This is a genomic window from Thiomicrospira sp. S5 (assembly GCF_003991075.1).
In the GTDB taxonomy this organism is placed as follows: Bacteria; Pseudomonadota; Gammaproteobacteria; order Thiomicrospirales; family Thiomicrospiraceae; genus Hydrogenovibrio; species Hydrogenovibrio thermophilus.
Window position 1 is genome coordinate 1,950,406 of sequence record NZ_CP014470.1, and the last position, 57,671, is coordinate 2,008,076.

56 protein-coding genes and 2 tRNA genes (2 of these 58 only partly in view) are annotated in these 57,671 nt (G+C 50.4%); 10 read left to right on the forward strand and 48 right to left on the reverse strand.

Annotation, left to right across the window (positions count from 1 at the left end):
• The 3 genes from dnaK to hrcA form a co-directional block, all read right to left on the reverse strand.
• Positions 1-382: the 5' end (the start) of a molecular chaperone DnaK gene (dnaK, locus tag AYJ59_RS09020; RefSeq protein WP_127119922.1), read on the reverse strand. Its footprint begins 1,538 nt before the window's first position; the window shows 382 of its 1,920 coding nt (coding positions 1-382); the start codon lies at positions 380-382; its stop codon lies off the left edge, out of view.
• Positions 383-538: 156 nt separating this feature from the next.
• Positions 539-1,096: a nucleotide exchange factor GrpE gene (gene grpE, locus AYJ59_RS09025; RefSeq protein ID WP_127119923.1), complete on the reverse strand. Its 558-nt coding sequence runs from the start codon at positions 1,094-1,096 to the stop codon at positions 539-541.
• A 179-nt stretch (positions 1,097-1,275) separates the two neighbouring features.
• Positions 1,276-2,304 carry a heat-inducible transcriptional repressor HrcA gene (hrcA, locus tag AYJ59_RS09030; protein WP_029937706.1) on the reverse strand — a complete coding sequence of 343 codons (1,029 nt, stop codon included), beginning with the start codon at positions 2,302-2,304 and terminating at the stop codon, positions 1,276-1,278.
• A gap of 187 nt (positions 2,305-2,491) precedes the next feature.
• On the opposite strand from hrcA, the gene AYJ59_RS09035 reads away from it, so the two are divergent.
• A complete protein-coding gene (locus AYJ59_RS09035) occupies positions 2,492-3,367 on the forward strand; it encodes an NAD(+) kinase (RefSeq protein ID WP_029937705.1) in 876 nt (291 codons plus the stop codon).
• 37 nt (positions 3,368-3,404) lie between these two features.
• The gene (gene recN / locus AYJ59_RS09040) at positions 3,405-5,069 is read left to right on the forward strand and encodes a DNA repair protein RecN (RefSeq protein WP_127119924.1); all 1,665 of its coding nucleotides are present in this window, start codon (positions 3,405-3,407) and stop codon (positions 5,067-5,069) included.
• A gap of 90 nt (positions 5,070-5,159) precedes the next feature.
• Here recN and AYJ59_RS09045 read toward each other — a convergent pair whose 3' ends face one another.
• The 5 genes from AYJ59_RS09045 to AYJ59_RS09065 all read right to left on the reverse strand — a co-directional run bounded on the left by AYJ59_RS09045 (position 5,160) and on the right by AYJ59_RS09065 (position 12,689).
• Positions 5,160-6,917 carry a hypothetical protein gene (locus tag AYJ59_RS09045; RefSeq protein ID WP_127119925.1) on the reverse strand — a complete coding sequence of 586 codons (1,758 nt, stop codon included), beginning with the start codon at positions 6,915-6,917 and terminating at the stop codon, positions 5,160-5,162.
• A gap of 93 nt (positions 6,918-7,010) precedes the next feature.
• Positions 7,011-8,630 carry a PhoX family protein gene (locus tag AYJ59_RS09050; RefSeq protein ID WP_237260313.1) on the reverse strand — a complete coding sequence of 540 codons (1,620 nt, stop codon included), beginning with the start codon at positions 8,628-8,630 and terminating at the stop codon, positions 7,011-7,013.
• Positions 8,631-8,959: 329 nt separating this feature from the next.
• Entirely contained in the window at positions 8,960-9,964 is a 1,005-nt protein-coding gene (locus tag AYJ59_RS09055) for a GGDEF domain-containing protein (RefSeq protein WP_127119927.1), read from the reverse strand.
• Entirely contained in the window at positions 9,961-11,148 is a 1,188-nt protein-coding gene (locus AYJ59_RS09060; RefSeq protein ID WP_127119928.1) for an EAL and HDOD domain-containing protein, read from the reverse strand. Before AYJ59_RS09060 ends, AYJ59_RS09055 begins: the two co-directional genes overlap by 4 nt.
• A 188-nt stretch (positions 11,149-11,336) precedes the next feature.
• The gene (locus AYJ59_RS09065) at positions 11,337-12,689 is read right to left on the reverse strand and encodes a Y-family DNA polymerase (protein WP_127119929.1); all 1,353 of its coding nucleotides are present in this window, start codon (positions 12,687-12,689) and stop codon (positions 11,337-11,339) included.
• Between the two features lie 114 nt (positions 12,690-12,803).
• On the opposite strand from AYJ59_RS09065, the gene AYJ59_RS09070 reads away from it, so the two are divergent.
• From AYJ59_RS09070 to AYJ59_RS09095, 6 genes are all read left to right on the forward strand, one after another.
• The gene (locus AYJ59_RS09070; RefSeq protein WP_029937698.1) at positions 12,804-13,430 is read left to right on the forward strand and encodes a LexA family protein; all 627 of its coding nucleotides are present in this window, start codon (positions 12,804-12,806) and stop codon (positions 13,428-13,430) included.
• A gap of 219 nt (positions 13,431-13,649) precedes the next feature.
• Positions 13,650-14,477 carry a phosphate/phosphite/phosphonate ABC transporter substrate-binding protein gene (locus AYJ59_RS09075; RefSeq protein WP_206197867.1) on the forward strand — a complete coding sequence of 276 codons (828 nt, stop codon included), beginning with the start codon at positions 13,650-13,652 and terminating at the stop codon, positions 14,475-14,477.
• Positions 14,474-16,792 carry an ATP-binding protein gene (locus AYJ59_RS09080; RefSeq protein ID WP_127119931.1) on the forward strand — a complete coding sequence of 773 codons (2,319 nt, stop codon included), beginning with the start codon at positions 14,474-14,476 and terminating at the stop codon, positions 16,790-16,792. The genes AYJ59_RS09075 and AYJ59_RS09080 overlap by 4 nt, the downstream gene beginning before the upstream one ends.
• 108 nt (positions 16,793-16,900) lie before the next feature.
• Entirely contained in the window at positions 16,901-17,956 is a 1,056-nt protein-coding gene (locus AYJ59_RS09085; protein WP_038151531.1) for a response regulator, read from the forward strand.
• Positions 17,957-18,127: 171 nt separating this feature from the next.
• Positions 18,128-18,664 (forward strand): DUF2726 domain-containing protein, encoded by a 537-nt coding sequence (locus AYJ59_RS09090; RefSeq protein WP_051673317.1) that lies wholly within the window; start codon positions 18,128-18,130, stop codon positions 18,662-18,664.
• A gap of 150 nt (positions 18,665-18,814) precedes the next feature.
• Positions 18,815-18,891, forward strand: a tRNA-Met gene (locus AYJ59_RS09095).
• Positions 18,892-18,989: 98 nt separating this feature from the next.
• On the opposite strand, the gene AYJ59_RS09100 is transcribed toward AYJ59_RS09095, so the two are convergent.
• The 24 genes from AYJ59_RS09100 to AYJ59_RS12980 form a co-directional block, all read right to left on the reverse strand.
• Positions 18,990-19,763: an EAL domain-containing protein gene (locus AYJ59_RS09100; RefSeq protein ID WP_029937680.1), complete on the reverse strand. Its 774-nt coding sequence runs from the start codon at positions 19,761-19,763 to the stop codon at positions 18,990-18,992.
• A 133-nt stretch (positions 19,764-19,896) separates the two neighbouring features.
• Complete coding sequence (locus tag AYJ59_RS09105; protein WP_029937679.1) at positions 19,897-20,235, reverse strand: DUF2818 family protein; 339 nt, start codon at positions 20,233-20,235, stop codon at positions 19,897-19,899.
• Positions 20,236-20,289: 54 nt separating this feature from the next.
• Positions 20,290-21,726, reverse strand: coding sequence for an NADH-quinone oxidoreductase subunit NuoN (gene nuoN, locus AYJ59_RS09110; protein WP_029937678.1), 1,437 nt, complete (start codon positions 21,724-21,726; stop codon positions 20,290-20,292).
• Positions 21,727-21,749: 23 nt separating this feature from the next.
• Positions 21,750-23,264, reverse strand: coding sequence for an NADH-quinone oxidoreductase subunit M (locus AYJ59_RS09115; protein ID WP_029937677.1), 1,515 nt, complete (start codon positions 23,262-23,264; stop codon positions 21,750-21,752).
• Between the two features lie 37 nt (positions 23,265-23,301).
• Positions 23,302-25,278, reverse strand: coding sequence for an NADH-quinone oxidoreductase subunit L (gene nuoL / locus AYJ59_RS09120; RefSeq protein WP_029937676.1), 1,977 nt, complete (start codon positions 25,276-25,278; stop codon positions 23,302-23,304).
• 8 nt (positions 25,279-25,286) lie between these two features.
• Positions 25,287-25,592: an NADH-quinone oxidoreductase subunit NuoK gene (gene nuoK / locus AYJ59_RS09125; RefSeq protein ID WP_029937675.1), complete on the reverse strand. Its 306-nt coding sequence runs from the start codon at positions 25,590-25,592 to the stop codon at positions 25,287-25,289.
• Positions 25,592-26,227: an NADH-quinone oxidoreductase subunit J gene (locus tag AYJ59_RS09130; protein ID WP_029937674.1), complete on the reverse strand. Its 636-nt coding sequence runs from the start codon at positions 26,225-26,227 to the stop codon at positions 25,592-25,594. Before AYJ59_RS09130 ends, nuoK begins: the two co-directional genes overlap by 1 nt.
• Positions 26,228-26,244: 17 nt before the next feature.
• The gene (gene nuoI, locus AYJ59_RS09135) at positions 26,245-26,736 is read right to left on the reverse strand and encodes an NADH-quinone oxidoreductase subunit NuoI (RefSeq protein WP_029937673.1); all 492 of its coding nucleotides are present in this window, start codon (positions 26,734-26,736) and stop codon (positions 26,245-26,247) included.
• 11 nt (positions 26,737-26,747) lie between these two features.
• On the reverse strand, positions 26,748-27,812 hold the full coding sequence (gene nuoH / locus AYJ59_RS09140; protein ID WP_029937672.1) for an NADH-quinone oxidoreductase subunit NuoH: 1,065 nt from the start codon (positions 27,810-27,812) through the stop codon (positions 26,748-26,750).
• A 20-nt stretch (positions 27,813-27,832) separates the two neighbouring features.
• On the reverse strand, positions 27,833-29,938 hold the full coding sequence (gene nuoG / locus AYJ59_RS09145) for an NADH-quinone oxidoreductase subunit NuoG (protein ID WP_127119932.1): 2,106 nt from the start codon (positions 29,936-29,938) through the stop codon (positions 27,833-27,835).
• A 46-nt stretch (positions 29,939-29,984) separates the two neighbouring features.
• Positions 29,985-31,265, reverse strand: a complete 1,281-nt coding sequence (nuoF, locus tag AYJ59_RS09150; protein WP_029937670.1) for an NADH-quinone oxidoreductase subunit NuoF — start codon at positions 31,263-31,265, stop codon at positions 29,985-29,987.
• A gap of 5 nt (positions 31,266-31,270) precedes the next feature.
• Positions 31,271-31,765: an NADH-quinone oxidoreductase subunit NuoE gene (gene nuoE, locus AYJ59_RS09155; RefSeq protein ID WP_029937669.1), complete on the reverse strand. Its 495-nt coding sequence runs from the start codon at positions 31,763-31,765 to the stop codon at positions 31,271-31,273.
• Positions 31,762-33,015 carry an NADH-quinone oxidoreductase subunit D gene (locus AYJ59_RS09160; RefSeq protein ID WP_029937668.1) on the reverse strand — a complete coding sequence of 418 codons (1,254 nt, stop codon included), beginning with the start codon at positions 33,013-33,015 and terminating at the stop codon, positions 31,762-31,764. Before AYJ59_RS09160 ends, nuoE begins: the two co-directional genes overlap by 4 nt.
• 12 nt (positions 33,016-33,027) lie before the next feature.
• Positions 33,028-33,699: an NADH-quinone oxidoreductase subunit C gene (locus tag AYJ59_RS09165; protein WP_029937667.1), complete on the reverse strand. Its 672-nt coding sequence runs from the start codon at positions 33,697-33,699 to the stop codon at positions 33,028-33,030.
• Positions 33,700-33,723: 24 nt separating this feature from the next.
• Entirely contained in the window at positions 33,724-34,200 is a 477-nt protein-coding gene (locus AYJ59_RS09170; RefSeq protein ID WP_127119933.1) for a NuoB/complex I 20 kDa subunit family protein, read from the reverse strand.
• Positions 34,191-34,547 carry an NADH-quinone oxidoreductase subunit A gene (locus AYJ59_RS09175; protein ID WP_127119934.1) on the reverse strand — a complete coding sequence of 119 codons (357 nt, stop codon included), beginning with the start codon at positions 34,545-34,547 and terminating at the stop codon, positions 34,191-34,193. The genes AYJ59_RS09170 and AYJ59_RS09175 overlap by 10 nt, the downstream gene beginning before the upstream one ends.
• Positions 34,548-34,649: 102 nt before the next feature.
• Positions 34,650-34,734: transfer RNA gene (locus AYJ59_RS09180), tRNA-Leu, on the reverse strand.
• A gap of 10 nt (positions 34,735-34,744) precedes the next feature.
• The gene (secG, locus tag AYJ59_RS09185; protein WP_127119935.1) at positions 34,745-35,062 is read right to left on the reverse strand and encodes a preprotein translocase subunit SecG; all 318 of its coding nucleotides are present in this window, start codon (positions 35,060-35,062) and stop codon (positions 34,745-34,747) included.
• A gap of 1 nt (position 35,063) precedes the next feature.
• Positions 35,064-35,825 (reverse strand): triose-phosphate isomerase, encoded by a 762-nt coding sequence (gene tpiA / locus AYJ59_RS09190; protein ID WP_127120423.1) that lies wholly within the window; start codon positions 35,823-35,825, stop codon positions 35,064-35,066.
• A 71-nt stretch (positions 35,826-35,896) separates the two neighbouring features.
• On the reverse strand, positions 35,897-37,231 hold the full coding sequence (glmM, locus tag AYJ59_RS09195) for a phosphoglucosamine mutase (RefSeq protein ID WP_127119936.1): 1,335 nt from the start codon (positions 37,229-37,231) through the stop codon (positions 35,897-35,899).
• 28 nt (positions 37,232-37,259) lie between these two features.
• Positions 37,260-38,087 (reverse strand): dihydropteroate synthase, encoded by an 828-nt coding sequence (folP, locus tag AYJ59_RS09200; RefSeq protein WP_237260314.1) that lies wholly within the window; start codon positions 38,085-38,087, stop codon positions 37,260-37,262.
• A 61-nt stretch (positions 38,088-38,148) separates the two neighbouring features.
• Positions 38,149-40,098: an ATP-dependent zinc metalloprotease FtsH gene (gene ftsH, locus AYJ59_RS09205; protein WP_237260315.1), complete on the reverse strand. Its 1,950-nt coding sequence runs from the start codon at positions 40,096-40,098 to the stop codon at positions 38,149-38,151.
• 166 nt (positions 40,099-40,264) lie between these two features.
• A complete protein-coding gene (rlmE, locus tag AYJ59_RS09210) occupies positions 40,265-40,885 on the reverse strand; it encodes a 23S rRNA (uridine(2552)-2'-O)-methyltransferase RlmE (protein ID WP_127119937.1) in 621 nt (206 codons plus the stop codon).
• Positions 40,872-41,027, reverse strand: a complete 156-nt coding sequence (locus AYJ59_RS12980; protein ID WP_164730760.1) for a hypothetical protein — start codon at positions 41,025-41,027, stop codon at positions 40,872-40,874. Before AYJ59_RS12980 ends, rlmE begins: the two co-directional genes overlap by 14 nt.
• A 22-nt stretch (positions 41,028-41,049) precedes the next feature.
• On the opposite strand from AYJ59_RS12980, the gene yhbY reads away from it, so the two are divergent.
• On the forward strand, positions 41,050-41,355 hold the full coding sequence (gene yhbY / locus AYJ59_RS09215) for a ribosome assembly RNA-binding protein YhbY (RefSeq protein WP_029937658.1): 306 nt from the start codon (positions 41,050-41,052) through the stop codon (positions 41,353-41,355).
• A 32-nt stretch (positions 41,356-41,387) separates the two neighbouring features.
• Here yhbY and AYJ59_RS09220 read toward each other — a convergent pair whose 3' ends face one another.
• The 15 genes from AYJ59_RS09220 to leuC all read right to left on the reverse strand — a co-directional run bounded on the left by AYJ59_RS09220 (position 41,388) and on the right by leuC (position 56,146).
• Positions 41,388-42,569 carry an O-succinylhomoserine sulfhydrylase gene (locus tag AYJ59_RS09220; protein ID WP_206197868.1) on the reverse strand — a complete coding sequence of 394 codons (1,182 nt, stop codon included), beginning with the start codon at positions 42,567-42,569 and terminating at the stop codon, positions 41,388-41,390.
• Complete coding sequence (gene purF / locus AYJ59_RS09225) at positions 42,562-44,085, reverse strand: amidophosphoribosyltransferase (RefSeq protein WP_029937656.1); 1,524 nt, start codon at positions 44,083-44,085, stop codon at positions 42,562-42,564. The genes AYJ59_RS09220 and purF overlap by 8 nt, the downstream gene beginning before the upstream one ends.
• Before the next feature lie 47 nt (positions 44,086-44,132).
• On the reverse strand, positions 44,133-44,753 hold the full coding sequence (locus AYJ59_RS09230; RefSeq protein WP_029937655.1) for an SPOR domain-containing protein: 621 nt from the start codon (positions 44,751-44,753) through the stop codon (positions 44,133-44,135).
• The gene (gene folC, locus AYJ59_RS09235; protein ID WP_127119939.1) at positions 44,746-46,017 is read right to left on the reverse strand and encodes a bifunctional tetrahydrofolate synthase/dihydrofolate synthase; all 1,272 of its coding nucleotides are present in this window, start codon (positions 46,015-46,017) and stop codon (positions 44,746-44,748) included. The genes AYJ59_RS09230 and folC overlap by 8 nt, the downstream gene beginning before the upstream one ends.
• A 15-nt stretch (positions 46,018-46,032) precedes the next feature.
• The gene (gene accD, locus AYJ59_RS09240) at positions 46,033-46,887 is read right to left on the reverse strand and encodes an acetyl-CoA carboxylase, carboxyltransferase subunit beta (protein ID WP_029937653.1); all 855 of its coding nucleotides are present in this window, start codon (positions 46,885-46,887) and stop codon (positions 46,033-46,035) included.
• A 66-nt stretch (positions 46,888-46,953) separates the two neighbouring features.
• Positions 46,954-47,772 (reverse strand): tryptophan synthase subunit alpha, encoded by an 819-nt coding sequence (gene trpA / locus AYJ59_RS09245; RefSeq protein WP_029937652.1) that lies wholly within the window; start codon positions 47,770-47,772, stop codon positions 46,954-46,956.
• Position 47,773: 1 nt separating this feature from the next.
• Positions 47,774-48,979, reverse strand: a complete 1,206-nt coding sequence (trpB, locus tag AYJ59_RS09250; RefSeq protein WP_029937651.1) for a tryptophan synthase subunit beta — start codon at positions 48,977-48,979, stop codon at positions 47,774-47,776.
• A 27-nt stretch (positions 48,980-49,006) separates the two neighbouring features.
• On the reverse strand, positions 49,007-49,645 hold the full coding sequence (locus AYJ59_RS09255) for a phosphoribosylanthranilate isomerase (protein WP_127119940.1): 639 nt from the start codon (positions 49,643-49,645) through the stop codon (positions 49,007-49,009).
• A 4-nt stretch (positions 49,646-49,649) separates the two neighbouring features.
• Positions 49,650-50,438, reverse strand: a complete 789-nt coding sequence (truA, locus tag AYJ59_RS09260) for a tRNA pseudouridine(38-40) synthase TruA (protein ID WP_127119941.1) — start codon at positions 50,436-50,438, stop codon at positions 49,650-49,652.
• A 6-nt stretch (positions 50,439-50,444) separates the two neighbouring features.
• Positions 50,445-51,467: an aspartate-semialdehyde dehydrogenase gene (locus AYJ59_RS09265; protein ID WP_127119942.1), complete on the reverse strand. Its 1,023-nt coding sequence runs from the start codon at positions 51,465-51,467 to the stop codon at positions 50,445-50,447.
• A 20-nt stretch (positions 51,468-51,487) separates the two neighbouring features.
• A complete protein-coding gene (locus tag AYJ59_RS09270; RefSeq protein WP_029937647.1) occupies positions 51,488-51,988 on the reverse strand; it encodes a bactofilin family protein in 501 nt (166 codons plus the stop codon).
• Complete coding sequence (locus AYJ59_RS09275; RefSeq protein WP_029937646.1) at positions 51,910-52,860, reverse strand: M23 family metallopeptidase; 951 nt, start codon at positions 52,858-52,860, stop codon at positions 51,910-51,912. Before AYJ59_RS09275 ends, AYJ59_RS09270 begins: the two co-directional genes overlap by 79 nt.
• An 88-nt stretch (positions 52,861-52,948) precedes the next feature.
• Entirely contained in the window at positions 52,949-54,022 is a 1,074-nt protein-coding gene (gene leuB / locus AYJ59_RS09280) for a 3-isopropylmalate dehydrogenase (protein WP_127119943.1), read from the reverse strand.
• A gap of 54 nt (positions 54,023-54,076) precedes the next feature.
• On the reverse strand, positions 54,077-54,712 hold the full coding sequence (leuD, locus tag AYJ59_RS09285; RefSeq protein ID WP_127119944.1) for a 3-isopropylmalate dehydratase small subunit: 636 nt from the start codon (positions 54,710-54,712) through the stop codon (positions 54,077-54,079).
• A gap of 9 nt (positions 54,713-54,721) precedes the next feature.
• On the reverse strand, positions 54,722-56,146 hold the full coding sequence (leuC, locus tag AYJ59_RS09290; RefSeq protein ID WP_127119945.1) for a 3-isopropylmalate dehydratase large subunit: 1,425 nt from the start codon (positions 56,144-56,146) through the stop codon (positions 54,722-54,724).
• A gap of 243 nt (positions 56,147-56,389) precedes the next feature.
• Between leuC and queE the strand changes: the two genes are divergently transcribed.
• On the forward strand, positions 56,390-57,055 hold the full coding sequence (gene queE / locus AYJ59_RS09295; protein WP_127119946.1) for a 7-carboxy-7-deazaguanine synthase: 666 nt from the start codon (positions 56,390-56,392) through the stop codon (positions 57,053-57,055).
• Here the strand turns inward: queE and AYJ59_RS09300 are convergent.
• Positions 57,018-57,671: the final stretch of a D-alanyl-D-alanine carboxypeptidase/D-alanyl-D-alanine-endopeptidase gene (locus AYJ59_RS09300; RefSeq protein WP_237260316.1), read on the reverse strand. The gene runs 660 nt beyond the window's last position; 654 of the gene's 1,314 nt are visible here — the last part of the coding sequence; its start codon lies beyond the right edge, outside the window — the gene reads right to left on this strand; its stop codon occupies positions 57,018-57,020. The two genes, queE and AYJ59_RS09300, sit on opposite strands and share 38 nt — an antisense overlap.

Consider the following 57,671-nt stretch of genomic DNA (forward strand, 5'->3'; position numbering starts at 1 on the left):
CAGCCGTTTTCTTCATTTTCATCAACGTACGCGCAGACACTTCTTGCGGAGACAATTTCTTGTCACCGACTTCCACCCACGCATCGCCATTGTCAGCAGGAATGATTTTATAAGGCACCATATCCTTGTCTTTTTGCACCACGGCATCGTCGGCACGACGGCCAATCAGACGCTTGATGGCGAACAAAGTGTTTTCAGGGTTGGTCACCGCTTGACGCTTGGCCGAATCCCCGACCAAGACTTCACCGTCATTTGCGTAAGCCACGATGGAAGGTGTGGTACGAGCCCCTTCCGCGTTAGGAATGACTTTGGTTTCTTTCCCTTCCATTACCGCGACACATGAGTTCGTTGTCCCGAGGTCAATCCCGATAATTTTTCCCATTCGTTTATCTCCAAATTTCATGGCTTCGCGAGGCAAAGCCTTTCAAATTAATACGTAAAGTTTTTTGTGTTAGCTTCTATATAGGGGGCGCCTAAGATTATTCAAGGGCGGCATCGAAAGTTTTTTCGTATTTTTTCGCCCTTGGCCGTTTACCGCTTATTGCGCCACCACAACACGCGCCGGACGCACCAGACGCTCGTTCAGAACATAGCCTTTCTGGAAGACTTCAATCACCGATTGCGATTCGTGATCCGGTGACGGCACCATGGTCATGGCTTCGTGCAATTGCGGGTCGAACTTCTCGCCCGCCGGGTCCACGCGCTCCACATTGAACTTCTGCATCACGTCCAGGAATTGCTTGAATGTCATATCCAAGCCTTCACGGATGCTGTCCGCGGAGGCATCATCTTTCGATGCCGCGTCCAAGCCCATTTCCATGGAATCCAATACCGGCAGCAATTCGCCAACGAATTTTTCCAACGCAAATTTATGCGCGTTTTCCACGTCCAAACGGGTACGACGTTTTAAGTTTTCCATATCGGCCAGGGTGCGCAGCGCCAACTCTTTTTGCGCATCGGCTTCTTTTTTGGCCTCGTCCAACATCGCTTCCAGGTCATGTTCGACGGCGTCTTCGGCTTGGTGGGTTTCTTCGGAAACACCGTCTTCCACCGTTGGAATGTGTTCTTCGTTCAGTTCTGCCTTGTTTTCAGACATAAAAATCTCCAGAAGTTGATAACTGTAAAATCAGGGGGTTTATAAGGACGCTTTTCAGGGTTTCAAGCGCCCGAAATGAATTTTTTGCATTAAATTTTGTGAAGACGATTCGGGACGGTGTCGTTCCGCGCAATCCCGAAAACGACCAGGCCTGGTCGTTTTGGATGATTCCGTGTTGATCACTTATTGAGTAGGGAGCTGAGAATCCGTGCGGTCATATCGACACGCGGCACGATTTTATCGTACGGCATTCGGCTCGGCCCGACCACACCCAGCACGCCCATCACTTCACCGTCACGCTCGTAAGGCGTGGTGATGACGCTGCAGTTCTGATAACTTTCATTGCCGCATTCCTGGCCGATAAAAACTTGAACGCCCTTGGCCTGCATGCTTTTATTGAGCAGATTGAGCATATCGGAATGCTCTTCGAAGGATTGAAACAAGGCGCGCAGCTTTTCGGCATCGGCCAGTTCGTCGTAATTCAACAGATTGGTCTGACCGGAAATAAAATACGGCATGCCCTGTTTCATTTTGTCGTCAATGACTTCGTCGGTGGCTTCGACAATCGACACCATCAGCTGGTCCATGGTTTTGCGCAACTCGTCCATGCGCTGCACCAGCAGTTGTTTGACTTCATACAGGTGACGGCCGGCAAAATGCGCGTTCAGGTAGTTGCCCGCCTGTTCCAAATGCGAGGCCGACACCGGCTCGTCGAATTCGATGACCCGGTTTTGAACATCCAAGTCGTTCAGCACCAGCACCACCAAAGCGCGCTTGTCGTTCAAACGCACAAAGTCGATATGGCGCAAGACTTCCTGTTCTTGGTTCGGCAGCATAACCAGACTCGCCATGCCCGTCAAGCCGGACAAAATCTGCGAGGCGGAACCCAGCAGCTCTTCCTGAGTTTGCGCTTTATCGAAGCCTTGTTCGATTTGCTTCATCGACGAGGCATTCAACGGCTGCACCGTCAGGATCGAATCCACAAACACCCGGAAGCCGTGCTCGGTGGGTACGCGTCCCGCGGAGGTGTGCGGCGAATGAATCAGCCCCATCCTTTCCAGGTCTGCCATGACATTACGAATGGTGGCGGAACTGACCGAAACGTCCGGCATTTTCGCCAGCACGGATGACCCGACGGGCCGTCCCTCATTCAGGTATAATGCCATTAAGTGTTTGAAAAGCAGTTGTGATCGTTCATTCAAGTTCATACAGCGCAGCGACACTCGTCATTCTTTAACGGATGTTAGGCAAAAATAGTACTTGCTTAACGTAAAATGATGCTTAATATTCTAGCTCATAAATTGGACTCAAAAGCATTATGGGTATAAAACGGAAATTTTCAAGAGGCGGATGACGACCAACGACTGTCAACCCGCTCGACGAAGGATATAACGCATGTTCAGTAAAATCGGAATTTTCGCCAAATACAACGGCATTCAGTCCTGGGAAGTGATTGATAAGCTGATTCTGTACTTTCAGGAAAAAGACAAGCGCGTGTTGCTGGATCAACGCTCCTGCTCGGATTTTCCCATTGACCGTTACGGCATTGAACGCCTGGAACGTTCCGAACTGCTGGAAACCATCGATTTCGCGATTGTCGTCGGCGGCGATGGCACCTTTCTCGACGTGGCGCGTTCCATCGTCAATTACAACATTCCGATTCTCGGCATCAACCTCGGACGCCTGGGTTTTTTGACCGACGTGTCGCCCGACACCATGCTCGATACCCTGGACGAAGTTTTGGCCGATGATTACCAGTGTGAAGAACGTACCCTCCTGAAAGTCGTCATCAAAAAAGACGGCGAAACCCTGTTTGAAGAAGTGGCCTTTAACGATGTGGTGTTGCACAAAAACGATTCGCCGCGCATGATTGAATTCGAAACCTTCGTCGACAACCGTTTTTTGAACAGTCAGCGTTCCGACGGCCTGATCGTGTCCACGCCGACCGGCTCCACCGCCTACTCCCTATCCGCCGGCGGCCCGATTGTCGATGCCGGTTTGAACGTCATTTCACTGGTGTCCATCAACCCGCATACCATGAGTAACCGCCCGGTGGTGGTGTCCGGCGACAGTGAAATTCTGATTCGCCCGCACGCCAACTGCTGCGGCGTCGCGTCCATCATCTGCGACGGCCAACGCTCCTTCCAATTCATGGCGCACTACGAAACCATCGTGACGCGCCACCCCAACTTCATTAAAATGGTCCACCCGAAAAGCCACGACCATTACGAACTGTTAAGAGCCAAACTCAACTGGGGACAAAAGCTGTAAACGCGCCGTCTCAGGCACCGAGCAACTTAGGAGCGACATGTTACAAGAACTGACCATTCAAAACCTGGCCTTGATTGAAAAACTGCACCTGAATTTCGAATCCGGTTTCACCACCCTGACGGGGGAAACCGGTGCCGGGAAATCCATTTTGCTGGACGGCCTCGGCCTGGCATTGGGCGAACGTGCCGACAGTGCCCTGGTTCGCCACGGCACCCCCAAGGCCGACATCACCGCCGATTTCGACATCACCGAATTGCCGGACGTCCAAAACTGGCTGGCCGAAAACGAACTGGATGAAGACAACACCTGTCTGTTGCGCCGCACCCTCACGGCGGAAGGCCGCTCCAAAGCGTATATCAATGGCCTGCCCGCTTCCGTCAACCAATTGAAAAGCCTGAGCGCGCTGCTGATCGACATTCACGGTCAGCACGAACATCAAACCCTGATGCACGCTAACAAACAATTGGCGCTTCTGGACGCTTACGCTAAGCACGATGAACAACTGGCCCAAACCGCGGAATCCTACCAGGCCTGGCAAAAATTGAATCAACGTTACGAAGAACTGCACGCTTCGCAAGCGGACCGCCAGAGCAAACTGGAATTATTGGAATTTCAATTGTCGGAATTCGATAAAGTGCAACCGCAAGCCGATGAATTCGAAGCCTTGTCCGACGAACAAAACACCTTGTCGCACGCCAGCGAAATCAAACAATCGGTGTACAACGCCTATGAGGCGATTGAAGGCGACGACGGCTTGACCCATAAACTGTCGCAAGCCATTTCCGAGCTGGAAAACGTCAGCGAGTTTTCACCGCAACTGGCCGAAGCGCTGGCACAACTCAACTCCATTCAAATCGACTGTCAGGCCGTGGCCGACGACATTCAAGCGCAAAACCATCACGTCGAACTCGACCCGGAGCGCTTGCAAACAGTCGATGAACGCCTGTCCGAATTGTTTGGGCTGGCGAAAAAATACCAACTCGACCCAGAGCAACTGGTCACCAAACATCAGGAAATTCGTGATGCGCTGGCCGAACTGAGCGACTCCGGCGCGTCGCTCGACACCTTGAAACAGGAAATCGACCAGGCCTGGTCAGCATTCACCCAACAGGCGTCGAAACTGCATACATCACGCACCCAGGCCGCCAAACGCCTGAGCGAGAATGTCACCGCGTCCATGCACACATTGGGCATGGAAAACGGCTTGTTCCAAATCGATGTCGACACCACCGACAAAGCCAGCAAACTCGGATTGGATCAGGTGCACTTCCAGGTCACCGCCAATAAAGGTCAGCCACTGCAACCCTTGGCAAAAGTCGCTTCCGGCGGGGAGCTTTCCCGCATCAGCTTGGCGATTCAAGTGGCCAGCGCCGAAGTCGCCAGTTTGCCGTCGATGATTTTCGATGAGGTCGATGTCGGCATCGGCGGCGGCATCGCCGAGGTGGTCGGCCAAAAAATGCAACAACTGGGACGCCATCGTCAGGTTTTTTCCATCACCCACTTGGCACAAGTGGCGGCATACGGCGACCAACAGCTCAATATCCGAAAACACACCGAAAACGACCAAACCAAAACCCAAGTCACCCAACTGGATGACGACGCGCGGATTGAGGAATTGGCGCGGATGCTGGGCGGCATGAAAATCACCGAGCAAACGCTGAAACACGCGGAAGAAATGCTCAGCTTAGCTCAACAAACCTAACAGCAAACCCGCGCCTGAACAATTGGGCTTTCCATAAAAAAACCGGGCATGGCCCGGTTTTGTTAGGGTGTTGATTGAATCAGTTTGGTTTTACGGAATCAATACCGCTTCCTTCACACCGGTCGTTTCATCCGCAGGCGGCTCCAGCCAGACGGTATCCTTCAAGGATTTGATGTGTGGCGTGCGGCCATAAATATAGCTTTGCTCATCCACAATCACCTTGTAGGCCTTGTTCAAAGCCTTCGCCCGTTCCGGAGACGGTAACAACAGATAACCGATGTCGCCATGCAATCGCTGCAAAGCATCGGGCTTCACCTCGCCCTTTTCATCGAAGAATTTGGCGATGACTTCCGGGTTATTGCGGAACTCGTTTCCGGAACCGTTTTCCAGCAAATACTGGGTATATTCATAGGTGCCGTCCGACCATTTCGGTTCCGGAATGCCCGACAGACCTTTTTGCGTCCAATGGTACCAACCGCCTTGGAAGGCATCGGCGTCCAGTTTACGCGGAAAGGCAAAACTGGCGTCGGTGGTCTGACTGATCCCGGCATGACAGCCGATACAGTTCAACGACTCTTCATAACTCTGTGGTCGCAAGTCGCCGTTCTGGTCCTCGATGAACCCTTGATATGTCCAGCCGACACCGCTAAGCATGCCGCCTTCCGGCGAGCCTTGAACATATCGCAACCGGTCCGGAAAATCATGCGCCTCTTTCAGCTCTTCCATCGCGACGTTCCGCAATTGCGTATAGGTGTTCCAGTTGGTTTTAATACCGTAACGCAATTCCTTGAAACGCGGCGACATTCGAATATCACCGTTTTCATCGAAATCGATGTAGCGAACGCTGTGAATGAACTCAGTGCCTTCCGGATACAAACCACCAGCCAAGTGCACCTTCTTCTGCGCCAATTGTTGTTTGGCTTGACCGACATAAGACATGTACCGCCCTTCCAAAGGCGCCCAGTCGTAAACCACTTCGGTGGCCTGCCCCAGTTCACCGTCCTTGTTCAAATCCACCTGATATAAGGTTTCGTCGGTCGGTGGAATCGAAACATTGCGGCGTTTAATCAAGGCCTCGACAATCGCCAAATTCAAACGATACACATCGCGGCTCCAAGCGCCCTTTTCGTCTTTCCGGAAAGCCGGTGCCAGACGCATAATCACATCATCGGTGCTGCCGTTGGTGGGCCAGAAAGTCCCGAGAAACGGGGTGTAACCGAATGAACGCCAGCCCGAATCCTCCCCGTTCGGCGTTCGATCAAATCCCTCGGAGTCGAAGTTGAAATAACAATCCGGACGATAGCCGTTCCATTCGCCGTCACCGTTAAAATCCCAGTTTTTAGGAACTTCTTTCAGGGTTTCGGCCAGAATGATTCGCCCGTCTTCATCAAAGTAATTCGATTGACGAACGTATTCCATAATGGTGTCATCGGAAATATTTGCCACCGCTTCGGTTCGATCCTTGAACAAGTTAATCCAAGGGTTTTTTCGAGACGTATCACGAAATTCATAAGCCATCTGAAAGCTGGTGTCGTCGATATAGGTCGGTGCTTTTGGCGTGGAATGACACGTAAAGCACGGGTTATGCACCTTGCCGTTTTGCCCTTCCGTACGGGTGTAACACTGGGACGGGATGTAGCTACTGGCTCGGTGATGCACTTTCGTGTTCAACAGCCAATCGTCATCAAACATGGCGGTCACCTGCTGGACGGTTTGTGGGCCGTCCAGCGTGATGATTTCAACGTCTTGAGTTTTGGAACCACTGATTCCAGAGCAGGCCGTCAGACCAGCGACCGATACACCCAAAGAGGCCCAAAGCCCCACTTTAAAAAAATAAGAAACAATCATAATTTTAACTCTTTACACTGAAACACAAAAGCCCCGCCGGAAGGGCGAGGCTTGTTGAGATTGGCCGAGGATCGGCCAAGTGAGATAATCGGATTATTTGACGTCCGAGAAATCGAACGGCCCGATATAACCGGCTTCCGACTTGGTTTCAACACCGGCTGGTCGCGTATAAGAACCGCTGACTTCACCGAATGGGTGCTGCGTCGTCACCGTCAGGTAACCGAAACCGTTGATGTCTTTATGCCAGAAAGGCGATGTGGTTTCAGAACCGTAAGGACCGGTGAAGATACGCTCCATGGAACCGTCTTTGATGTTATACGCCCAAACCATATCGTTCGGGTGCGCGCTGGTGTCTTCCCCAATCACCAGAATATCGGAACCTTGCAAGAAGGTAACGTTATCCGGGCTAGCGATTCCGTCCACATCACAGGTGTTTCCTTCCAAAGCCGTTCCAGAGTAATCCACTGGTGTACCACTCACCAAGCCTTTCATGCTGTAAGCGACGTAATCGGAACCAATGGTTGAGTTAGTAGCGACATCCAAGGCATAAACCGCACCACAAGGGTTATATTCAACGCGAATGTCGTTGTTTCCACCCAAGTCATACGTGGTATTAGCGACGCCTTTCTTCTCGTTGCTTTCCATGCCATAAGCGACTTCGGACATGGCGATATACAACTTATTGTCACGCTGATTGAAGGTAATACCCTCTTCTTTACGGAACTCGGTGGTCGCACCAAGGTACGCCGCTAGACGACGTGTTTCCAAACGTGCGGCAATGGCTTCATCCGCGGCATCCACAGCCGTATCGCCATTGACGTCCTGCAATTGCAAACATTCGTTGCCGGCTTCGGTATTGACGTTCTTAAATCCGGCCGTGGCACAAGAACCGTCTGCTTGTGGCGCTTCGGTGGCGAAAATATCCGAGAAAGCAGGCTTGGCTGCAACGATTGTTTTGATGTCCGCATCCGTCGCGTGGCCCATATCAATCCATTTGATAACAGCCTGTCCCATGCTCGAACCGTCGCTCGAAGTTTGTACCCATTTAGCGGCATACAAAGTACCGGCACTTAAATCTTCCGCCGTATCGGCCACAAACATGAACAGCCCGACATTGGTACCGTCATCCGACAAATAAACCGTTTTCTTATCCGGCATCACGTAAGCCAGCTCGTGCGCAAAGCGCCCCATGCTGTAATGTTTGGTGTAGTTAGGCGTACCATCAGTACCAATCGTCACTTCCGGCGTCCAACCATAATAGTAAGGGTTATTCATCGACGCATTCCCGCCCCAGAACTTATCCGTCACTTCAGAATAGTAGCTGTTTGCCGTATAAGGGTAAGAAGCGGCAGGGTTCGCATCCGCCGGATACTCTTCCGACCCTAGATGTGAATTCCATGGCGTGGTCATACCGGCACAGTGTACCCAGCCACCGAAGTCGCCTTTCTGACTGATGAATTGTAAGCTATCGGCTTTAACGGTCAATTTCCCGTCGGACGCTTGCTCCAATTCATTCATATACATCGCACCCGGTCCACATTCGAACTGGGAAACCATGTAAACTTTACCGTTTTTCTGCAAGAACGAGAAATGATCCAGCCCGGAACCTTTCCCAGTATCCGTACCGTTACACAAATAAGCGGAACCGTCCAACTCTTGAATCACGTTATCCTGGTAATCTTTGACCACCCCGTAAGTCTCACCATTGTTCACGTCGCCCGTTTTAATCAAAGTATGGTAACCAATTTTTTGCGGGTTTCCATCAATTAAGACACGGTTAGTCCAGCGTATTGAATGTTTTTCTTCATCTATCACCGCAGGGGAAATAGATACAAATTCAATCAACGAGGATGCTCCCTCTTTTTCAGGTATTTTTTCGCCACAACCAACCAATAAAATGAGTGACGATAAAATCACACAAATTCCAATCTGAGATTTCAACATTTATGGTTATTACATCCAGTCTGAATTAAATTATTCAATATTTTAAAACGTGAAAATGACCGGCAGATGTAGGAAAAATGACATATTTCCAAGAGGGTTTATAGGCGCGTGATTTTGTAATCGTTCTTGGTGTGGTTTTTCATTTCAATCAGGTTTTCATCGGCCACTTTCAATAAAGCGCGGTAATCCGACGATGTCAAGGCGCCGCCCATGCTGACGCTCAAATCAAAACTGGTCAAACGTTCATCCTGAACGATCGATTGTTGAATACGCTTGGCAACCGCCTCCAGCTCATCTTGACGAATAGGATGCAACAGGACTACGAATTCGTCGCCGCCCCAGCGCGCGACCGCATCGGACGGCCGCACACTTTCCGATAAATGACTGGCGATTGTCTTCAACACTTCATCGCCCGCATGATGGCCGAAAGCATCGTTGATTTGTTTGAAATTATCCAAATCCACCATCAAAAGGCCGATGGATGTGCCCGCAGACTCTCGTGTATAAATCATGGCCAATTCTTCATCAATCAAACGCCGGTTACCCACCCGGGTTAAAGGGTCGAGACAGCTTTCGCGCTGTTTATCCTTCACTTGACGTGACAACTCTTTTCGATGGCGTTCCAACGTAAACTCATGCACTCCGGTAATCAACACCAAGCCCAGCGCGGCAAAATAGAAACGGCTCGACAGAGCGGTATCCGTCCAGCCGAACGCATCCAGCTGCCAAACCATCCCCAGAAGCAAGACCGCAAAAAAAACGCCGAGTGTTGCCCCCATCACCTGGATGGTCGCCACCAGCAATGGAAAAACCCAGAAATACCCCGAATGCCCATGCCCGCCATGCACCACGAGAAAACCGATAAACAAGGCATTGGTGACCAGCATCATACCCTTGCCGATCCAGGTCAATCCGTTTTGGAAGATATGAAATCCGAACAATAAAATCATGGCGGCAAAAGACGACAACCACAGAGCCAGTACCCATTCTTGACCGACGGCAGCCATCACTGCAAAAACCACGACGAGAATGAAATAGGTCGGAATAATGAAGGTAATCCGAGAATCGGCTTTCTGTAACAAGGGCTTCAATCGTGCTTTCATAGCAATGCTTCGGCGTTATGGCTTTCTTTTAAGGCACGAACATAGAGGTGGCGATACACTTGATCGAGGGATTCGGAACGCGACTGCTCAAACGACTTCACCATCTGCAACATACGTCCGTGTTCACCCTCCTCCCGGAGAATGCCATTGACGATTTTCCGGTTCAAAGATAAAGCCTCCAACAATTCCAGCAACGGTTTTTTCAAAATCACATCCAATAATGAGAACATCCCGGCCAGGTAATAGGAATCCGGATTTTCCAGTTTTTCGTGCTCGGCACACAAGCGCATGAAAATCGCTCGGGTACGGGCGATATTGAAGACTTCAGGCACCACATCGTCCAGCAAATTCATCGAAATCATGCTTGCCCAGGATTGTACACGGCGCAATCCGAAAAGCGTCATCACCTGCCGAAGCGTTTCAAACTCCGGCATACCCACCGTACGATTCTGCGCCGCCAGTTTAATCAACTTGTGCATCAAACCGACATCTTGCGACACCACTTCTTCCAAGTCCTCTAAGCTGATATTTTCCTGCGCCAACTTGCGCAACAGCATCAACAAATGCAATTTCGACACCGACAGTTTCGCGCTGGTGACAATTTCCGGCTTAGCAAAATAATACCCCTGAAAATAATCACAACCCGCATCGCGGCACACTTCATAAATCGCTTGGGTTTCGACTCGCTCGGCCAAGATTTTGGTATTGGCGACCTTGCGAATGCGTTCTATCAACAGAGGAATCTTTTCCGGCTTGACGCCTTCGATGTCGATTTTAATGATATCGGCCAAACGAATGAATGGAATGAATTCCTTTTTGAACACAAAGTCGTCCAGAGCGATTTGAAAGCCTTTCTGCCGTAATTTTTTGATACCGGCCAAAGTGGTTTCATTGACGGGAACCGTCTCCAGGACTTCACAGACAATGCGATGCGATGAAAAACACGGATCGATTCGAGGGTCGAAAAACGCTTCCGGAAAATTGATGAAGGCCTTGGCGCCACCGACCAGTTCGTCCAGGGTAAACCCCATCATCGAATTATGCACCACCGTCGCAGTGGCATCGTCATCGGATTCAAAATGCGCTTCGTTCGGGTGATAACCGTCACGGAACAACAACTCGTACCCATAGACTTGTTTACGCCGATCAAAAATCGGTTGTCGGCCAATAAAAAGTTCTTCCATTTGTTTGTCCAACTTGGCCGTTTATTCTTATGCTCTGTGACGACCCCAACAGAATATCAATCATTTAACTCACTATCATAATGAAAACGCCACGACTTTGCCCAGTCTCTTGCCTGAAAAAGCCATTAATTTTTTTAACCGCACGATGATATTTTCTGATGTTTTTCCGTCCACCGAACCGAAACACGCTAAGAAACCACCCGCAACTCGTCCCAACGCGTCGTATAACGTCCCGACATCAAGTTACGACGCATTCGCCAGGCCTGGTGATTTTTCATCCCTTCGGAAGCCAATTGAATCGTGCCTTTTCCCATCGTCTGGTTCAAACCGTCCACCACAGACATCAAACGATCCGAACGCGCATTGGCGGAATATTTCGGATCCGGTGCAAAACAGTCCATTTGCACAGCGCCTTTGCCTGTGACACCCGATAACACCACACTGGCTTTCTGATAAAACACTCCCGAACGCCAAATACCCTGCAAAGCCCGTTTGGCCTGTTTTACCAGTAACACCGTATTATCGGACGGGTAAATCAACGGCACCGTTTGCGAGGCTTGGTAAGGTTCACCTCGTTTGGTATAAGGGCTGGAACGAATGCTGACCGTGACAAATTGGCAAACCTTACCTTGCTGGCGCAACTTTTCCCCGGCTCGGGAAACGTACGCCGACACCGCTTGTGCCATCGGTTCCCACTCCGTCACCGAACGACCAAAAGACCGCGACGAAATAATCTGCCGCTCCGAGCTTTCATGACTGTTCACACCCAAACAAGACTCCCCCCGCAACTCTCGGACAATGCGCTCCACCGTCACCGAGTAACAACGACGAATCCATTTCAAATCACAGCTTTTCAAATCGTACGCCGTTAAGATGCCCTGATCGACCAACTTCGCCGACAAGCGTTTTCCCACGCCCCAGACCTTATCCACCGTCACTTGTTTCAACAACAAATCCACGCTCAAGGGCGTCAAGGCGGTCAAATCCAACACCCCTTGGTAAGCCTCGTGTTTTTTCGCCAAGTGATTCGCCAGCTTGGCTTGAGTTCGGGAATGACCGAGGCCAACCGCCACCGGCAGCCCCAGACACTGCAACACCTTACGTTTGATTTCCTGCCCGTAATCGGTCAGGTTCCAATGCGCCACATCCGATAAATCCAAAAAGCTTTCGTCAATGGAATAAATTTCCTGGCGACGGGAAAACTCACCGAGAAGTGCGTGCATCCGGCTGCTCATATCGGCATACAATTCATAGTTCGAACTGAACACCACCGCCTGAATCCGGTCCAGATAGGGTTTGACCTTAAAATACGGCTGATACATCAAGCTGTCCGGGCGCGCCGCCCGATAACCGCCCGGCCCGAAATCTCCCCGCTGTTGTTTCAACAGTTCGTCCACTGCCTTGGCACGAGCATTCGCCGCCACGATACACCCATCATTGTTCGACAATACCACCACCGGACGATGCCGCAAAGCCGGTTCGAACGCCACCTGACAAGACGCATAAAAACTGTTGCCATCCACCAATGCAAATACGGCCATACCGCGCTTTTCTCCTGACACAAACCCCAAAGATTGCAAAAATCACTTTTCCAATCGCTTTTTCTATCTTATAATTTCTGTAACAAAAATCAAAACAATAAAAGCCAAAATGATATGAAACACTCTGAGTCTAAAAAACAAAGCGGCGGCGCCCGCAAAGGGGCCGGCCGCAAAAAAGGGTCCGGCAAGTTCGGTGAAGACACCAAAGTCATTCGCGTGCCGGAATCAAAGGTTTCCGTCGTCAAAAGCTGGCTATCCAACCAAGCCGAACAAGAGTTGCAACAGCGCCAGCTACAAACCGCACAAGCCATGGCGGGCGACAAACTGACGATTCATGTGCCGGAAATCGGCGACGAGGTTCCACTCCCCTTGCATAGCCATAAAGTCGTGGCTGGCTTTCCCAGTCCGGCCGACGACTATATCGAAACCCGACTCGACCTCAATAGCAAGCTGATTCAAAACAAAAGCAGCACTTTTCTGCTCACGGTTCAGGGCGACTCCATGAAAAAAATCGGCATACAGGACGGCGACATTCTGGTAGTGGATCGCAGCCTGGAACCCAAAGACGGTAAAGTCGTCATCGCCGCACTGGACGGTGAGCTGACCGTCAAACGGCTTTCCATCAAATCCACCGGCACCTGGCTGGTGCCGGAAAACGACCATTACCCGCCTATTCCAGTCCGCGAAGAATCGGATATATTCATTTGGGGCGTGGTCACCGCCACCATCAAACAATTCTAAGAATCTCCAAAACGGCCAGGCCTGGGTGTTTTTATGACAGATATTGCATGCATTCGCTTGAGTCGTGCTCGGCTCAATGCTATATTGCAATCATCAATACAAATCTTGAGGGATTATTGAGTCGCCATGCATTGCTGTAAAAAGATTTTTTTGGTCTTCTTGTCCTTCATATTCATCTCTTTAAACGGATGCAGCGATTCATCGAACGCAACGCCGAAGTTGCAATATGCCGACACGCCCCCGATTCTGGAAAATGTCTATATTTTCGGCGTTCATCCGCTCCACAACCCCAAACGCCTGTTCGAAATCTATCAACCGATGGTCGATTACATCAATGCGCGTCTCGAAGGTGGCCAATTACGTTTGGAGGCCTCCCGAAATTACCGCGCCTATAACGAGAAGCTGTTTCACGGCCATTTCGATTTCGCACTCCCAAACCCTTACCAAACCGTCGCATCCTTAAAGCATGGCTACAGCGTGTTCGGAAAGATGGCGGACGATGCGAATTTCCGCGGCATCATTCTGGTCCGAAAAGACAGTTCGATTCGAAAGGTCAGCGACCTGAAAGGCAAATCGGTAAGTTATCCAGCCCCTACCGCGCTGGCCGCGACCATCATGCCTCAGTGGTATTTGCATGAACACGGCTTGAACATCAATCAGGACATCACCAATCATTATGTCGGTTCGCAGGAGTCGTCCATCATGAACGTCTATCTCGGCAAAACCGACGCCGCCTCCACCTGGCCACCGCCATGGCAAGCCTTTATCAAGGAACGGCCGGAAGTGGCCGAAAAGGTCATGGTCAAATGGGAAACGCCGCACTTGGTCAACAACGGTTTGGTGGTGAAAGAAAATGTCCCCGAAAAAATCCTTCAACAGGTCGGTCACATCATCTTTCATTTGCAAGATACGCCGGAAGGCCAAACCATCCTGTCGTCCATGGAGCTGAGTCATTACGAACCGGCCACCAATACGACTTACCAACCGGTCGAAACCTTTTTGGCCGAATTTGAAAAAGACGTCCGCCCAATCAGGTTGCAACCATGAATACCCTTATCCAGAAGCTTTGGAATCAAAGCATCCGTAACCAACTAATCTTAGGCACCGCCGGCATACTTACCTTGCTGATCAGCGTCTTTTCCTATTTCACCATCCATAACCACAGCGATTTCCTGCACAAAGAAGCCATGGCCGAAACCCAGGACCGCAGCCTCATGCTCGCGGTTAATAGCCAGGTATGGGTCATGGCCAACGACTACGTCGGCCTGGAAGAAGTCATCTCCAATTTCGAAATCTACAAAGACCTTATCTACGCCGCCGTCATCAATATGGATGGAAAAGTCATTGCCCACACCGATAAAGAACGCATCGGGCAATACGTCTCCGACAAAGCCCGTGTCAATTATCTCAAGCACCTGCTGGCCCAAAAACACCAGCTGTCGGACCGCGCCACCATCATCAGCCAAAATGAACATCATATCGACCTGGCCCGGCCGATTCGTCACAACAACCACTACATCGGCTGGGTGGAACTGCGCACCGACCAAACCCAGCGCCAGGAAAGTATTTCAGCCACCATTCGTAACAGTTTGCTCTTCACGTTTGGCGCCCTACTGATTGGTCTATTGGTCTCCTTCTTGACCGCCAAAAGCCTGACCGACCCGCTTTACCGCCTGATCGACACCATGAAACGCATCCGAAAAGGCGATAAAGACGCTATGGCCGACGAAAACGGCGTCGCAGAAGTCGGTCAACTGTCACACGAGTTCAACCTCATGCTGGGCACCTTGAAACAAAACGAAGAAGAACTGCAGCGCACGCAGAAAAACCTACGCCAGGATATCCGACAACGCGTTAAGGTCGAAAAAGAAATCCGAGACCTGAATGACAATCTGGAAACCATCGTTCAAGACCGTACCAAAGCGCTGGAAGAAGAAAAAGAGAAAGCCGAGGCCTCCAACCGTGCCAAAAGCGCATTCCTCGCCAATATGAGCCACGAACTGCGCACCCCCTTGAACGCCATACTCGGTTTCTCGACCTTGATGACCCAAAGCTCCGACATTCCGGAAACCGAAAAGGATAACCTGAAAATCATCAACCATTCCGGCGAACACCTGTTGCAACTGGTCAATGATGTCCTGGACATGTCGAAAATCGAAGCCGGCCATGTCCGCCTGGATGCCGAAGATTTCGACCTGGGCGAATTGATTCGAAACATCACCGACATGATGCGCATCCGTGCCTCCGAAAAAGGCTTGCAACTGCTGGTCGATCAAACCTCGAAATTTCCACGTATCATCCACGGCGATGCCCCGAAACTGCGCCAAATCCTCATCAACCTGCTGAGCAACGCCATCAAATTCACCAATCAGGGCGGCATCACCCTTCGACTCGACACGCTGGAAGACGACGACTGCAATCTCGTGCTCAAGTTTGAAGTCGAAGACAGTGGCACCGGCATCGAACAAAAAGACATCGAACGCATCTTCATGCCGTTTGAACAGCTCGCCAACGCCACCTCGCAAAAAGGTACCGGGCTTGGTTTGGCGATTACGCGCCAGTTCGTCAATATGATGGGCGGCGACATCCACGTACAGTCCAAACCCGATGAAGGTTCCATTTTCTCGTTCAGCATTCAGGTCAAACACGCCACCACCGACGTGGATCTTATCAGTCATGGCGGCCCGGGCGGAAAGACCGTAATCAGCCTGGCCGACGGCGAACCCGAGTGGCGTATTCTGGTGGTGGAGGACCAGCTGGAAAATCAATTGCTGATTCAAAAAATCCTCAAACAAATCGGCTTCCAGGTCAAAATTGCCGAAAACGGCGCCAAAGGGATTGAACTTTTTCAAACCTGGCAGCCCCACTTTATCTGGATGGATCGCCGTATGCCGGTCATGGACGGACTCACCGCCACTCGTAAAATCCGCCAACTGCCCGGCGGGGACCAAGTCAAAATCGTTGCCTTGACCGCATCGGTTTTCAAGGACCAGCGCGACGAAGTCATGGAAGCCGGTTCGGATGACTTTGTGCGTAAACCTTACCGCCCGGAAGAACTCTATGATTGCATGGCACGTCACCTCCCCTTGCATTACCGCTACGCCGAAGACGGTGAATTGGAAGACGAAGGTTCCAAGCTGTTGAATCTGTCGACGCAGGATATGGCCCAACTGTCGGAGACGCTACGGGACAGTCTCTATCGCGCAGCCGTTATCGGTGACGCTCAAAGCATTACCGAGATTATCCAGACCTTACCGGAAGCCCAAATCGCTCTGGCAAGCGGCTTACGCAAACTGGTGGATGCCTATCGTTTCGACTTGATTATGGAATTAACGAAAACCGAGACCAAAACGGATACGTAATTTAACAATTCAAATTTTCATGAATAGAAATTACAATGAAAACACGCCACCTGGCAATCTGCGACTTCCAACGCCGATTGCATCGTGCCATTACCGGAAGGAGTGCTTGTGAGTCACACATCACCCAGACAGCATGAAATTCTTGTTGTTGACGACATCGCCGCCAACCTCAAGTTATTGAGCAACATTCTGGCCGACGAACACTACAACGTTCGTGTCGCCATCAATGGTCAGATGGCACTCGCCTCGATTCATGCCCAAAAACCGGATTTGGTCTTGTTGGACATCAAAATGCCCGATATGGACGGATTCGAAGTCTGTAAACGCCTCAAAGCCGAACCGGAAACCGCCAGCATTCCCATTATCTTCATCAGCGCCCTCAATGAAACCGAAGGCAAAGTCGACGCCTTCCGTGCCGGTGGCGTCGACTACATCACCAAACCCTTCGCCAACGAAGAAGTCTTGGCGCGCGTTCACACTCACCTGGAACTGAACGACTACAAAAACCATCTGGAAGAAAAAGTCAGTCAAGCCGTCTCTGAAATTCAAAACCTCAACGACGAGTTGGAAGCAACCCAAAAAGAAGTCATCTATATGATGGGTGCCGCCATTGACGAACGCTCACACGAAACCGGGTTACACGTGGTTCGCGTGGCCGAGACCGCCAAACGGCTCGCCACGTTGCACGGCGTGGAAGCCGACACCATCGATTTGATTTACCGCGCCGCGCCCATGCACGACATCGGCAAAGTGGCCATTCCAGACGCCATCCTCAACAAACCGGGCAAATTGACGGACGACGAAATGGCCATGATGAAAACCCACAGCCAAATCGGTTACGACATTCTCAAATACTCCAAACGCTCCGTCCTGCAAATGGCCGCCATCATTGCACAGCAACATCACGAACGCTTTGACGGCTTCGGCTACCCGAATGGCTTAAAAGGCAAAGACATCCACATCGCCGGCCGAGTATGCGCCCTGGCCGACGTATTCGACGCCCTCAGCCACGAACGCGTTTACAAACCCGCTTGGGAACCCGAACAAGTACGAGACTATTTTCGCGAACAAAAGGGCAAAGCCTTCGACCCCGACTTAGCCGAGCTTTTCCTGCAAAACTTCGACGACTTCCTCGACATCAACCGACGCTTTAAAGACGAATAGCAATAAACAAAACGGCCAGGCTGGCTGTTGATTAAGATGAGGTTTTCGCCGCAATTTTGGTTTAAGTTAAATCAGAAGAGGTAATACAACACTCCCCTTCTCAAAATAATTTGATTCCAATTTCTGATTACACTAAGATGCAGACATTCAAAAAAATAAGTAATTATTACCATGATTGAACTCATTTTATTTTTGTTTGGCGCTCTAGTTTTACTTTCTATTTTGTATTTTTTTAGCCTTGCTCATAAAAAGAAGTCCGCTACGTCTTCAGGCCAAGAGCAAAGAAAACATCCCATTAAATACAAGCCTCAGACTCAGCTTTTCACTGCAACCGAAAAGAAGTTTCTATCGGTTTTAGAATCCATCGCGGGCGATGAATTAAAGATTTTTGGCAAAGTCAGGGTTTCCGATATTCTGACACCGGCCGTCAATAAGTTTGAAAAAAGAAGCGGCTGGCATTGGCTTTTTTCTCAAATTAGTCAAAAGCACATCGATTTTGTGATTACAGATCAAAACTTAAACTTGCTCTGTGCCGTTGAGCTGAACGACCCGTCACATCAAAGAAAGGACCGGAAGACTAGAGACCAGTTCATTTTAGAAGCCTTTCAAAGTGCCAACGTACCTTTAGTCATGATCAATACACAGCATAAATATTTGGAAGAACACATTGCTGAGACAATTGCCAATAAAATTGTTTACCCTGGCTAGGGATCAAACCATCAAAAAGCTTTCCCATAAAAACTGGATTTAAATGGTTAAAACGGCCAGGCCTGGCCGTTTTTGAAGGGATTACGAAATTAATCCGGGAAAGTCCTTGAAATATTCTCGTAACACTCTATAATACGCCACATCAATTGATGCGGGGTGGAGCAGCTTGGTAGCTCGTCGGGCTCATAACCCGAAGGTCGTTGGTTCAAATCCAGCCCCCGCTACCAAATTTCTAGAAAGCCAGACATTCATTACTTTAACAAAAGTTTTGAAGTCTGGCTTTTTTATTGCCCAAAATTTGTCTTTAGAAACAATCCATTACAAATCAACCAAACACTTTGCTGGAAAAATCGACTGTCGGTAAGGTTTCAAAACCCGGCTTGGCAAAATAGTACCCTTGCATTAACTCCACGCCCGCTTCCTTGAAATACAGCGCCTCTTCTTCCTGCTCGATTCCCTCGGCCAATAACGTAAAATTCAAATCGGTGGCAATCGAAGCCAGTCCTTTAAAAATGGATTGTTTGACGGTATCACGATGAATGTCCGTAACGAGATTCATATCAATTTTCAGGATATTGGGAACGAACCGCGATAAGGTGTTTAGACCTGCGTGCCCGGCGCCGAAATCATCAAGGGCGGTGATAAAGCCCGTTTTTTGATAATAATCGAAAATCTCGGTCATGTGGTCCAAATCATACACCTGTTCGGATTCGGTGATTTCAAACATGATCCGTTCAATCGGGAAATCGTTGGCTTCTGCGGCTTTCAGGGTGCTTTGAATGCAGTGTTCCGGCTCATAGACAGCATTGGGTAAGAAATTAATGCTGATCACTTGCTGCAGGTTCAATTTCGCCGCCAAACCAATCGCCTTCACGCGGCAGGCCTGGTCAAAAGCGTAACGGTTATCGGCCCCCACCTGATTCAAGATAGAAAACGCCCCTTGCCCTTCTGTACCGCGAACCAAAGCCTCATAACCAAAAATCGTGGCTTCGCGCACATTCACAATGGGTTGAAAAGCAAACGAAAACTCAAACCCTAAATCTTTATGGCATTGTGAACAGCCTTTGCCAGCGGTTTCGACTGTAATGGATGGTTTCATAATGAACTCAAAAAATCTAAATCGATGAGGTTCAATATTAAGCGATTAGACGGTAAAAGCAAGGAGGATGATAATCAGGCCAGACAGGCCTGATTCGAGAATGGATCAAACAGATGTTGATTTAAACGGACGATTAAGCCGCTTGTTTCTTACCGCGCGCCTTGTCCAAAAACATTTTCAGGTTGTAGCGGTAGATAAACCCTGGGAAAGAGAAGATGGCGAACATAAAGAACGTCACCACATAGAATTCCCATTCTTGGGGTTTGACATGCCCCATCGCTTTGTCTTCCAGCAGATAAGCGAAAATGCCGGTCACCAAGAAATACAAGAACCATTCAGCAAAGTTAAACCAAATCGATTTGGCTTTTTGAACCGGGATAAAGATAAACACTCGATTGGACAGAATCCAAGGAATATTCGCTAAAACGATGGCCGTGACCAACAAAACCCAAACAGCGGTGTCGACTGTCATAACAACACTCCTTCAAGCAAAAAAGCCCGTTTGGAAACGGGCTTCGGATTAATCTTACAAACTATTGTAGCACAGCGTAATCAATGGCGACGGCATCAGACCGAGCAACAGCAAGGCAATGGAAACAAAGCTCACCGCCCAGTTCAGCTGATTGCTGATCGGCTCGATTTTAGCGTTATCGTCCGGCTCGTCAAAGTACATGACCTTAACCACTTTCAAGTAGTAGAAGGCACTGATGACGGCGGTCACCACGGCCAGAATCGCCAACCAAGTGAAGCCGGCGGCCACCACTTCTTCAATCACTAGGACTTTCGCATAGAAGCCGACGAACGGCGGAATCCCCGCCATGGAGAACATGACGAATAACATCATCAACGCCAACCAAGGGTTGCGCTTGTTCATGCCTTTGAAGTCCGCGATCAAATCAAACTCGTTGCCGGTTCTCGCCAAAGCGGTAATCATACCGAACCCGGCGACGGCCGTGATGGCGTAGACGATGACATAGAACATCGCCGCAGAATAGCCGTCCGGATTGGCGGCGATAATGCCCAACAATAGGAAACCGACGTGCCCGATACCGGAATACGCCAATAGACGTTTCAGGTTATCCTGCACCAGGGTGATGACGGCACCGACAATCAACGACAAGATCGAAATCATGATAATCAACGATTGCCAATCTTCCACCAGGCCTGGCAGACCTTCCACCAACAAACGATACATGATGGCAAAGGCTGCCAGTTTTGGCGCCGTACCAATGTACAGCGTCACCGCCGTTGGCGCACCGTGATAAACGTCCGGTACCCACATGTGGAACGGTACCGCCCCCAGTTTAAATGCCAAACCGATCACCACGAAGACCACACCAAAAGACAGAACCACGTGATCCACATTGCCAGAGGCAATGACTTCAGCCATTTCATTGAACTGAATGGTGCCGGTCGCACCGTAAAGCATCGAGAAGCCATACAACAACATACCGGTGGCCAATGCGCCCAATACGAAGTATTTCATGGCGGATTCCAAGGCAAACTGGTTGTCTTTACGCATGGCGACCATGGCATAAATCGCCAAGGACATGATTTCCAGTCCCAGGTACAAGGTAATCAGGTTATAAGCGGACACCATGACAAACATGCCCAGCACACCGAACAACCCTAAGGTGAAATACTCACCGCGATAGAATTTCTGCTGCAGAAGATATTCTTTCGAGAACAGGAAAATCCCCATCGAGATAATGACGATGAACAGCTTCAGCACATCGCCGAAAGCGTCACGCACAAAACTCCCGTCGAACGTCAGCACTTGCTCCACGGTGAAGCTGGTCCAAACCAAATAACCGACGACCAACAAAATCAACTGAGTGGCATAATAGGTTGCGAATTCGCTACGCTTAGACCAGATAGTGTCTGCAACCAACAACAAAGACGTCAGGGTCAATAAGACAATCTCTGGAATTGCAGGGGTAAAACTGGGAATAACAAAGTTCATACGATTAACTCACCTATTGTTTCTTATAGTTTTGACGTGGTCGCTTGAATCAGCAGATTGGCCACCGAAGAATGCATCACTTCAATCAATGGAGCCGGGTAGACACCCAACAGCACAACCGCCACGGCAAGTGTCGCCATAATTGCGAATTCGCGTTTGTTCAAATCTTGCAAGGTTCCGACGTTGTCGTTGGCCACCGCACCAAAGAAGACACGCTTCACCATCCACAGGGTATAAGCCGCGCCGATAATCAAGGTGGAAGCCGCAATCACGCCGTACCAGACATTCGCTTTGAATGAGGCCAGGATAACCATGAATTCACCCACGAACCCGGACGTGCCCGGCAAACCGGCGTTCGCCATCGCAAACAACACGGCAAAGAAGCCGAACCACGGCATGGTGTTCACCACCCCGCCGTAAGCGGAAATTTCACGGGTATGCATACGGTCATACAAGACACCGATCATCAAGAACATCGCGCCGGAAATGAAACCGTGGGAAATCATTTGAATCATGGCCCCTTCCATCCCGATCATCGACCCTTGGATGGAGCCGGTGTTTTGAACGATGTCATACACCAGGAACATACCGATGGTCACGAAGCCCATGTGGGAAATCGAGGAATAGGCCACCAATTTCTTCATGTCGGACTGCACCATGGCCACCAGACCGATGTAGAAAATCGCAATCAACGACAGAACGATGACCAGCCAATCCAATTCCATGGCCGCATCCGGTGTAATCGGCAAACTGAAACGCACGAAGCCGTAGCCACCCATTTTCAGCATGATGGCCGCCAGCACCACGGAACCGGCCGTTGGTGCTTGAACGTGCGCATCCGGCAACCAAGTATGCACCGGGAACATCGGCACCTTGACCGCGAAGGCAATCAAGAATGCCAGGAAAATCAGAATCTGCGCCATGTGCGACAAGGACATGGTATGGAAATCCAAAATCGAGAAGCTGCCAGACTGAAAGTACATATACAGGAACGCCACCAGCATGAAGACCGACCCGAAGAAGGTATACAAGAAGAACTTGATGGTCGCGTAAACTCGGTTCGGTCCACCCCACTTACCGATGACAATGAACATCGGAATCAACAGCGCTTCCCAGAACACATAGAACAGAATCCCGTCTAAAGCAACGAAGACCCCAATCATCAGGCCTTGCATAATCATAAAGGCGCCCATGTATTGTTCGACACGCTCTTTAATCACGTCCCAGGCCGACGCAATCACCAGAATCTGGGTAAAGGTCGTCAACAAGACCAGCGGCATGGACAAGCCGTCCACACCCAGGCTGTAATAAATATTGAACTGCGGAATCCACTCGACTCGCTCGACGAACTGCATCGCCGAGGTGGTGGTATCAAAATTCGTCCACAGCGGAATCGAGCACAGAAAGGTAACGACAGAAATAAAAAGCGCAAACCATTTCGCAAACGCATCTCGATTCGATCCCACGAATAAAATCAGTAAACCGCCCAGAATGGGTAACCAAATCAGGGTACTTAAAATAGGCAAATCGAAAATCATGTTATGTAATTCCCTTCTCTTTTATTTCTTATCATCATTACCAAAGTACCCAAACCAGCATCGCCAGCAGGCCGAAAATCATCACGAATGCATAGTGGTATAGATAACCGGTTTGGCTCAATCTCAACGCTCCAGCCGCATTCGCGATGGACGTGAAGGTATTGGTCACAATCCCGGTATCGATCACTTTGACATCGATGCCCTTCCAGAAGAAGTCACCCAGCTTGCGCGCACCGTTCACGAACACAATCTCGTTCAAACGGTCAAAGCCGTAAGCATTATCCAATACATAGGCGCCACGCGGGCAGGCCTGGCGGATTTTGACTGGCCATTCCGGTTTCTTCAGATAGAACAACCAGGCCAGGAACACACCGGACAAGGCCAGAATCACCGGCGCCGTCGTCAAGGAGTGCAGAATCATATCAATCACGCCGTGGTATTGCTCAGCGTAAATTTTGCCCAGCACGTCATGTTGTGGCAGAACCGTAATCGCATCACCGAAGTAAGCGCCGGAGAAAATACCACCTACCAGCGGAATCCCCATCACGGCCGCTGGAATCGCCAACATAATCAATGGAATCGTCACCACCTTAGGCGATTCGGTGATTTTGTGGCTCTTCACGTACTCCGACTCCTCGCCATGGAAAACGACAAAGAACATACGGAAGCTGTAGAAGGCCGTGACAAAAACACTGATCAACAACAAGACCTGGGCATAACCCGCACCGAAGATTTCGGTCTGGTCGGTTGCCATCAAGATACTGTCTTTCGAGAAGAACCCGGAGAAACCTGGGAAACCAATCAACGCCAAGGAACCGATCAACAACGCCCAATAGGTGATTGGCATGTGCTTACGCAGGCCGCCCATTTGACGAATATCCTGGATATGGTGCATCGCGATGATGACCGACCCGGCCGCCAAGAACAGCAAGGCTTTAAAGAAGGCGTGCGTCAAAACATGGAACATGCCCGCCGCGTAAGCGGACGCACCCAGTGCGGCGACCATGTAACCCAATTGGGACAAGGTCGAGTAGGCCACCACGCGTTTGATGTCGTTCTGAACAATCCCCAGAACCCCCATCATAAAGGCGGTGGTCGCCCCGATAATCAAAATCACACTCAAAGCCACTTCGGACAATTCATAGGCCGGCGACAAACGTGCCACCATGAAGATACCGGCCGTTACCATGGTTGCGGCGTGAATCAAAGCGGAAATCGGTGTCGGACCTTCCATCGATTCCGGCAGCCAAACGTGCAATGGCATTTGCGCCGATTTACCCATGGCCCCCACGAACAACAGCAAACACAGAACGGTGATCATCGACCATTCCACGCCTGGGAAGAAACTCATTTGAACGTGCTTGTTCGCTTCCAGCCCGGCAAAGAACTCTTCGTAATCCAAGGTATTGAAATACATGACCACAACCGCAATCCCCAAGATGAAACCGAAGTCACCGACACGGTTCACCAGGAAGGCTTTCAAATTGGCCTGAATCGCCGATTCGCGTTTCATGTAGAAACCGATCAACAGGTAAGACACCAAGCCCACGGCTTCCCAACCGAAGAACAACTGCAGGAAGTTGTTCGCCATCACCAAGGACAGCATCGAGAAGGTGAACAAAGAAATATAGCTGAAGAAACGCTGATAATACGGATTGTTATGATCGTAGTCTTCGTCATGATCCATATAACCGATGGTATAGATGTGAACCATCAAGGAAACGAACGTGACCACCAGCATCATCGTGGCGGACAAACGATCGATCATGTAACCGATTTCGAATTTAATGCCGTCCGACACCAACCAGGTGTAGAGCGAGACATTGTAAGTCGCATGGCCTTCAAAGATGAACAGCCAGAAAACGTAAGCCGACAGGATGGTGGATACCGCCACACCGAAAATCGTCACCGTGTGGGCACCACGTCGCCCAATCTGGCGCCCGAACAAACCGGCCGCCACGGCGCCAAACAATGGCGACAAAAGGATAATCGTTAATAGAAATTTTAATAGCATTGTTGTTATTACCCTTTCATTGAACCTAAATCATCAACATTGATACTTTTTCGATTACGGAAGACCAATACGATGATGGCCAAACCAATCGCCGCTTCAGCGGCCGCAACCGTTAGGATGAAAAAGACAAAAATCTGTCCGGTAACATCATTCAAGAAGTGCGAGAACGCCACCAAATTGGTGTTGACGGCGAGCAATAATAATTCAATCGACATCAATAATACGATGACGTTTTTACGGTTCAGGAAAATCCCCGCCATGCTGATCATGAAAAGAATCGCACCGAAAATTAAGTAATCCGATAAAGCTATCATCAGTCTTCCTCCTTCGCAGGGATGTCTTTCTCGACCACCGCGTCCATTTTGACCATTTTGAAACGCTCAGAAGCCTGAACCTTAACCTGTTTGTCGATGTCTTGATACAACACCTCTTTCGGCGCTCGACGACGCAATGTCAGCGTGATGGCCGCGACAATCCCGACCAATAACAACACCGCCGCCAAAATAAAGGCATAAGCATGCTCTGTGTACAATGGCACCGCAATCGACAAGGTGTTGCTGTCTTCCGCACCGACTTGCGCCGGTGCCGCATAGTGTTCCAAACCGAAACGCTCTGGCCCCAACACCAAATACATCAGGGCAAAAATCGCCAGGCCTGCCAGAACACCTAAAGGTAAATAACGGGTAAACCCTTCTTTTAAACGTGCGATATTGATGTCCAACATCATCACCACGAACAAGAACAGCACCATCACCGCCCCGACGTAAACCAGAATCAATACCAGCCCCAAGAACTCCGCTTGAGCCGTCAACCAGACACCGGCGGTTGCAATAAACGCCAATACCAACCAAAGTGCGGCTTTAACCGGGTTTTTCACACTGATGACCATCAGACCGGAAAAAACAGAAATTGCCGCTAATAGATAAAAAATAAATTGCTCAAAAGTCATTGAATACAGTCTCTTTATTAACGGTACTTCGCATCCGCTGCTCGGTCGGCAGCAATTTGCTCTTCGTGTTTATCACCAAAGGCCAGGAGTTTTTCCTTAGTCATGATGTGCGGTCCTCTTTCGTGGAATTCGTACTCGAACACGCGCGTTTCCACAATCGCATCCACCGGGCAGGCTTCTTCACAGAAACCGCAGTAGATGCATTTGAACATGTCGATGTCATACTGAGTGGTACGGCGGCTGCCGTCTTCACGCTCTTCCGACTCGATGGTGATGGCGTTGGCCGGACAAACGGCTTCGCACAATTTACAGGCGATACAACGTTCTTCACCATTTTCATAACGACGCAACGCGTGATGACCACGGAAACGCGGTGACAGCGGCGTAGTCTCTTCCGGATAACGGACGGTAATTTTCTTTTTGAACAGATATTTACCGGTGACCGCCAACCCTTTGAACAATTCGGTCAATCCAAAGGTTTTTACTTGATGTTTGATAAATGCAATCATGACGAACCTCTTTAATTGAACCACGGGCCAAATTTAAAATATTCCATCACGCCGACCACAAAGACCCAGACGATGGTGACCGGAATCAACACCTTCCAGCCCAAACGCATGATTTGGTCATAACGGTAACGCGGGAAAGTCGCACGGAACCAGAGGAATAAGAACAATAGGAAAGCTACTTTCGCAAACAGCCAGATAAAGCCCGGCACCCATGCAAACGCGGCTTCCAACCCAGGAATGCCTTCAAACGGTGACAACCAGCCACCCATGAACATGATGGCGGTCATGAATGAAATCAGGATCATCATGGCGTATTCCGCCAGGAAGAAGACCGCAAAGGCCATACCGGAATACTCAACGTGGAAACCGGCGACGATTTCAGACTCCCCTTCCGCCACATCGAATGGCGCACGGTTGGTTTCCGCCACACCGGAAATGAAATAAACGAAGAACATCGGCAACAGTGGAATCCAGTACCAGTGCCAGAAACCGCCTTGCTGACCGTTGACGATAGCCGTCAAATTCATGCTGTCGGCGACCATCAAAACCGTGACCAGTGCGAAGCCCATCGCGATTTCATACGAAATTTTCTGTGCGGAAGCACGCATCGCCCCCAGGAAAGCGTACTTGGAGTTGGAAGCCCAACCGGAAATAATCACCCCGTACACCCCAATCGACGCCACGGCTAAGACATACAGCACACCGGCATTGATATCAGACACCACCACGCCGTTATCGTCGAACGGAATCACCGCCCAAGCGGCCACGGCTGGCGCAATGGTCAAAATCGGTGCCACGACGAACAGATATAAGTTCGACTGGGACGGCATCACGATTTCTTTGAACATCAGCTTTAAGGCATCGGCAATCGGTTGCAACCAACCTTTCGGCCCAACACGGTTCGGCCCCATACGCACCTGCATGTAACCGATCACTTTACGCTCCGCGAACGTCAACCAGGCCACCGCCAGCATCACCGGCAAGATGACCGCCACGGCTTGCAGCAATAAGGTAATTAAAATGGCCAACCAGTCAAATAAAAAGGAAGAAAGCCAAGCTTGTAACGCATCAAACATATTATTTATACCCTCTACCTTTAATTTGCCACAGCCTGAGCATCCGGCGTCGCTTGCAAGGACGGCGAACGTCTCACCAGCGAATCGACTTGATACATTGAAATCCATTGCGTACCGATCAGGTCAATGTTCTCCGGCATTTCAAATGCCATACCGGAGACATCAACCGGACGCAATTCGTCCGACACTTCTGCAAACACTTGGTTGCTGTGTGTGTAATCAAACCCTTCCAATTCCAACAGGTTGCCCAGCACACGCATGATTTTCCATGCCGCTTTCGCCTCACCGGCCGGCTCAACCGCCATCTTGAAGGATTGCTTCAGGCCGCAGGCATTCACGAAGGTTCCGGCGGTTTCCGCAAAGGAAGCGATTGGCAGCATGACATCGGCGTATTCGCGCTGAGCATCGCTGTCGAATAGGGTGAAATTAATGACACATTCGGCGTTTTGCATCGCTTTCAAAGCGCGCCCACCGTCTTGAATATCTTTTTCAGCTTCCACACCCAAGTTAATGAAACAATTCATGTTTTCAGACAGCATTTCATTGGTATTCAAACCGGCCTTCGGCACAAAACCGGCCATATGGGCACCGACTTCATTCGCGGACATCGGCAGCACATTCAAGGTCGCTCCGGTCGCATCGGCAATCAAACTGGCCAACTTCACCAGTTTCGCGTAATGCGCATCCATCTGTGCAATTTGCCCGACCATAATGGAGGCTTTTTGACCGTCTTTCAGACGCTGAACCGCTTGGCGGTGTGCATCGGTTACGTCAATGGATTTCGACCAGGCCTGGTCGCTTTCGCCATTCAGTTCCAGTGCCGCTTTGGCCAAAGCCGCCAGTTCATTGACCATGTTTTCAGCCACGAATTCCGCTGAAACGTCGTAATTGAAATCGAACGCGACCGGATTGACCGACAGCACGTGTGCGCCGTTCAAAGCAGCCTTACGAACACGATGGTTCAAAAGCGGCAATTCTTTACGCAAATAGCTACCGATCAACAGCACGGAATCCAAAGCTTCCACCTCTTCGAAGGCATGATTCAGTTTCGGTGCCATAATGCCGCCGGAAGCATCCATGTCGAAATCGACCTGACGCAGACGGTGCTCAAGGTTTTCCACGCCCAAGCCGCGGAACAGTTTTTGAGAAATATGCAGTTCTTCCAAAGTCGCGTTCGGAGAGGCAAATACGCCAACTTTTGAAGCGTCTTCCTGCGCATAATGTTTCAGCTTATCGGCCACGAACGCCAACGCGGTTTCCCAGTCAACGGTTTTCCATTGACCTTTTTCCTTGATCATCGGCGTTGTCAAACGATCTGCGGCATTCAAGGCTTCGTACGAAAAGCGATCTCGGTCGGAAATCCAGACTTCATTGATGCTTTCATTTTCAGCCGGTACCACCCGTTTCACTTCGTTGTTTTTGGAGTGAATGATAATGTTGGAACCGATGCTGTCGTGCGGCGCAATGGCTTTATGCGACTTCAACTCCCACGGACGGGCGGAATAACGGAAAGGTTTCGAGGTCAAGGCCCCCACCGGACACAAGTCAATCATGTTGCCGGACATTTCGGAAGTAACGGAACGCTCAATGTAGGTGCCGATTTCCATCCACTCGCTTCGTCCGGTGGCGCCCAGTTCCATCATTCCGGCCACTTCCTGACCGAAACGCACACAACGGGTGCAGTGAATGCAACGGGTCATGTCGGTGTGAATCAAGGAACCGATGTTCTTATCCCCGAGAATACGCTTGGCTTCGGTGTACTTGGACACGTCATCACCGTATTCCATGGCCACGTCTTGCAGTTCACACTCGCCACCCTGGTCACAAATCGGACAATCCAGCGGGTGGTTGATCAACAAGAATTCCATAACGGATTTTTGCGCCGTCAGCGCTTTGGCCGATTTTGTGTGTACTTTCATCCCGTCAGTGACCGGAGTCGCACACGCCGGTAACGCCTTAGGCGCCCCTTCTACTTCAACCAAACACATCCGGCAGTTCGCCGCGATTGATAGTTTTTTGTGATAACAAAAACGCGGAATCGAAATTTGAGCGTCATCCGCGACATCAATCAGCATGTCGCCTTCATGAGCTTCAACTACTTGTCCGTTAATCTCAATCTTTACCATAATTTCAAACCTAAATTTATTGGGGTATGCATCGACAGCTCAACGCTTATTGTCTGTCGAAAATGCTGCAACCGTGATCGATATAATGACGGAATTCATGTTCAAAGTGTTGCAGGAAACTGCTGACCGGAATCGTCGCAGCATCCCCCAAACCACAAATCACACGCCCCATAATTTTGCCCGAAACGTCTTTGAGCAATTCCAGGTCTTCCGGACGCCCTTTTCCTTGACGGATACGGTGTACCACGCGATACATCCAACCCGTTCCTTCACGGCAAGGTGTACATTGACCGCAAGACTCTTCGTAATAGAACCAGGTCAAACGCTCCAGCGCTTTAACCATATCGGTATGATCATCCATCACCACCACGGAACCCGCACCGAGGAAAGACCCGGCTTTAGCGATGGAATCGTAATCCATATTCATTTCCAGCGCTTTTTCGGCTGGTAAGACAGCGGTTGAAGACCCCCCCGGAATCAGCGCCTTGAATTTTCGGCCTTTCCAGATACCGCCGGCGGCGTCCAACAAATCTTTGAACGGCGTTCCCATGCGGACTTCAAAGTTACCCGGTTTTTCAACGTGACCGGATACCGCAAAACATTTCGTACCGCCGGCATTCTGCACGCCCAGGTCGGAGAACCATTCACCGCCTTTCGCCAAAATAACCGGAATCGATGCCAACGTTTCGGTATTGTTAATGGTGGTTGGTTTACCGTACAACCCGTAACTGGCCGGAAAAGGGGGTTTAAAGCGTGGCTGGCCTTTCTTGCCTTCGATGGACTCGATCAAGGCGGTTTCTTCACCACAGATATAGGCCCCGGCACCCAAATGCGTGTACAAATCGAAATCGAACCCGGAACCCAAAATGTTTTTACCCAGTAACCCGGCTTCTCTCGCTTGATTAATGGCATTATCAAAACGCTTGTAAGGTTCCCAGAATTCGCCACGGATGTAGTTGTAACCGGCGCACGCACCAATGACATAACCGGCAATCATCATCCCTTCCACCAGTTGGTGCGGGTTGTAACGCAAAATATCGCGGTCTTTGAAGGTTCCAGGTTCACCTTCATCCGAATTACACAAAATGTATTTCGGTCCAGGCGCCGCACGGTTCATAAAGCTCCATTTCAGACCGGTCGGAAAACCGGCCCCTCCGCGCCCGCGGATGTTGGAGGTTTTCACTTCATCGATAATTTCTTGCGGCGAAATTTCGCCTGCCAGCACTTTTTTCCAGATTTCGTAACCGCCGTTGGCGATATAGGTTTCAATATCCCAAGGCTTCTCTAGATGATTCAAGCGGTAGCAACATTCATTTAACGGAATCATTTTCACTACTCCAAGCCATCTAAAATTTCATCAACGGATGCTTCGGTCAGGTTCTCATAGTAGTCCTTTCCGATCATCATCATGGGAGCACCGCCACAAGCGCCCAGGCACTCGACCTTCTTAATCGAGAACTTGCCGTCTTCAGTGACTTCGCCAACACCCACGCCTAACTTTTTCTCCAAATGCTCGAGAATCTCATCGCTGCCGCGCAGCATACAAGAGATATTGGTACACAAACAAATCTTATGCTTACCGACCGGCTCGTGCTCATACATGGAATAGAAAGTCGCGACCTCATAGACGGCAATCGGAGTCATATCGAGATAATCGGCGACCTGATCCATCAACTCGGTTGTCAGGTGTCCGCCATTCACTTCCTGCACGATGCGCAGAGCCGGCATGACCGCTGATTGCTTTTGATCCGCCGGGTAATGCGATACCCAGCGGTCGATACGCGCTTTCACGTCGCCTTGAATGATGCTTTCATTCACTGAACTCATCGGTCAATCTCCCCAAATACGATATCTTGCGTTCCAATAATGGCCACGACATCCGCAATCATGTGCCCTTTCGCCATTTCATCGAGCGCGGCAAGATGCGGAAAACCAGGCGCTCTGACTTTCAAGCGATAAGGCTTGTTAGCACCATCCGAAACCATGTAAATACCAAATTCACCTTTTGGGTGTTCAACCGCGGCATAAGCCTCGCCTTCCGGAACAGAATAACCTTCCGTAAAGAGCTTAAAGTGATGGATAAGCGCCTCCATGTTCGACTTGGCGTCTTCACGGGATGGCGGCGTCACTTTGTGATTCTCGGAAATGACCGGACCTGGGTTCTCTTTCAGCCATTTCACACATTGTTTGATGATCTTGTTGGATTCGCGCATCTCCGCGACGCGCACCAAATAACGGTCATAGCAATCACCGGTTTGACCGACTGGAATATCGAAATCCAACTTATCGTAGACTTCGTACGGTTGTTTCTTACGTAAATCCCAGGCAATCCCTGACCCTCTCAACATCGGACCGGTAAAGCCCAACTGCATCGCGCGTTCCGGCGATACAATACCAATATCAACGGTTCTTTGCTTCCAGATACGGTTATCGGTCAACAGCGTTTCATATTCGTCGATATAGCCTGGGAAGCGCTCGGTAAACGCTTCGATAAAGTCCAACAACGACCCCTCACGGGTTTCGTTTAATTGGTCCAGCTTCTTGCCGGAGTGCCATTGAGATTCTTCATACTTGGCCATGGTATCGGGCAAATCGCGATACACGCCGCCAGGACGATAATAGGTTGCGTGCATACGCGCGCCGGAAACCGCCTCGTAGCAGTCCATTAAGTCTTCACGCTCCCGGAAGGCATACAGGAAAACCGTCATGGCACCAATGTCCAGTGCATGCGCACCCAGCCACATCAAGTGATTCAGAACACGGGTGATTTCATCGAACATCACGCGAATGTATTGCGCACGCTCCGGCACGTCTAAATCGAGCATTTTTTCAATCGCCATCACATAGGCATGCTCGTTCGACATCATGGAAACGTAATCCAAACGATCCATGTAACCAATGGATTGGTTATATGGCTTGTACTCTGCCAGTTTTTCCGTTCCACGGTGCAACAACCCGATATGCGGATCGGAACGCACAATCGTCTCACCGTCCAATTCCAGCACCAAACGCAACACGCCGTGCGCGGATGGATGCTGAGGACCGAAGTTAAGGGTATAGTTACGAATTTCAGACATAATTAGCTCTACTTATCCATTAGGTTCGGCATCATTACGAATCACACGCGGAACATTCACGCGATTCTCAATCGTAACAGGCTCATAAACAACTCGTGCTTTCTCAGCGTCATAGCGCATCTCAACGTGCCCCGTCAACGGGAAGTCCTTACGCAACGGATGCCCCACAAAACCGTAATCGGTCAAAATACGTCGCAAATCCGGATGACCGCTGAACAGAATGCCGAACAAATCAAAGGCTTCACGCTCGTACCAGTCGGCACAGTTCCAAATCGACACAACGGAATCCACCACCGGCATCTTAGAATCCGCCGGGAAGACCTTCACTCTCAAGCGAAGGTTATGTTCGACCGACAGCAAGTGATACACTACGGCAAACCGTCTCGGCATCTCTGTCTGCTCATTGGATTCGTCTTCCGCAAAATCGAAAACACCGCGGCTAAAGCCCGCTTTGGTTGCTTTACGCGTTTCCCAAGTCGCATCGCCATAAGCGAGATAATCGACACCACAAACATCGATCAACAGCTCAAAACCCAAATCGTTTTTCAATTTTTCAAACGCTTCCAACGCCTTTACAGGCGCCAACTCAATGGTCAATTCGTTCAGTTTGATATCTGAAGCTACCACGGCATCCGCCAAAGCTGTTTGAACGTTTGTTTGTAAATCCAATACCGATTGTTTCATAACACTTTCCCGTTCTGTTTCAGACTAGCGCGCAATGGTGTTCGTGCGTTTGATTTTGTTTTGCAGCTGAATGATGCCATACAGCAAGGCTTCAGCCGTTGGAGGGCAACCCGGTACATAAATGTCCACAGGAACAATCCGGTCGCAGCCGCGCACAACGGAATAGGAATAATGATAGTAACCACCGCCATTCGCACAGGACCCCATCGAAATGACCCAGCGCGGTTCGGCCATTTGGTCATAAACCTTTCGCAGAGCCGGAGCCATCTTGTTCACCAAGGTACCCGCCACGATCATGACATCCGACTGACGCGGACTCGGTCGGAAAATAATACCGAAACGGTCCAAATCATAACGGGAAGCCCCGGCGTGCATCATTTCAACTGCGCAGCAGGCCAAGCCAAACGTCATCGGCCACAAGGAACCGGTACGCGCCCAGTTAATCAGTTTATCGGCGGAAGTGGTGACAACCCCTTCCTTTAAAACGCCTTCTATTCCCATTCCAGCGCTCCTTTTTTCCACTCATAAATAAAACCGATTACCAGCAGAGACAAGAAAGCCGCCATTGCCATCAGTCCGAAAGTACCTACTTCTTCCAGCGCAATTGCCCACGGAAACAGGAAAGCGATTTCCAAATCGAAAATAATGAATAGGATGGCGACCAAATAGAAACGGACGTCGAACTTCATTCGAGAGTCCTCGAACGCTTCGAAACCGCACTCATAAGGAGACAGCTTTTCAGGATCGGGTTTTCTCGGCCCGAGAATGTAACCCATCACAATAGGTCCAATTCCGAACAGAATGCCCAACACGACAAAAACGAGAATGGGTAAATAATTTTCTAGCATAGGTTTCAAGCCCCTCTAGTTCAAAATGCACCGCTACATTTTGATTTTCGCTGATGAACTCAGCTTGTATCGTTATCAGCGCTTTCGCGCTCAGTTTAAACATGGTGCCGATGGCCGGATTTGAACCGGCACGGCTTACGCCACTACCCCCTCAAGATAGCGTGTCTACCAATTCCACCACATCGGCAAATTCTGTATCAGTTCGGTACGACCGGTTCTTCCGAAGACGTATCCGCTTTTTCTTCAACCACTGGCTTTTGCACAACACTTTGATAGCCCTTGGCCTGTTCGGAGCCCAAGTACGCCAAGGTTAAACTAGTGATAAAGAAAATCACCGCCACCACAGACGTCACCTTAAGCATGAAACTGTTCGAGCCGCTGCTGCCGAATACGGATTGAGACGAACCGCCACCGAAGTTGGCACCGGCATCCGCGCCTTTCCCTTGCTGCAACAACACCAGCACGATTAACACAAACGCAATCACCAAGTGGATTGCCAAAATAATTTGAAACATATTACTGTTCTCCCGCCGCACGACAGATGGCGATGAAGTCATCGGCATTCAAAGAAGCACCGCCGATCAAACCACCATCAATGTCCGGCTGACTGAATAATTCGGCGGCATTACCAGGCTTGACACTGCCACCGTACTGAATAATCACTTTTTCCGCGACCGCTGAATCTTTTGCCGCCAATTGTCCGCGAATAAAGGCATGTACTTCTTGTGCCTGCGCAGACGAAGCCGTCTTCCCGGTTCCGATCGCCCAAACCGGCTCATAAGCGATCACGACATTCGCAAAAGCCGCAATGCCGACTTCATCAATCACGGCATTTAATTGCGTTGAAATCACGGTTTCCAACTGACCGGACTCACGCTCTTCAAGCGTTTCACCCACGCACAGAATCGGCGTCAAGCCCATGCCTAAAGCCGTTTTAACCTTTCGGGCAATCTCAGCGTCGGTTTCACCATAAATGGCACGACGCTCAGAATGTCCTAGGATGACATATTCGCAACCCAAATCCTTTAACATGGCGGCCGACGTTTCGCCGGTAAACGCACCACTAACGGGTTCCTCTGCAATATTTTGACCGCCAACGGCAATATTGCTTGCCACTAAGCAATTTTTTGTATAGTCTAAATACACCGCAGGTGGACAAACGGCGACCGATACATTCCCGACTGAATCTGCCTGGGCGTTCAAACCGGTCACAAGTGTTTTGATTGAGGCCTTATCCCCGTGCATTTTCCAATTACCAGCAACGAATAACTGTCTCATCCCGTTTAGTCTCCGACACAAAATTCCGCCTATATTAGCGGTTTCTTTTTCAAAAAACAATCTTGACAATCTTAACAAAATTCTGTTTCAACAACCTTTACCAGGCCTGAAACTTCGCTTTCCACCAAGGTCAGATCTTCACCTTCGACCATCACTCGAATCAAAGGTTCCGTACCGGATGCGCGTATCAAAACCCGCCCCTTTCCGGCCATTCTTTTTTCCGATGCTTCCACAGCCGAATTCAGCGCTTCATTAGCACTAATATCTGCAAAACCATCCACTCGTACATTCTTCAATACCTGCGGATACTTTTTCATTCCACGCTTCAAGTCCTCCAGCTTCTGACCTGACTCGACCAAAATAGCCACCACTTGAAGTGCGGCCACGATACCGTCACCCGTCGACGTTTTATTCAAACACAATACATGACCGGAAGGTTCTGCCCCTAAAGACCAGCCTTTTTCAACCAGAGCGGACATCACATATCGATCGCCCACCGCGGTTCGCAGCAACTCGATTCCCTTATCCTTCAAGGCGTTTTCCAACCCCAAGTTGGTCATTAAAGTGCCCGCCACACCTTTGACCGGAAACTTGGAACCTGTGGCCAGAATGTAAAGAATCTCATCCCCATCCACGACATCGCCTTTTCCATCAACCATCATCACCCGATCACCATCGCCATCGAAAGCGATACCAAAATCGGCTTTCTCCAGCACGACCCGAGCCTGAAGCTGTTCCAAGTCCGTCGCGCCGCAGTCGTCATTGATATTGATGCCGTCCGGCTGCGTGCCAATCGCCACCACCTCTGCACCCAACTCACGAAAAACCGACGGTGCAATGTGATAGGTCGCGCCATTGGCACAATCCAAAACAATCTTGTAACCGTCAAGCTTCTGAGAACTGTCATAAGTACTCTTACAAAATTCAATATAGCGGCCGGCGGCATCATCAACGCGGCGAGCTCTTCCCAGCTCGGACGACGAACAGATCGTCAATTCCTCTTCAAACGCCGCTTCGACTCTCAATTCCATTTCATCAGAGATTTTCTTTCCCTTACCGGAAAAAAACTTGATGCCATTGTCATAATGCGGATTGTGCGACGCACTGATAACGATACCGGCATCGGCATGGAAAGTCTGCGTCAAATATGCAATCGCCGGCGTCGGCATCGGCCCGAGCAAGAGCACATCCACCCCGGCGGAAATAAACCCGGCCTCCAGTGCCGACTCGAACATATAACCGGAAATACGCGTATCCTTACCAATCATGACCTTGGTTCCGCCCTGCTCTTTAAGCACTTTACCGGTAGCCCATCCCAGCTTGAGAATCTGGTCCGGACGAATCAAACCTTTCCCGACCTGATTGCGAATACCATCCGTACCGAAATATTTCTTTGCCTTTGCCATCTATTTACTATCCAACCTTACTCAACCTTTACAACAATGCCATAGTCACTTTCAGCGCCTGAACCGTTTCGGCCACATCGTGCACCCGCAAAATTTTAGCGCCCTTCAAAGCTGCTAGTGACGCAGCGGCCACACTGCCGATGACACGTTCATCAACCGGCACATCGCCCAACAACTCGCCAATCATGCGTTTACGTGACACCCCGACAAGCAGTGGGTATTGTAATTCAGAAAACATCTCAAGTCGCTCAAACAGCTCAATATTATGCGTTAATGTTTTACCGAACCCAAAACCGGGATCCAAGGTAATCGCCTCCGGTTTAACACCCTGCTGTACACAAGCATCTGCACGGGCGGCCAAATACTTGAAAACCTCGTTGAACACACCGTTTTCATACACGGGGTTGGCCTGCATATTTTTCGGCGTACCTTTTTTATGCATCAGACACACCGCCACTCCGGAATCGGCGACCAACTCAACCGCGCCATCCGACTCCAAAGCATTGATGTCATTAATCATATCCACCGAAAATGCAATCGACTCTTTCATGACCTGGGGCTTATAGGTATCGACGGAAACATAAGCATCACAATGGCTTTTAACCCATTCCATTGCTGGCAAAACGCGGTCCAGCTCTTCTTGCAGCGATACTTCCGGCGCACCAGGCCTGGTCGATTCCCCACCAATATCAATCATATCCGCACCGGCCGCCACCATCGCATCCACCTGACGACGAACGGCATCTTTCGATACAAATCGTCCGCCATCCGAAAACGAATCCGGGGTTACATTCAAAACCCCCATTACCAGCGGTCTTTCCAAGCCGGAATCATGCAGTTTTTCAATCAATGTCACGTGTTTTTGTCCCCATAAAAAAAACCCCGTAAAGGGGTTTTTCTAACCATTCCAAGTGGAATCAATGTAGTTTCGGCTCGCCGCCCTCAACGGAATCATCCGAAGACAAATCCGTTTTGGTGTCACCGGTCGGTGTTTCAGCTTCATCACTCAATACCGGTGTAGAAGAAGAATCGTCACCACCGGATCGCTCCTGCCAATCCTTCGGCTCACCCGGCTCTTTACCTTCCATCAGGTTTTTAATTTGATCCGAATCAATGGTTTCATATTGCATCAACGCATCCGCCATCGCATGCAACACATCGATTTTATCGGTCAAAATCTGTTCGGCACGCTGATAGTTGCGATCAATGAAATTACGAATCTCGACATCGATTTCCTTGGAGATTTCACCGGACACATTCGCGTTACGCGACGACCCCATCAAGGAACCATTGTCCTCTTCTTCATACATCAAAGGCCCAAGCTTATCGGACAACCCCCACTTGGTGACCATATTACGGGCAATCTGAGTCGCGCGCATAATGTCATTACTCGCCCCGGTCGTGACCGCGTCGGCACCGAAAATCATCTCCTCGGCAATCCGCCCACCGTACAGACTCGACAACTGACTTTCCAACTTACGTTTGCTGTAACTGTAGGAATCTTCTTCCGGCAGATACATGGTCACACCCAGTGCACGACCACGCGGCATGATACTGACCTTATAGACGGGATCATGCTCCGGCACCAAATAACCGACAATGGCGTGCCCAGCTTCATGATAAGCCGTGAGTTTCTTCTCCTCCTCACTCATCACCATGCTCTTACGCTCAACCCCCATCAGGATTTTGTCTTTGGCTTTTTCAAAATGCGCTTGTGTCACCAGACGGTCATTGTTACGAGCCGCAAATAACGCGGCTTCATTGACCAAGTTTGCCAAGTCCGCCCCGGAAAAGCCCGGTGTCCCCCGCGCAATCAACGCCGGCTTAACATCATCCGATAAGGGAACTTTACGCATATGCACTTTCAAAATCTGTTCACGACCTCGCACATCCGGCAAGCCCACCGTTACCTGGCGGTCGAAACGACCAGGACGCAACAAGGCCGGATCCAACACATCCGCACGGTTGGTCGCAGCGATCACAATCACACCCTCACTGCCTTCGAAACCATCCATTTCCACCAGCATCTGGTTCAACGTCTGCTCACGTTCATCGTTTCCGCCGCCCATGCCGGCACCACGACTGCGCCCAACAGCGTCAATCTCGTCGATAAAGATGATACAAGGCGAGTGCGCCTTGGCTTGCTCAAACATATCCCGTACACGCGAGGCACCCACCCCGACAAACATTTCCACGAAATCGGAACCGGAAATACTGAAAAACGGCACCTTGGCTTCCCCGGCAATCGCTTTCGCCAGCAAAGTTTTACCTGTCCCCGGAGGTCCAACCATCAAGACACCACGGGGAATATTCCCACCGAGGTTCTGATATTTTTCCGGGTCACGCAGAAAGTCGACAATCTCACCAACTTCCTCTTTCGCTTCATCGGCTCCAGCCACGTCTTCCAAGGTCACTTTCACCTGATCGTCGGTCAACATGCGCGCTTTACTTTTCCCAAACGACATTGGGCCACCTTTACCGCCCAAGCCACCACTCATGGAGCGCATGAAGAAAATCCAAATGGCGATCAACAACAACATCGGGAACCAGGAAATGAAAATCTGCATCAACAAACTTTGCTTTTCCGGCGGACGCGCCGTTACCTTAACGTTATTATTCAGCAAATCACCCATCAAGCCGGCATCGCCCGGGTTATAGGTCGTAAAAGCTTTTCCGTCGGTGAAGACACCGTGAATCGTGCCTCCTTCAATCGAAACCTGACTGACAGAACCATCACGAACACGGTCGATAAAATCCGAGTACGCCAACTGGGAACTGCTTCCCATCAATTTTTGACCGCTGAAATGGTTAAAGATGGACAGCATCACCGTGGCCACCACTGTCCAAATCAAAATATTTTTCAACATATCATTTTTCATAATCCACCTTCGGAATCATTCGCTTTCGCTTTTTTTTGACTGTTAGATAAGCGTCACTTTACCACAAAACGCTATAAATATTCTTTATAGATGCTTAAGCGCGCGATTGTTTTTTTACATCATGGTCATTGCTTTTAACCATCACCCGAATCCCTCAGGGTTTCTTGCCTCTGGCCAAAACGTATATCTCTTTGCTTCTGGGGCGGGACGCCTTAGGTTTTCGCGTCAAGACCTTTTGGTACTGCTGCCGCAGACGACTAAGTAATTGATCGTAACCTTCTCCCTGGAACACTTTCATCAACAAATCGCCATTCGGTTTCAGAACCTGCTCGGCCAAATCGACACACAATTCCACCAAATACATGGCGCGAGGAATATCAATGCCTTTATTACCGGTCATATTCGGCGCCATGTCGGACATCACCAAATCGACTTCCCGGCCGTCCAGCGCACCCAGTAATGCCTGGTAGACCTCATCTTCCTGAAAGTCGCCCTGAATAAACGTCACGCCAGCAAAAGGTTCCACCGGAAGAATATCCAATGCAAACACCCGACCTTCTTCACCAACCTTATGGGTCGTCCATTGTGACCAACCACCCGGCGCGGCTCCCAGATCGATGACCGTCATCCTCTTTCGGAACAATTGATCTTTTTCGTCGATTTCCTGTAGCTTATAAATCGCCCGTGAACGCCAACCCTCTTGTTTGGCTTTGTTCACATAGTAGTCGTCAAAATGTTCTTTCAGCCAGCCAGCGCTGGATTTACTTCTTGCCATCGTGTTTTATCACTTTTTCCGCTAGAATATCACTTTCGCCGACACGACCGAAGTCGTATCGGCCAAACACAACTTCGTTGCTGTTACCGTCAAGCGACACCAGTCGGACAAAGTGCCGACAAATGTCGATTTGATACTTCATAATAATATGTTTTGGAAATTCAATGCCACAGACCAAAAAACTTTCAAATAATCAAAAACGATTCTTAAGAGGGATTGCACACGGACTGAACCCGGTCATCCTGATCGGAGCCAATGGTTTAACGGACAACTTGATGCAGGAACTGGAAACGACCTTATCGCATCACGAATTGTTAAAAATCAAAATGGCGTCAGCGGAAAGAGCCGACCGAAAAGACATCGTTGATTACATCCTGCAACAAACTGGAGCCGAACTGGTGCAATCCATCGGTAAAACCGTGGTGATTTTCCGTCAAAACGAAGACTCGGAATTACAACTCCCGAAATAATCTTCGCTCTCCGCCTGCTTTAACGGAAACCGTTAAAGCAACGCGTCCAAGCCTCGGCTTAAATCCGTCCGGATATCCTCAAAACTCTCCAATCCGACCGACACCCGCAATAGATTTTCGGTAATCCCGGCTTTCAACCGCTCTTCCGGTTCCACTCGACAATGTGTCGTGGTCGCCGGGTGAGTAATACTGGTTTTCACATCGCCGAGATTCGCCGTGATGGAAATCATTTGCGTGGCGTCCACCACTTGCCAAGCGGCTTCACGACCGCCGATCACTCGAAAAGACAAGAGACCACCCGGCCCTTTTTGCTGTTTTGCCACCAAATCATGCTGCGGGTGCGAGGCCAGGCCTGGATAAAACACCGATTCCACCGCCGGATGGGCTTGCAGCCATTCCGCCAAGCGTTGCGCGCGTTCGCAATGGGCATCCATCCGTAATTTCAAGGTTTCCAAGCCTTTCAAAAACACCCAAGCATTAAACGGACTCATTGACGGCCCCGCGGTTCGAATCACGCCACGGATATGTTCTTCAATCAAGGTTTCGGAACCGACAACCGCCCCGCCGATCATACGACCTTGCCCATCCAAAAACTTGGTCGCGGAATGCACCACCAAATCAGCGCCCATCGTCAAAGGCGTTTGTAACGCCGGTGTACAAAAGCAATTATCGACAATTAACAACGCATCATTGTCATGCGCCAAGTCCGCCAAAACCGTTAAATCGGCCACTTCCGTCAGCGGATTGGATGGCGTTTCCAAAAACAGGGCTTTGGTTTTCGGCGTGATGGCGCTCTGCCAAGCACTCAGCTCCGTCAAAGGTACATAAGTGATTTCGATGCCGAATTTTTTAAGATAGCGATCAAACAACGCCTTGGTGGTACCAAACACACTTCTCGACGATACGATGTGATCGCCAGACTCCAACAGCCCTAAAAACGTCGACAAAATCGCGGCCATTCCCGACGCGGTGCCGACACAGCTTTCACCCTGCTCCAACGCCGCTAAACGTTTTTCAAACGCGCGCACCGTTGGATTGGTAAACCGCGAATACACATTGCCCGCTTCATTTCCGGCAAAACGGTCGGCCGCTTGCTGCGCCGAACGATACCGAAAGCTCGATGTCGGAAAAATCGCTTCGGAATTTTCCTGCTCCTGAGTCTGGTCGTAACCGTAGCGAATCGCCAACGTCTCTAAATCGAAATCATCAGTCATCGGAAGCATCACCGTTGTAAATACCAACCGGTTCTCGACCAACCCGTTTTTGAGCGGACTGAGCGGAATCGTTACGGTTTTTATCCAGAGACTCCAAATATTCCGGTGTGATATCACCGGTCACATAGCAACCGCTAAAGCAGGACGTATCAAATTCTTTGATGGATTTATTGCCTTGCCAAACCGCTTCAATCAAATCGTCCAAATCCTGATAGAACAAACGGTCGGCACCAATATACTCAGCAATCTGTTCAATATCTCGGCCATTCGCCACCAATTCGGTGGCGCTTGGCATATCGATACCATACACATACGGATAACGAACCGCCGGTGCCGCCGAAGCAAAATACACCTTCTTGGCACCCGCTTCGCGCGCCATCTGCACGATTTCACCCGACGTCGTGCCGCGCACGATGGAGTCGTCCACCAATAGGATATTTTTGCCTTCGAATTCCAACGGCACCGCGTTCAACTTCTGGCGCACGGATTTCTTGCGTAAGGTTTGCCCCGGCATGATAAACGTCCGCCCGATATAACGGTTCTTGATAAACCCTTCTCGGTAGGGTTTGCCCAACATGTCCGCTAATTGCAAGGCCGACGTCCGGCTCGTGTCCGGAATCGGCATCACCACATCAATGTCATTTTCCGGCCAATCACGCAAAATCTGCTCGGCCAACTTTTCCCCCATACGCAAACGCGATTTATAAACCGAAATATCATCGATCATCGAGTCGGGACGGGCAAAATACACAAATTCGAAAATACATGGGCTGTACTGAGGGTTGTCGGCACATTGCTTGAATTGGATGTTCCCCGATTCGCTGACAACAACCGCTTCACCCGGTTCCAAATCTTTCAACAGTTCAAAACCGGCGGCATCCAGCGCCACACTCTCGGACGCCAGCATATAGTCGACACCTTCAGAAGTCTGGCGTTGTCCAACAACAATCGGGCGCAATGCAAACGGGTCACGAAAACCGAACATGCCGACACTCGGAATCACACCCACCGCGGCATAACCGCCACGCGCACGTTTATGCACTCGGGAAATGGCACTGAAAATATCTTCCGCATCGACAAACAGTTTTTTCTGCTGCATCAACTCATGGGCGAATACATTCAGCAACACTTCGGAATCGGAATTGGTGTTTAGGTGACGTAAATCTTGTTCGTAAAGCTCTTTGCCTAACTGATCGGCATTGGTCAAATTACCGTTGTGCCCCATCGCAATACCGTAAGGCGAGTTAACGTAAAACGGTTGCGCCTCTGCGCCGGAAGAACTGCCCGCCGTCGGATAACGCACATGCCCGATTCCCATATTGCCATGCAAATCACGCATATGACGAGTGCGGAACACATCTTTCACCAAACCGTTATCCTTACGTTGGTACAAACGACCTTCCTGACACGTGACAATGCCTGCCGCGTCCTGTCCACGATGCTGCAACACCGTCAAGGCATCATAGATTTCTTGGTTAACAGGTGTGTTTGATACGATTCCGACGATCCCGCACATGGTGAGTTTTCTCCGATTATATAGCCCAGTTCGACACGCTTAAACGGCTAGGGCGTCCGTTTAAATTTAACCAGTTGCGACTGTATTCTTAACAGTCTGTCCAAACGTTTTTGATCTTTTTCCGCCAGTGCTTTCGAGGTATAAGGCCCCACTCTGACCGAATAATAATTACTCTTTGGAAAATACTTTATAAAGGCTTCATAGTCGTATTTCAACCGCCCCTGAAGCGTTTCCGCCATCTCTTTTTTACGATAGGCCACCAAGCGAATAATCCATTCCGAATCACCTTCGGAAGCTACAGCCGTCGCAGGTTCTTCTTTGGTCGGCGCCGCTTCAACCGGCGTTTTATCCACCGCTACCGTCTCTTCAGCGGCTTCTGACGTTGTTTTGGTCGTTGCTTCGGAAATCGTTTGCTTCGGCTCGGAAGACTTCGAGTCCGATGCCGTCGAGCGGTCATGCCCCGGCAATAAAAACGGCTTTTCCACTAAAATGGTTTTCGAGTCGGATGCATCGGCATCCGTTTGTGCGGTCGGATCGAAATTCACCGGATTGCTGTACCAGATCGGCACGATAATCACCAATAATCCCAGCCACACAAACGCGCCGGTCAAGCGATATTTGGACACTTGAAAGTCGGAAAGTTCCTGATTGTCGATTGGATCAGTCATGGTTCAAACAGGCCAAAGCTTGTGAAACGGTGAAAAAAGATCCCCAAACCAACATGCGCTCCCAAGGTTCGTCATGATGCGCGGCGACCGCTTCCGAAATATCCGAGTATTCTACTATATTATTGGCTGAAACGCCCGCCCGAAGCAAAAGCGCTTTCAGGTTTTCCAGCGACATGGCCCGAGGAACCGCCAGGTCGGCAATCGCCCATTTCTTCACATACGGCGCCACGGCCTGAACCATCGGCAAAGCGTCTTTATCGGCCAATACCGAGAAAATCGCCACATCCATGATCGGGTGTGTATCAAGAAAACGGGCCAATTCCATCGCAGCTTGGGGATTGTGCGCCACATCCACCAACCAGTGTTGTGCCCCCCGCTCAATGGATTGCAACCGTCCGGCATGCGTGACGGTTTCCAACCCCATATGCATAGCGGCATCCGACACCGGCAAACGCGCTTGTAACTGTTCAATCAACGCCAACACTCCGGCGGCATTTTGCAATTGAAAGCGGCCCTTCAATGCCGGCATCGGCAGTCCATCCCGAACCGATCCTTCCGACCCAAACGACCAGGCCTGGTCGTTTTCAACATAACCAAAGTCCCGCCCCAGTAACTGCAACGGCACTTGATGCTGCTCCGCATAATCCAACAAGGTCGTCGGTGCATCCGCATCGGAACACACGCTGGGGCGTCTCGAACGCATGATACCCGCCTTCTCAACGGCAATCTGACTGCGATCCGATCCCAGCCAATCCTGGTGATCGACATCAATCGCCGTAACCAAACTGGCATCAGCATCCACCAAATTGACCGCGTCTAAGCGCCCGCCAAGACCGACTTCCAAAATCACCACGTCCAACGAGTCTTGTGCAAACAGCCAAAGCGCGGCCAAGGTCGAAAATTCAAAATACGTCAGTTTGATATGCCCACGAGCGGCTTCAATGGCACAGAAAGCGTCGACAATTTGCTGGTCGGTCGCTTCATGACCGGCCAAAAGAATACGTTCGTTAAAACGCAAGAGATGAGGCGAGGTAAACACGCCGGTTCGAAACCCGGCCGCTTGATAAATGGCGTTCAGCATCGCCACACTGGACCCTTTGCCGTTGGTCCCCGCCACGGAAATGACCGTCGGCGCCATAGGGAGCAACCCCATGATTTCAGCAACGGATTTCACGCGTTCGATACCGAGATCGATTTCCTCGGCATGCAAGGACACCAGCCAATCAATCCAAGCTTGCAGACTGGAGTGGGATGTCGGTTTCACGGCTTCAGGAATGCATCAGGCCGGCTTTTTCAAAAGCATACGGCAGACGGAAGCCAATTCGGCACTCAACTGGTGACGGTGAATAATCATGTCAATAGCGCCGTGCTCCAACAGAAATTCACTGCGCTGAAAGCCTTCCGGCAGTTTTTCGCGCACCGTTTGCTCGATGACGCGTGGTCCGGCAAAACCGATCAGGGCTTTTGGTTCGGCGACATTCAGGTCACCCAACATCGCAAAACTGGCGGAGACGCCCCCCATAGTCGGGTCCGTCAAAACGGAAATAAACGGTAAGTTTTGGTCACGCAACTTGCCTAACGCCGCACTGGTTTTGGCCATTTGCATCAACGAAAACAAGGCTTCCTGCATGCGCGCGCCGCCACTGGCGGAGAACACAATCAACGGGCAACGGCGCTCAATGGCTTCATTCACCGCGCGCACGAATTTTTCGCCCATCACCGATCCCATGGAACCGCCCATGAACTTAAATTCAAACGCTCCGGCCACGACTTCCAGCCCTTGAATTTCGCCCACCATGGTCACAAAAGAATCTTTCTCGCCGGTAGCTTTTTGCGCTTGCGCAATACGGGATTTGTAGGGTTTAAGGTCCTTGAATTTCAAGGCATCGACCGGCGAGATATTCGCCGAAATTTCAACCGCCGTTCCATCGTCCAGGAAGGATTCCAAACGATCACGCCCACCCAAGCGCATATGGTGATCACACTTCGGGCAAACCTCCTGGTTACGTTTCACTTCGGCACGATACAAGGTGCTTTCGCATTTCGGGCACTTGGTCCACAGCCCTTCCGGAACGTTTTTCTTGCGTTCCGCCACTTGCTTGATACTCGGTAAAATCTTTTCAAACCAACTCATGATGTTCTCCAAACGGCCATTGATCCGTAACGGCCTGTTGCATATCTTATCTGTCTATTTAAGGCGTTATTCGCTGTCCGCTTTATTGATCGCCTGTTTGAATTCGCGCATTTTATCACTCAATACCTGCTCAATCACAGATAATTGTTGATCGGCATTCTGTTCAACCAAACTCACCAAAGCCGAACCGACAATAATGGCATCGCCCAGCTTCGCCATCTGATAAGCGGTGTCACCATCACGAATTCCGAAACCGATGGCCACCGGCATGGCCGTTTTCTGGCGCAAATGCCCAACATGCTGCGCCACATCCGATGCATCCAACGCTTTGGAACCGGTCACGCCTTTTAACGAAACGTAATAAACAAAACCGCTGCCCATATCATTGACGGCTTTCAAACGACCGTCCGGCGTCGTCGGCGACACCAGGAAGATGCGGTTTAAGGTTTCATCCTGTAAAGCGCTCAAATAACCATTGGTTTCTTCCGGAGGCATATCCACCGTCAAAACACCGTCCACACCAGCTTCTTTGGCATATTTCGCAAAGGTTTCCACGCCCATGGCTTCAATCGGGTTCAAATACCCCATCAAAATAACCGGGGTCTTGGCATCGGTTTTTCGGAACTCCGTCACATAACGAAAAACATCTTTCATGCTGACATGATACGCCAGCGCACGTTCCACGGCTTTTTGAATGACCGGACCATCCGCCATCGGATCGGAAAACGGCACGCCCAACTCCAACATATCCGCGCCCTGCTCGACCAGCGAATGCATTAATGAAACGGTCATATCCGGATGCGGGTCACCCGCGGTGATGTAAGGGATTAAAGCGGTCTTTCCTTGTTCTTTCAAGGCCGCCAACGTTGCATCAATTCGATTCATTTTAAAACTCAAACCCCTCTATCTTCGCGATGGTATTCATATCTTTATCACCACGGCCGGACAAATTCACGACAATGGTCTGATCCGGTCGCATGGTCGGCGCCAACTTGGTGGCATACGCCAAGGCATGGCTCGATTCCAACGCCGGAATAATACCCTCATAACGCGTCAAATCGCGAAAACCTTGCAGGGCTTCATCGTCGTTAATCGCGACATAGTCCACTCTCCCAATGTCTTTTAACCAAGAGTGCTCCGGCCCCACACCCGGATAATCCAGACCGGCAGAAATGGAGTGCGTCCCCATGATCTGCCCGTTTTCGTCTTCCATCAAATAGGTACGGTTACCATGCAACACACCTGGCTTGCCTTTACATAAAGGCGCGGCATGCTCGTTGGTTTCCAAGCCATGACCACCTGCTTCGACACCGTAAATCGAGACCGATTCGTCCGGTAAAAAATCATAAAACAACCCGATGGCATTAGAGCCGCCGCCCACGCAGGCGATCAAAGCATCCGGCAAACGCCCTTCTTTTTCCAAGTGCTGCTGCTTGGCTTCACGCCCGATGATGGCTTGAAAATCACGCACCATCGCCGGATACGGATGTGGGCCGGCTACGGTGCCGATAATGTAAAACGTATCGTCCACATTGGTCACCCAATCACGCATGGCCTCGTTCAAGGCATCCTTCAAAGTGCGGGTACCGGATTCCACCGCCACCACTTCGGCGCCCAGCATTTTCATGCGGGCCACGTTGGGTGCTTGACGTACCACGTCATCCGCGCCCATATAGACAACACATTCCAAGCCCAGGCGTGCCGCGACAGTCGCACTGGCCACACCATGCTGCCCGGCACCGGTTTCGGCGATGATGCGCGTTTTTCCAAGACGCTTCGCCAATAAGGCCTGTCCAATGGTGTTATTAATCTTATGCGCACCGGTATGATTCAAGTCTTCGCGCTTCAGGTAGATTTTCGCGCCGCCCAAAGATTCGGTCCATCGCTCGGCGAAATAAAGCGGACTCGGGCGCCCGACATAGTCTTGAAAGTCTTTGGTCAACTCGGCCAAAAATTCCGGGTCGTTTTTCAGACTTTCATACTGTTTATTCAAATCCTCCAACGCCGCCATCAGGGTTTCCGGCGCAAAGATGCCACCATAGATACCGAAATGTCCTTTTGAATCAGGATATTGCGAATAATCAACACTCATTCTTGAACTCACTTTTTCATCTCAATTTTAGGTTTGTGCGGATGCGTTGACCGCTTCCACAAACGCTTGAATCTGTGCCACCGACTTTTTGCCGGGTTGGGCCTCCACTCCGCCGCTGACGTCCACGGCCCAAGGTTGAACAGTTTGAACCGCCTGTCCGACGTTCTCCGCCGTCAATCCACCGGCCAGGATAATCGGCAAACAGGCGTCACCTCGCTTCAAGGGCGCAACCCAATCCCAGTTAAAGGCCTCGCCGGTACCGCCCGGCACGCCTTTCACATAGGTGTCGAGCAACAACGCCTGAGCCGACGCATAGTGCTGCGATAAGTCGGCTAGATTTGTATCCGGCTGCATACGCACCGCTTTAATGTACGGCCGCTCAAACTGCTCGCAAAATTCGACGGATTCATCGCCGTGAAACTGCAGCAAATCGATTTTCAAACGCTGAATCACGGTTTTCACCAGGCCTGGCTCAGGATTGACGAACAACGCCGTCGTGGTCACAAAGGCCGGCAGAACATCGATAATCGACCAGGCCTGGTCGATTTCAATATGACGCGGACTGGGTGGGTAAAACACAAATCCCAAGGCGTCGGCTCCGGCTTCCGCCGCCGCCAATGCATCCTCAGGCCGCGTCATGCCACAAATTTTAATGCGTGTTCGCATCACATCATCCTTGCCATAACAATTCGTTCAACTCAACCACCGGAAGCTCAAAGGCTTCTGGATAAAAGGCATTCACGAAGTAAAGTCCATCCGCCGGCGCCGTCATCCCCGCCTGGGTACGATCCTGCTTCGCCAGTAAATCCGTTACCCAAGTCACCGGTTTTTCCCCGCGACCGACTTCCAACAAGGTGCCAACGATATTACGCACCATGTGGTGTAAAAACGCATTGGCGCGGATATCGACAAACACGAAGTCGCCGCGACGCGACGCCTCAATCCACTGTACTTCCCGACGTGCATGCGCCGCTTGACACCCTGCTGCCCGGAAAGAGGAAAAATCGCGCTCGCCGATGAGTGCCTGTGCCGCCTGATGCATTTTCTGTTCATCCAGCGGCCAGCTTTCCCAGGTCACACGATGCGCCAAAATGGCCGAATGCACGGAACGATTGAAAATCACATAACGGTATTGGCGTGCCACCGCCGAGAAGCGAGCATGAAAATCGTCCGTCATGGGCTTGGCCCACACCACCCGAATATCACGCGGGAGCTTAGTATTCACGCCTTGCACCCAGGCTTTATCAGGACGTTCGGACGAGGTCACAAAATGCGCAACCTGACCAATGGCATGCACACCGGTATCGGTTCGACCGGCGCAATTCAACTCGATGGGTTCATTGGCAATTTCCGATAAAGCACTTTCCAAGTGCTGCTGCACCGACTCACAATGACGTTGTCGCTGCCAGCCGCAATAGGCCGTGCCTTGATACTCAATACCAATTGCCAGTAACGCCATTGGAGATTAAATGTGATCCTTAATCAGCAGTTCGGCGATTTGAACCGTGTTGGTTGCCGCGCCCTTACGGACGTTGTCGGCGACGACCCACAAATCCAGGCCTTTTTCGCAGGAAATGTCTTCACGCACACGCCCGACGTAAACCGGGTTGGTATCCGCTGCATCGGTCACCGCCGTCGGATAACCACCATCCTGGTGTTCATCAATCAACACGATGCCGTCGGCCGCTTTCAATACTTCCTTGGCTTTTTCTGCGGTGATTTTTTCTTTGGTCTCGATGTGAACCGCTTCACTGTGACCGTAGAAAACCGGTACACGTACGGCCGTCGGATTCACCAGAATGCTATCGTCACCCATGATTTTTTGAGTTTCCCACACCATTTTCATTTCTTCTTTGGTGTAACCATTTTCTTGGAAAACATCAATTTGCGGAATACAGTTAAAGGCGATTTGCTTCGGATACACCGTGGCTTCCACCGGTTTCAGATTCAACAGGTTCGCCGTTTGCGTCGCCAACTCATCAATCGCCTCTTTGCCGGAACCGGACACCGCTTGATAGGTGGCCACGTTGATGCGCGTAATGCCCACCGCATCATGAATCGGCTTCAACGCCACCAGCATCTGGATGGTTGAACAGTTCGGATTGGCAATGATACCGCGCGTTTTATAACCCGCTACGGCATCCGGATTCACTTCCGGCACCACCAATGGAATATCGTCGTCATAACGGAACTCGGACGTGTTATCCACCACCACGCAACCGGCCGCCGCCGCTTTCGGCGCGTACTCGCGGGACACGCTGGCTCCCGGTGAAAACAGGCCAATCTGAACTTTAGAGAAATCGAATGTCGCCAGATCCTGAATTTCGACCCAACCGCCATTGAATTCCAGTTTTTTACCCGCCGAACGGCTACTCGCCAACGGATAAAGGTTCCGAACAGGGAAGTTGCGTTCTTCCAACACTTTCAAAATGGTTTCGCCAACCGCACCGGTGGCACCCACGACCGCAACATCATACTGCTTTGACATACTTCTCCCTTCTTTGCTGTTTATTTCGTTGAAACGGCTTCTGCATCCGTTGCTTTGATATCGTCCGTAATGGCGTTTTTACTTTTTATCATCTCCACTACGGATTTCGCTTGGTTTTCCAATTTGGTTTTTTCATCTTCCGGGAAGCTGACAATTAACCCGCCCTCGGTCAATTCACGGCTTTCACCAATGAACTTCCCGCCGGATTCAATCATCATCTCGCCGCAGACCACTTCACCGAGCATCTTCCCGCTGGACAGAATATCAATGCTCTCACAAGCCACTTTCCCTTCCAGCGTGCCACTCACCACAATGGTCTTGGCTTTCACCAATCCGGTGACAATGCCTTTGTCACCGATGGACACATCGTAATCGGTTTCAATAATCCCATCGATATGCCCGTCTATATGTAAGGCACCACCCAGGTCTTTAATCTCACCGCTTATTTTACATCCCGCAGCAATAATTGTTTTTCCACCTGCTGGACGCGATCCTGAACCATTTGACTTAAAGATCCCCATGGTACACCTTTTACCTTTTTAAATATTTCATCGTAATCTTTTAAATCCCAGTTGATGAACGGAACGGGATTCAGCTTACGCTGCACAAAACTGACCTCATAATGCAAATGAGGCCCTGAAGACAAACCGGATGAACCGATTTCACCAATCAACTCACCCTTTTTCACCACCTGACCGGTTTTAACCAACAATTTACTCATGTGACCGTAAAGCGTTTTAAACCCGTAGTCATGCGAGATAATGATTAAACGACCATAACCGCTTTGTTTATGGTAGCCGGCGTATTCAATGACACCACTGGCTGTCGCGATGACACCGTCACCTCGCTTGCCGCGATAATCGATGCCACGGTGGAATTCACGCGTCCCTTTGACCGGGTGCGTCCGCCAGCCGAAACTACTGCTGACGCCTTTGTAGTCTTTTACCGGACGGCCGTTTGGAATATCTTCCAACATCACCTGCTTTTCCAACGTGGTGAGTTGAACAATCTTGACCCGATCGGTCACCAACGCATCTTCATCCGGTTTGACGCCAATCAAGTCTTCCAGGCCCTTCAGCGTCTGGTCCAGAAATTGAATCTGCTTGGTCCGGTTATCCAACTGCGTTTGCAGTTTTTTCTTTTCGGTTTCCAACGACAGGTAAGCACTTTTGCTCTTTTCCAGCACGGTGCGATATTCCTGCTCGGCGTTTTCCCGCTTGTCCTCAATATCGACAATTTCCTGGTTCAGCCACCAGATGACGGCCGCCGATCCGGCCAACAACAAAAAGATGAACAACACCACGAATAAGGCGATTTTTCGCATGAACTGCTTAAACGAAAAATGGCGGGAACCGTGTACATCGCTGATGGTGATTGTAAAATGATTCTTCATCTTAAACGGGAGGCTTCCTGTTCATCTCAAAAGGCGTTTTGTGCAGTTTACACGTTTACACGAAAAATGCACGAATCGTTCGTCGCTTTTACAGTGCCGCGACGACCGCATCCCCCATTTCCGAAGTCGAGACTTTCGTCAAGCCTTCCGACCAGATATCACCGGTTCTCAAGCCTTGATCCAAGACCTTGCTGACCGCGCTTTCAATTTTCAAGGCCAAATCTTCATGCCCCAGACTGTAACGCAACATCATCGCCGCCGACAGGATGGTCGCCAATGGATTGGCGATATTCTGCCCGGCGATGTCCGGAGCGGAACCGTGACTTGGTTCATACATCCCTTTATTGTTGGCATCCAATGACGCCGACGCCAACATGCCGATGGAACCGGTCAACATAGACGCTTCATCCGACAAGATATCGCCGAACATATTACCGGTCACCATGACGTCGAATTGCTTCGGATTCAACACCAACTGCATGGCGGCGTTATCCACATACATATGTTGAACAGACACCTCTGGATAATCCTTGGCGACTTCATCGATGATTTCACGCCACATTTCCGTCACTTCCAACACATTGGCCTTATCGACAGAACACAACTTTTTGTTACGCTTCATCGCCGCATCGAATGCCACGCGCGCAATACGTTTGATTTCGGACTCGGAATACACATAGGTGTTGTAACCTTGGCGTTCGCCGTTTTCCAAAGTACGGATACCGCGTGGCTGGCCGAAGTAAATCCCACCGGTCAATTCACGCACAATCAAAATATCCAGCCCAGCCACAACCTCCGGCTTCAACGTTGACGCATCCGCCAATTGCGGGAACAAATACGCCGGTCTCAGGTTAGCGAACAACTCCAGATTGGAGCGTAGAGACAAGAGTCCTTTTTCCGGGCGAACCGAAATATCCAACGACTCCCACTGATAACCGCCCACCGCGCCCAGCAAAATCGCATCAGACTGTTTGGCTTTTTCCAAGGTTTCATCCGCCAGCGGTACACCGTGTACATCGTAAGCCGCACCCCCGACCAAGTCGTGTGTCATCTTGATGTCCAGGCCATCGCTTTTTTGCAAGGCTTCCAGCACTTTCACCGCTTCGGCGGTAATTTCCGGCCCAATGCCATCCCCAGGTAAAATCAGTACTTCTTTTGTCATTTACAGTGTCTCTACAGTGTCTTTTATTAAATTACGTATTCAATGAGCCGCAAATCAAAACAGCCAAGGCGAGGCCGCTTTATGCTTGGTTTCAAAGGTTTTGATTTCATCTTCATGCTGCAAGGTCAAACCGATATCATCCAACCCGTTCAACAAACAATGTTTACGGAAGGCATCCACCTCAAACCCGATTGCCTCACCGTTCGGCTTGATGATTTGTTGATTTTCCAAATCGATGGTCAGCTCATAACCTTCCTGCGCGAAAATTTCTTTAAACAAACCGTCCACCGTCTGCTCGTCCAGCACGATTGGCAAGATTCCGTTTTTAAAACTGTTATTAAAGAAAATATCGGCAAAACTCGGCGCGATGATGACGTCAAAACCGTAGTCTTTCAAAGCCCATGGCGCGTGTTCGCGACTGGAACCACAGCCGAAGTTTTCACGCGCAATCAAAATTTGCGCACCCTGATAACGCGGCTGGTTCAACACAAAGTCTTTGCGTAACGGACGTTTGGAATTATCTCGTCCCGGCTCGCCGACGTCTTCGTAACGCCATTCATCAAACAAATTCGGTCCGAAACCGGTGCGTTTAATGGATTTCAGAAACTGCTTGGGGATAATCGCATCGGTATCCACATTGGCCCGATCCATTGGCGCCACGATGGCGGTAAATTTCGTAAACTTTTCCATTCTGACTCCTTATACCGCTTCTTTCATCATGTCACGCACGTCCACAAAGTGGCCGGCCACCGCGGCGGCGGCCGCCATTTGCGGACTGACCAAATGCGTGCGCCCGCCAGCGCCCTGACGCCCTTCGAAGTTACGGTTCGACGTGGAGGCACAGTGCTTACCGCTCGGCAGTTTATCGGCGTTCATCGCCAAACACATTGAGCAGCCCGGGTTACGCCACTCGAAACCGGCTTCAATGAAAATCTTATCCAACCCTTCGGCTTCGGCTTGTTGTTTGACCAGACCGGACCCCGGCACCACGATCGCTTGCTCAACCGAAGCGGCTACTTTACGGCCTTTCAACACGGCCGCCGCTTCACGAAAATCTTCGATGCGCGAGTTGGTACAGGAACCGATGAAAACATAATCCACCGGAATATCGGTAATCGCCATATCGGCTTCCAGCCCCATGTATTCCAACGCGCGGCGAATGCCGCTGGCTTTAACTTCGTCGGATTCATTCGCCGGGTTCGGCACTTTGCCATTGACATCCAAGACCATTTCCGGCGACGTTCCCCAAGACACTTGTGGTTCAATGCTGGCACCGTCGATTTCCACCACCTTATCGAACACGGCATCATCGTCGGATTTCAAATCTTGCCAGGCCTGAACGGCCATTTCCCACTGGTCGTCTTTCGGTGCCATCGGGCGGCCTTTTACATATTCGATGGTCTTATCATCCACCGCCACCAAACCGACACGCGCACCGGCTTCAATCGCCATGTTACACACGGTCATACGCCCTTCGATCGACATATCCCGGAACACCTGTCCGCCGAATTCGATGGCATGACCGTTGCCGCCGGCGGTACCGATTTTGCCGATAATCGCCAAGACCACATCTTTCGGTGTGACCCCCGGCTGCAATTGACCGTCCACCTTGATCAGCATGTTTTTCATTTTCTTTTGAATCAAGCATTGCGTGGCCAGCACATGTTCCACTTCCGACGTCCCCACGCCGTGCGCCAACGCTCCCAAAGCGCCGTGCGTCGCCGTATGAGAGTCACCACACACCAGCGTAATCCCCGGCAAGGTCATCCCTTCTTCCGGCCCGACCACATGCACGATACCCTGACGAATGTCGCCGATACCGAATTCGGTAATCCCGAAATGTTTGGTATTGGCATCCAATGTCTGCACCTGAATCCGCGAAATCGGATCGACAATGTCATCCACCGTTTTATACGGCGTGGTCGGCACGTTATGATCCGGCGTCGCCAAATTGGCGTTAATGCGCCAAGGTTTACGATTGGCGAGGCGCAGCCCTTCGAACGCCTGAGGCGACGTTACCTCGTGCAACAATTGACGATCGATGTAAATCAACGCCGTCCCGTCTTCTTCCTGACGGACGACGTGACTGTCCCACAATTTATCGTATAAGGTCTTGGCAGACATTGGTATAATCTCTCTCCTAAAAAACATGTGGCGTGAAACACTTTGTAAAATCGGCGTTTAAACGCTCTGAAAAGTCATTTCAACCGACGCATAAACCCTATTCTGTTTTAATTCAACGTAATTGATACGAATCAAGGTCAACAGTTAAGGTCTAAAAAATAGCTAATCATTATAGCATTTTCAAACCCTTTCATTGTAAAAATTAGCATCAAACCGCAACGAGAAATAACCGGGAAAGGCACCATGGGCTACCGAATTAAAGAAGCATTTTATTCACTGCAAGGAGAAGGATTTCATTCCGGCCGCCCGGCGATTTTCTGCCGTTTCAGCAACTGCAACCTCTGGACCGGGCGAGAAGCGGATCGAGCGCAAGCCGTTTGCCAATTCTGCGATACCGACTTTCTCGGCACCGACGGCCAAAACGGCGGACAATTTAAAACCGCTGACGACTTGGCTGAACACCTATTGACCCTCTGGCCGAAAACCCATCCAAGTAAAAACAACCAGGCCTGGCCAAATCCATTCGTGGTCTTAACCGGCGGCGAACCTCTGTTGCAGGTGGACCAAGCGTTGGTAGATACCTTTCATGAACACGGCTTTGAAATTGCGATTGAAACCAACGGCACCCAAAAAGCGCCGCAAGGCATTGACTGGGTTTGCGTCAGCCCGAAAGCCAAGGCCCCATTGATTTTGGATGCAGGGGATGAATTGAAACTGGTGTACCCGCAGGCCAACTGCCCGCCGGAAAAAGTCGCCGGTTTGGCATTCGACCATTTTTATCTGCAAGCCATGGACGATGCCGACCCAACGATTCAAGCCCGAAACCTCAAAGCCACTCTGGACTATTGTCTGGCGCACCCGCAATGGAAGCTCAGTTTACAGACCCATAAGATTCTGGGCGTTGACTGAGTAGCGCCGCCTCGTCCGCCAAACGTTGCTTTAATTGCAGTGCCACTTGGTTGCGATAATGAAACGGCACCTTCTGATTCACCAGCAAGGCAAACGGTGACCAGGCCTGGTCATTTTTGATGTAACCCGCCAAAGCACTGACCCCAATTAAGGTCCCGGTCTTGGCATAGATATCTGGCTCCACTTCCGGCAAAAGATCCTTCCATGGCCGGAAACGCTCCAACACATCCACCAACTGCCGCGCACTCAACCGATTTTTTCGCGACAGACCGGCGCCGTCTTCCAGATAAAAATCCCGCCAACCAAAACGGCGCTTCAAGCGACTGTTCAGCAACTGCTTCACCTTATCCGCCGTGGCCGGTTCGCCATAGGCCTCTGCCGCTAGCTTCAGCGCCAATTGATTGGCGATAAAATTGGTCGAATAACGCATCATCGGCGCCACCATTTCACCCAGCGTCAAGGAATTCAGGTGGCGATAACTCAATAACTCACGCAAGCCAGGACCTCTGGCTTCGGTCATAGGATGCCATTGCACATCATCCGCCACCGTCACGCCCTGCTGTTTCAAAAAAGCCCCCAACAATTCGGCAAAATAACGTTGCCCCAAACGGACATC

What these genes read in the sequence shown, in the direction of transcription:
- trpA (WP_029937652.1), bottom strand. Translation starts at nt 47,772, where the DNA reads ATGAATCGAATTGATGCAACGTTGGCGGCCTTGAAAGAACAAGGAAAG.
- purF (WP_029937656.1), bottom strand. Translation starts at nt 44,085, where the DNA reads ATGTGCGGGATCGTCGGAATCGTATCAAACACACCTGTTAACCAAGAA.
- leuC (WP_127119945.1), bottom strand. Translation starts at nt 56,146, where the DNA reads ATGTCTGCCAAGACCTTATACGATAAATTGTGGGACAGTCACGTCGTC.
- truA (WP_127119941.1), bottom strand. Translation starts at nt 50,438, where the DNA reads ATGGCGTTACTGGCAATTGGTATTGAGTATCAAGGCACGGCCTATTGC.
- AYJ59_RS09065 (WP_127119929.1), bottom strand. Translation starts at nt 12,689, where the DNA reads ATGGCCGTATTTGCATTGGTGGATGGCAACAGTTTTTATGCGTCTTGT.
- AYJ59_RS09130 (WP_029937674.1), bottom strand. Translation starts at nt 26,227, where the DNA reads ATGACTTTTGAGCAATTTATTTTTTATCTATTAGCGGCAATTTCTGTT.
- glmM (WP_127119936.1), bottom strand. Translation starts at nt 37,231, where the DNA reads ATGGCAAAGGCAAAGAAATATTTCGGTACGGATGGTATTCGCAATCAG.
- nuoK (WP_029937675.1), bottom strand. Translation starts at nt 25,592, where the DNA reads ATGATAGCTTTATCGGATTACTTAATTTTCGGTGCGATTCTTTTCATG.
- AYJ59_RS09090 (WP_051673317.1), top strand. Translation starts at nt 18,128, where the DNA reads ATGATTGAACTCATTTTATTTTTGTTTGGCGCTCTAGTTTTACTTTCT.
- AYJ59_RS09115 (WP_029937677.1), bottom strand. Translation starts at nt 23,264, where the DNA reads ATGATTTTCGATTTGCCTATTTTAAGTACCCTGATTTGGTTACCCATT.
- AYJ59_RS09035 (WP_029937705.1), top strand. Translation starts at nt 2,492, where the DNA reads ATGTTCAGTAAAATCGGAATTTTCGCCAAATACAACGGCATTCAGTCC.
- tpiA (WP_127120423.1), bottom strand. Translation starts at nt 35,825, where the DNA reads ATGAGACAGTTATTCGTTGCTGGTAATTGGAAAATGCACGGGGATAAG.
- AYJ59_RS09220 (WP_206197868.1), bottom strand. Translation starts at nt 42,569, where the DNA reads ATGACTGATGATTTCGATTTAGAGACGTTGGCGATTCGCTACGGTTAC.
- AYJ59_RS09230 (WP_029937655.1), bottom strand. Translation starts at nt 44,753, where the DNA reads ATGACTGATCCAATCGACAATCAGGAACTTTCCGACTTTCAAGTGTCC.
- AYJ59_RS12980 (WP_164730760.1), bottom strand. Translation starts at nt 41,027, where the DNA reads ATGAAGTATCAAATCGACATTTGTCGGCACTTTGTCCGACTGGTGTCG.
- AYJ59_RS09080 (WP_127119931.1), top strand. Translation starts at nt 14,474, where the DNA reads ATGAATACCCTTATCCAGAAGCTTTGGAATCAAAGCATCCGTAACCAA.
- hrcA (WP_029937706.1), bottom strand. Translation starts at nt 2,304, where the DNA reads ATGAACTTGAATGAACGATCACAACTGCTTTTCAAACACTTAATGGCA.
- nuoI (WP_029937673.1), bottom strand. Translation starts at nt 26,736, where the DNA reads ATGATTGCATTTATCAAACATCAAGTAAAAACCTTTGGATTGACCGAA.
- AYJ59_RS09055 (WP_127119927.1), bottom strand. Translation starts at nt 9,964, where the DNA reads ATGAAAGCACGATTGAAGCCCTTGTTACAGAAAGCCGATTCTCGGATT.
- AYJ59_RS09175 (WP_127119934.1), bottom strand. Translation starts at nt 34,547, where the DNA reads ATGCTAGAAAATTATTTACCCATTCTCGTTTTTGTCGTGTTGGGCATT.
- queE (WP_127119946.1), top strand. Translation starts at nt 56,390, where the DNA reads ATGGGCTACCGAATTAAAGAAGCATTTTATTCACTGCAAGGAGAAGGA.
- secG (WP_127119935.1), bottom strand. Translation starts at nt 35,062, where the DNA reads ATGTTTCAAATTATTTTGGCAATCCACTTGGTGATTGCGTTTGTGTTA.
- grpE (WP_127119923.1), bottom strand. Translation starts at nt 1,096, where the DNA reads ATGTCTGAAAACAAGGCAGAACTGAACGAAGAACACATTCCAACGGTG.
- AYJ59_RS09100 (WP_029937680.1), bottom strand. Translation starts at nt 19,763, where the DNA reads ATGAAACCATCCATTACAGTCGAAACCGCTGGCAAAGGCTGTTCACAA.
- nuoF (WP_029937670.1), bottom strand. Translation starts at nt 31,265, where the DNA reads ATGATTCCGTTAAATGAATGTTGCTACCGCTTGAATCATCTAGAGAAG.
- yhbY (WP_029937658.1), top strand. Translation starts at nt 41,050, where the DNA reads ATGCCACAGACCAAAAAACTTTCAAATAATCAAAAACGATTCTTAAGA.
- AYJ59_RS09060 (WP_127119928.1), bottom strand. Translation starts at nt 11,148, where the DNA reads ATGGAAGAACTTTTTATTGGCCGACAACCGATTTTTGATCGGCGTAAA.
- AYJ59_RS09170 (WP_127119933.1), bottom strand. Translation starts at nt 34,200, where the DNA reads ATGGGAATAGAAGGCGTTTTAAAGGAAGGGGTTGTCACCACTTCCGCC.
- ftsH (WP_237260315.1), bottom strand. Translation starts at nt 40,098, where the DNA reads ATGTTGAAAAATATTTTGATTTGGACAGTGGTGGCCACGGTGATGCTG.
- AYJ59_RS09265 (WP_127119942.1), bottom strand. Translation starts at nt 51,467, where the DNA reads ATGTCAAAGCAGTATGATGTTGCGGTCGTGGGTGCCACCGGTGCGGTT.
- AYJ59_RS09045 (WP_127119925.1), bottom strand. Translation starts at nt 6,917, where the DNA reads ATGATTGTTTCTTATTTTTTTAAAGTGGGGCTTTGGGCCTCTTTGGGT.
- trpB (WP_029937651.1), bottom strand. Translation starts at nt 48,979, where the DNA reads ATGAGTGTTGATTATTCGCAATATCCTGATTCAAAAGGACATTTCGGT.
- nuoE (WP_029937669.1), bottom strand. Translation starts at nt 31,765, where the DNA reads ATGAGTTCAGTGAATGAAAGCATCATTCAAGGCGACGTGAAAGCGCGT.
- AYJ59_RS09105 (WP_029937679.1), bottom strand. Translation starts at nt 20,235, where the DNA reads ATGACAGTCGACACCGCTGTTTGGGTTTTGTTGGTCACGGCCATCGTT.
- AYJ59_RS09160 (WP_029937668.1), bottom strand. Translation starts at nt 33,015, where the DNA reads ATGTCTGAAATTCGTAACTATACCCTTAACTTCGGTCCTCAGCATCCA.
- nuoL (WP_029937676.1), bottom strand. Translation starts at nt 25,278, where the DNA reads ATGCTATTAAAATTTCTATTAACGATTATCCTTTTGTCGCCATTGTTT.
- AYJ59_RS09165 (WP_029937667.1), bottom strand. Translation starts at nt 33,699, where the DNA reads ATGAAACAATCGGTATTGGATTTACAAACAAACGTTCAAACAGCTTTG.
- nuoN (WP_029937678.1), bottom strand. Translation starts at nt 21,726, where the DNA reads ATGAACTTTGTTATTCCCAGTTTTACCCCTGCAATTCCAGAGATTGTC.
- AYJ59_RS09255 (WP_127119940.1), bottom strand. Translation starts at nt 49,645, where the DNA reads ATGCGAACACGCATTAAAATTTGTGGCATGACGCGGCCTGAGGATGCA.
- AYJ59_RS09275 (WP_029937646.1), bottom strand. Translation starts at nt 52,860, where the DNA reads ATGAAGAATCATTTTACAATCACCATCAGCGATGTACACGGTTCCCGC.
- nuoH (WP_029937672.1), bottom strand. Translation starts at nt 27,812, where the DNA reads ATGTTTGATGCGTTACAAGCTTGGCTTTCTTCCTTTTTATTTGACTGG.
- recN (WP_127119924.1), top strand. Translation starts at nt 3,405, where the DNA reads ATGTTACAAGAACTGACCATTCAAAACCTGGCCTTGATTGAAAAACTG.
- leuB (WP_127119943.1), bottom strand. Translation starts at nt 54,022, where the DNA reads ATGACAAAAGAAGTACTGATTTTACCTGGGGATGGCATTGGGCCGGAA.
- accD (WP_029937653.1), bottom strand. Translation starts at nt 46,887, where the DNA reads ATGAGTTGGTTTGAAAAGATTTTACCGAGTATCAAGCAAGTGGCGGAA.
- rlmE (WP_127119937.1), bottom strand. Translation starts at nt 40,885, where the DNA reads ATGGCAAGAAGTAAATCCAGCGCTGGCTGGCTGAAAGAACATTTTGAC.
- AYJ59_RS09070 (WP_029937698.1), top strand. Translation starts at nt 12,804, where the DNA reads ATGAAACACTCTGAGTCTAAAAAACAAAGCGGCGGCGCCCGCAAAGGG.
- AYJ59_RS09270 (WP_029937647.1), bottom strand. Translation starts at nt 51,988, where the DNA reads ATGGGGATCTTTAAGTCAAATGGTTCAGGATCGCGTCCAGCAGGTGGA.
- leuD (WP_127119944.1), bottom strand. Translation starts at nt 54,712, where the DNA reads ATGGAAAAGTTTACGAAATTTACCGCCATCGTGGCGCCAATGGATCGG.
- nuoG (WP_127119932.1), bottom strand. Translation starts at nt 29,938, where the DNA reads ATGGTAAAGATTGAGATTAACGGACAAGTAGTTGAAGCTCATGAAGGC.